At 45.7% G+C, this 45269-nt stretch carries 47 protein-coding genes, 3 tRNA genes and 2 pseudogenes; 34 read left to right on the top strand and 18 right to left on the bottom strand.

From position 1 onward, the window contains the following. The first annotated feature begins 10 nt into the window (after positions 1-10). The 10 genes from F8H35_RS00260 (at position 11) to F8H35_RS00215 (ending at position 7838) form a co-directional block, all read left to right on the top strand. A tRNA-Gly gene (locus F8H35_RS00260) sits at positions 11-86 on the top strand. Between the two features lie 24 nt (positions 87-110). After that, a complete protein-coding gene (locus tag F8H35_RS00255) occupies positions 111-839 on the top strand; it encodes a TonB family protein (protein WP_472571570.1) in 729 nt (242 codons plus the stop codon). Further along, positions 826-1443 carry a lysophospholipid acyltransferase family protein gene (locus F8H35_RS00250; RefSeq protein ID WP_472571569.1) on the top strand — a complete coding sequence of 206 codons (618 nt, stop codon included), beginning with the start codon at positions 826-828 and terminating at the stop codon, positions 1441-1443. Before F8H35_RS00255 ends, F8H35_RS00250 begins: the two co-directional genes overlap by 14 nt. Next, on the top strand, positions 1440-2213 hold the full coding sequence (locus F8H35_RS00245) for an SAM hydrolase/SAM-dependent halogenase family protein (RefSeq protein ID WP_472571568.1): 774 nt from the start codon (positions 1440-1442) through the stop codon (positions 2211-2213). The genes F8H35_RS00250 and F8H35_RS00245 overlap by 4 nt, the downstream gene beginning before the upstream one ends. Positions 2214-2222: 9 nt before the next feature. After that, positions 2223-4130 (top strand): tRNA uridine-5-carboxymethylaminomethyl(34) synthesis enzyme MnmG, encoded by a 1908-nt coding sequence (gene mnmG / locus F8H35_RS00240; RefSeq protein WP_472571567.1) that lies wholly within the window; start codon positions 2223-2225, stop codon positions 4128-4130. Next, on the top strand, positions 4130-4750 hold the full coding sequence (gene rsmG, locus F8H35_RS00235) for a 16S rRNA (guanine(527)-N(7))-methyltransferase RsmG (RefSeq protein WP_472571566.1): 621 nt from the start codon (positions 4130-4132) through the stop codon (positions 4748-4750). The genes mnmG and rsmG overlap by 1 nt, the downstream gene beginning before the upstream one ends. Next, the gene (locus F8H35_RS00230) at positions 4750-5427 is read left to right on the top strand and encodes a Bax inhibitor-1/YccA family protein (protein ID WP_472571565.1); all 678 of its coding nucleotides are present in this window, start codon (positions 4750-4752) and stop codon (positions 5425-5427) included. Before rsmG ends, F8H35_RS00230 begins: the two co-directional genes overlap by 1 nt. Positions 5428-5430: 3 nt before the next feature. After that, positions 5431-6708 (top strand): replication-associated recombination protein A, encoded by a 1278-nt coding sequence (locus F8H35_RS00225; protein WP_472571564.1) that lies wholly within the window; start codon positions 5431-5433, stop codon positions 6706-6708. Next, entirely contained in the window at positions 6698-7591 is an 894-nt protein-coding gene (gene thrB, locus F8H35_RS00220) for a homoserine kinase (RefSeq protein ID WP_472571563.1), read from the top strand. The genes F8H35_RS00225 and thrB overlap by 11 nt, the downstream gene beginning before the upstream one ends. A gap of 13 nt (positions 7592-7604) precedes the next feature. Beyond that, positions 7605-7838 (top strand): hypothetical protein, encoded by a 234-nt coding sequence (locus F8H35_RS00215; protein ID WP_472571562.1) that lies wholly within the window; start codon positions 7605-7607, stop codon positions 7836-7838. A 150-nt stretch (positions 7839-7988) separates the two neighbouring features. Here F8H35_RS00215 and rsmH read toward each other — a convergent pair whose 3' ends face one another. Beyond that, positions 7989-8879: a 16S rRNA (cytosine(1402)-N(4))-methyltransferase RsmH gene (gene rsmH, locus F8H35_RS00210; RefSeq protein WP_472571561.1), complete on the bottom strand. Its 891-nt coding sequence runs from the start codon at positions 8877-8879 to the stop codon at positions 7989-7991. 150 nt (positions 8880-9029) lie between these two features. Here rsmH and F8H35_RS00205 point away from each other — a divergent pair, with 150 nt between their 5' ends. From F8H35_RS00205 to F8H35_RS00145, 13 genes are all read left to right on the top strand, one after another. Further along, complete coding sequence (locus tag F8H35_RS00205; RefSeq protein ID WP_472571560.1) at positions 9030-9368, top strand: P-II family nitrogen regulator; 339 nt, start codon at positions 9030-9032, stop codon at positions 9366-9368. A 12-nt stretch (positions 9369-9380) separates the two neighbouring features. After that, positions 9381-10664, top strand: coding sequence for an ammonium transporter (locus F8H35_RS00200; protein ID WP_472571559.1), 1284 nt, complete (start codon positions 9381-9383; stop codon positions 10662-10664). Positions 10665-10714: 50 nt separating this feature from the next. Next, positions 10715-11725 (top strand): outer membrane beta-barrel protein, encoded by a 1011-nt coding sequence (locus tag F8H35_RS00195; RefSeq protein WP_472571558.1) that lies wholly within the window; start codon positions 10715-10717, stop codon positions 11723-11725. Between the two features lie 102 nt (positions 11726-11827). Beyond that, entirely contained in the window at positions 11828-12475 is a 648-nt protein-coding gene (locus F8H35_RS00190; protein ID WP_472571557.1) for a lysophospholipid acyltransferase family protein, read from the top strand. After that, positions 12465-13355 (top strand): 4-hydroxy-3-methylbut-2-enyl diphosphate reductase, encoded by an 891-nt coding sequence (ispH, locus tag F8H35_RS00185; protein WP_472571556.1) that lies wholly within the window; start codon positions 12465-12467, stop codon positions 13353-13355. The genes F8H35_RS00190 and ispH overlap by 11 nt, the downstream gene beginning before the upstream one ends. Beyond that, positions 13315-14334, top strand: coding sequence for a S1 RNA-binding domain-containing protein (locus tag F8H35_RS00180; RefSeq protein WP_472571555.1), 1020 nt, complete (start codon positions 13315-13317; stop codon positions 14332-14334). Before ispH ends, F8H35_RS00180 begins: the two co-directional genes overlap by 41 nt. Continuing rightward, positions 14307-14768: an SsrA-binding protein SmpB gene (gene smpB / locus F8H35_RS00175; RefSeq protein ID WP_472571554.1), complete on the top strand. Its 462-nt coding sequence runs from the start codon at positions 14307-14309 to the stop codon at positions 14766-14768. Before F8H35_RS00180 ends, smpB begins: the two co-directional genes overlap by 28 nt. A gap of 146 nt (positions 14769-14914) precedes the next feature. Further along, complete coding sequence (locus F8H35_RS00170) at positions 14915-15403, top strand: ribosome maturation factor RimP (RefSeq protein ID WP_472571553.1); 489 nt, start codon at positions 14915-14917, stop codon at positions 15401-15403. Between the two features lie 16 nt (positions 15404-15419). Next, positions 15420-16559: a transcription termination factor NusA gene (gene nusA, locus F8H35_RS00165; RefSeq protein ID WP_472571552.1), complete on the top strand. Its 1140-nt coding sequence runs from the start codon at positions 15420-15422 to the stop codon at positions 16557-16559. Next, entirely contained in the window at positions 16556-17101 is a 546-nt protein-coding gene (locus F8H35_RS00160) for a DUF448 domain-containing protein (protein WP_472571551.1), read from the top strand. Before nusA ends, F8H35_RS00160 begins: the two co-directional genes overlap by 4 nt. A gap of 21 nt (positions 17102-17122) precedes the next feature. Further along, on the top strand, positions 17123-18097 hold the full coding sequence (locus F8H35_RS00155) for a PfkB family carbohydrate kinase (RefSeq protein WP_472571550.1): 975 nt from the start codon (positions 17123-17125) through the stop codon (positions 18095-18097). A 20-nt stretch (positions 18098-18117) separates the two neighbouring features. Beyond that, entirely contained in the window at positions 18118-18420 is a 303-nt protein-coding gene (locus F8H35_RS00150; protein WP_472571549.1) for a nucleotidyltransferase family protein, read from the top strand. After that, positions 18411-18824: an HI0074 family nucleotidyltransferase substrate-binding subunit gene (locus F8H35_RS00145; protein ID WP_472571548.1), complete on the top strand. Its 414-nt coding sequence runs from the start codon at positions 18411-18413 to the stop codon at positions 18822-18824. Before F8H35_RS00150 ends, F8H35_RS00145 begins: the two co-directional genes overlap by 10 nt. A 9-nt stretch (positions 18825-18833) precedes the next feature. Here the strand turns inward: F8H35_RS00145 and F8H35_RS00140 are convergent, their stop codons facing one another. The 10 genes from F8H35_RS00140 to F8H35_RS00095 form a co-directional block, all read right to left on the bottom strand. Next, a complete protein-coding gene (locus F8H35_RS00140) occupies positions 18834-20135 on the bottom strand; it encodes a peptidylprolyl isomerase (RefSeq protein WP_472571547.1) in 1302 nt (433 codons plus the stop codon). Positions 20136-20219: 84 nt separating this feature from the next. Continuing rightward, complete coding sequence (locus F8H35_RS00135) at positions 20220-24353, bottom strand: cytochrome c3 family protein (RefSeq protein WP_472571546.1); 4134 nt, start codon at positions 24351-24353, stop codon at positions 20220-20222. Between the two features lie 18 nt (positions 24354-24371). Beyond that, a complete protein-coding gene (locus F8H35_RS00130) occupies positions 24372-24830 on the bottom strand; it encodes a hypothetical protein (protein ID WP_472571545.1) in 459 nt (152 codons plus the stop codon). A 153-nt stretch (positions 24831-24983) separates the two neighbouring features. Further along, entirely contained in the window at positions 24984-27632 is a 2649-nt protein-coding gene (gene alaS, locus F8H35_RS00125; RefSeq protein WP_472571544.1) for an alanine--tRNA ligase, read from the bottom strand. 25 nt (positions 27633-27657) lie between these two features. Next, entirely contained in the window at positions 27658-28095 is a 438-nt protein-coding gene (locus F8H35_RS00120; RefSeq protein ID WP_472571543.1) for a regulatory protein RecX, read from the bottom strand. Then, positions 28076-29188 (bottom strand): type IV pilus twitching motility protein PilT, encoded by a 1113-nt coding sequence (locus F8H35_RS00115; protein WP_472571542.1) that lies wholly within the window; start codon positions 29186-29188, stop codon positions 28076-28078. The genes F8H35_RS00120 and F8H35_RS00115 overlap by 20 nt, the downstream gene beginning before the upstream one ends. Beyond that, complete coding sequence (gene recA / locus F8H35_RS00110; protein ID WP_472571541.1) at positions 29172-30176, bottom strand: recombinase RecA; 1005 nt, start codon at positions 30174-30176, stop codon at positions 29172-29174. The genes F8H35_RS00115 and recA overlap by 17 nt, the downstream gene beginning before the upstream one ends. 24 nt (positions 30177-30200) lie before the next feature. Beyond that, a tRNA-Ser gene (locus F8H35_RS00105) sits at positions 30201-30295 on the bottom strand. A 7-nt stretch (positions 30296-30302) separates the two neighbouring features. Beyond that, on the bottom strand, positions 30303-30752 hold the full coding sequence (locus F8H35_RS00100; RefSeq protein WP_472571540.1) for a nucleoside deaminase: 450 nt from the start codon (positions 30750-30752) through the stop codon (positions 30303-30305). Positions 30753-30776: 24 nt separating this feature from the next. After that, a tRNA-Arg gene (locus F8H35_RS00095) sits at positions 30777-30853 on the bottom strand. A gap of 88 nt (positions 30854-30941) precedes the next feature. Between F8H35_RS00095 and F8H35_RS00090 the strand changes: the two genes are divergently transcribed. The 3 genes from F8H35_RS00090 to F8H35_RS00080 all read left to right on the top strand — a co-directional run bounded on the left by F8H35_RS00090 (position 30942) and on the right by F8H35_RS00080 (position 35700). Further along, positions 30942-33575, top strand: a complete 2634-nt coding sequence (locus tag F8H35_RS00090; RefSeq protein ID WP_472571539.1) for a valine--tRNA ligase — start codon at positions 30942-30944, stop codon at positions 33573-33575. A gap of 77 nt (positions 33576-33652) precedes the next feature. Next, positions 33653-35539, top strand: coding sequence for an EAL domain-containing protein (locus tag F8H35_RS00085; protein ID WP_472571538.1), 1887 nt, complete (start codon positions 33653-33655; stop codon positions 35537-35539). Beyond that, positions 35521-35700, top strand: a complete 180-nt coding sequence (locus tag F8H35_RS00080) for a hypothetical protein (protein WP_472571537.1) — start codon at positions 35521-35523, stop codon at positions 35698-35700. Before F8H35_RS00085 ends, F8H35_RS00080 begins: the two co-directional genes overlap by 19 nt. Here the strand turns inward: F8H35_RS00080 and argF are convergent. The 5 genes and pseudogenes from argF to F8H35_RS00055 all read right to left on the bottom strand — a co-directional run bounded on the left by argF (position 35697) and on the right by F8H35_RS00055 (position 38207). After that, the gene (gene argF / locus F8H35_RS00075) at positions 35697-36626 is read right to left on the bottom strand and encodes an ornithine carbamoyltransferase (protein ID WP_472571536.1); all 930 of its coding nucleotides are present in this window, start codon (positions 36624-36626) and stop codon (positions 35697-35699) included. The genes F8H35_RS00080 and argF overlap by 4 nt on opposite strands. Then, complete coding sequence (locus F8H35_RS00070; RefSeq protein WP_472571535.1) at positions 36626-36868, bottom strand: hypothetical protein; 243 nt, start codon at positions 36866-36868, stop codon at positions 36626-36628. Before F8H35_RS00070 ends, argF begins: the two co-directional genes overlap by 1 nt. Further along, on the bottom strand, positions 36844-37164 hold the full coding sequence (locus tag F8H35_RS00065; protein ID WP_472571572.1) for a hypothetical protein: 321 nt from the start codon (positions 37162-37164) through the stop codon (positions 36844-36846). Before F8H35_RS00065 ends, F8H35_RS00070 begins: the two co-directional genes overlap by 25 nt. Before the next feature lie 105 nt (positions 37165-37269). After that, positions 37270-37332 (bottom strand): annotated as a pseudogene (locus tag F8H35_RS00060) (prepilin-type N-terminal cleavage/methylation domain-containing protein); the annotation flags it as partial. Further along, positions 37329-38207 (bottom strand): N-glycosylase/DNA lyase, encoded by an 879-nt coding sequence (locus F8H35_RS00055; RefSeq protein ID WP_472571534.1) that lies wholly within the window; start codon positions 38205-38207, stop codon positions 37329-37331. The gene F8H35_RS00055 and the pseudogene F8H35_RS00060, both read right to left, overlap by 4 nt. A gap of 66 nt (positions 38208-38273) precedes the next feature. Here F8H35_RS00055 and F8H35_RS00050 point away from each other — a divergent pair, with 66 nt between their 5' ends. From F8H35_RS00050 to F8H35_RS00040, 3 genes are read left to right on the top strand one after another with little or no spacing between them, the layout of a single operon-like run. Next, the gene (locus tag F8H35_RS00050; RefSeq protein WP_472571533.1) at positions 38274-39761 is read left to right on the top strand and encodes a tetratricopeptide repeat protein; all 1488 of its coding nucleotides are present in this window, start codon (positions 38274-38276) and stop codon (positions 39759-39761) included. Next, positions 39742-40866 carry a radical SAM family heme chaperone HemW gene (gene hemW / locus F8H35_RS00045; RefSeq protein ID WP_472571532.1) on the top strand — a complete coding sequence of 375 codons (1125 nt, stop codon included), beginning with the start codon at positions 39742-39744 and terminating at the stop codon, positions 40864-40866. Before F8H35_RS00050 ends, hemW begins: the two co-directional genes overlap by 20 nt. 58 nt (positions 40867-40924) lie before the next feature. Further along, positions 40925-41323 carry a YkvA family protein gene (locus F8H35_RS00040; RefSeq protein ID WP_472571531.1) on the top strand — a complete coding sequence of 133 codons (399 nt, stop codon included), beginning with the start codon at positions 40925-40927 and terminating at the stop codon, positions 41321-41323. Between the two features lie 168 nt (positions 41324-41491). Here F8H35_RS00040 and F8H35_RS00035 read toward each other — a convergent pair whose 3' ends face one another. Next, positions 41492-41737 carry a hypothetical protein gene (locus tag F8H35_RS00035; RefSeq protein ID WP_472571530.1) on the bottom strand — a complete coding sequence of 82 codons (246 nt, stop codon included), beginning with the start codon at positions 41735-41737 and terminating at the stop codon, positions 41492-41494. A gap of 58 nt (positions 41738-41795) precedes the next feature. Beyond that, positions 41796-42890, bottom strand: coding sequence for a WYL domain-containing protein (locus F8H35_RS00030; RefSeq protein WP_472571529.1), 1095 nt, complete (start codon positions 42888-42890; stop codon positions 41796-41798). Positions 42891-42939: 49 nt separating this feature from the next. Between F8H35_RS00030 and F8H35_RS00025 the strand changes: the two genes are divergently transcribed. The 5 genes and pseudogenes from F8H35_RS00025 to F8H35_RS00005 all read left to right on the top strand — a co-directional run. Continuing rightward, positions 42940-43191, top strand: coding sequence for a nicotinamide mononucleotide transporter (locus F8H35_RS00025; RefSeq protein WP_472570220.1), 252 nt, complete (start codon positions 42940-42942; stop codon positions 43189-43191). Positions 43192-43198: 7 nt separating this feature from the next. Beyond that, a complete protein-coding gene (gene surE, locus F8H35_RS00020) occupies positions 43199-43942 on the top strand; it encodes a 5'/3'-nucleotidase SurE (RefSeq protein ID WP_472571571.1) in 744 nt (247 codons plus the stop codon). After that, positions 43943-44524: a YqaA family protein gene (locus F8H35_RS00015; protein ID WP_472571528.1), complete on the top strand. Its 582-nt coding sequence runs from the start codon at positions 43943-43945 to the stop codon at positions 44522-44524. It abuts the gene before it with no gap. Further along, complete coding sequence (locus F8H35_RS00010; protein WP_472571527.1) at positions 44521-45075, top strand: 4Fe-4S dicluster domain-containing protein; 555 nt, start codon at positions 44521-44523, stop codon at positions 45073-45075. The genes F8H35_RS00015 and F8H35_RS00010 overlap by 4 nt, the downstream gene beginning before the upstream one ends. Beyond that, a pseudogene (locus F8H35_RS00005) lies at positions 45062-45269 on the top strand (DNA polymerase III subunit delta); the annotation flags it as partial. The gene F8H35_RS00010 and the pseudogene F8H35_RS00005, both read left to right, overlap by 14 nt.

Here is a 45269-nt window from a genome sequence, read left to right as displayed (position 1 = left end):
GTGTAAAAGAGCGGGCGTAGCTCAGGTGGTAGAGCATCAGCTTCCCAAGCTGAGGGTCGCGGGTTCAAGTCCCGTCGCCCGCTCCAATGAATAAGAAGAAGGTTTGGGAGTTGGAAAATTCAAAAAAGTTAGACCTTTTCTCTTTCTTAGTTTCACTTTCAATACACGTTGCGATTCTGATTGCCATCTCCATTAATAACGTCCTCTCCGGAAAAACCTACGAGGTTGTAAACGTTGTTCCTATCTCTTTTGACACAGAGGTTGAGTCAAACCTTATAGGAGTTAAGCCGGTAAAGGGGAAGTTGAAGAGCGGAGCTCCCAGAACCCAGAACTCCGTCACCGGTGGAAACCGCTCCGTCAGGAGGTGGGGTGGAGGAGGAGCTCCCATCAGCAGCCCAAAAGAGAGGGGCATCGGCAGAAAGTCGGAAAACAGAGGAGCAGGCCTCTCTCCATCAAAACTTGTAAGAAACCTGAAAACAGGTAGAGGCCCAAGAAATATAGAACTCTCAGTTGACCTTCCAGACAGAAAAGGAAAAGGGCTACCTTCCATCTCAAGGTCTAAATTGGTTCCCTACCTGATAAAGGTCAGAGACATAATAATGAAGAACTGGAAAATACCCTACTACTCAAACGCTCCTAAGAAAAGGAGAGCCGTTGTTGTGATAACGTTAAAAAACGACGGCTCAATAGACGAGTTAACAGTAGAAAAGCTCTCTCCCGACATCACCTTCAACCGGTCGGCAATTTCCGCCATATATTCTGTAAAGTCATTTGGCCCTTTCCCGAAAGGGGTAAAGGAGAAAAAGGTTAGGTTGAAGGTGAAGTTTGAGGTTAAGTAAACCTGAACTCATTTACGCCTTAAGCTCCCTCTGGGTAAAAACCCTGAAGGTAGAGGTAGAATTCCTATCTGCTCCTAAGTTCCCGTCAATAGTAGCATTCTGGCACGGAAGGATGTTCCTCTTACCCTTTGCCCTCAAAGAGTACGCTGAAAAAGTGGCCATTCTTATAAGCAGACACAGAGACGGTGAACTGATAGCCCAAATTGTTGAAAAGATGGGATTTAAAACCGTAAGGGGCTCGGCGGGAAAGGGAAAAGGTGGAGAAAGGGCTTTTAAAGAGATGGTTAAACTGATAGAAGAGGGCTACACCGTAGCAATAACTCCAGACGGACCCAAAGGACCAAGGGAAGTAGCAAAGCCCGGAGTTGCAAAGCTTGCTATAAAAACTGGCGTTCCGGTTTACCCTTTAACCTTTTCGGCTAACCGGAAGTTCAACCTCAACTCTTGGGATAGGTTCCTCATACCTTACCCATTTTCAAAGTGTAGAGTCATTTTAGGAGAACCTGTAAATCCTGAAAACTTTAAAAGCGAGGAAGAACTGAGAAAGGAGATTGAATTAAAATTGAAAGAGCTTACAGAAGAAGCCGACAGGGGGAAAAGATGAACAGTGCAATAGCCATAATCTCGGATTTCGGCCTTAAAGACCACTACGTAGGAACAGTTCATGGAATTATTTACGACGTAGCCCCAGAAGCAAAAGTGATAGACATTACCCACTTTGTAAAACCTTTTGACGTAGTAGACGGAGCCCTGAAACTCAAGTGGTCTTTCAGGTACTTTCCCACAGGGACAATCTTCCTGTGCTTAGTTGATCCAGACCCTTCTGCAGATGCTGTAATAGTTACAACCGAAAATTACTTTCTGGTCTGCCCAAACAACGGAATAGGAAGCCTTATGTTTGAAGAGGAACCACCGGAGGCCGTCCACAGAATAACGGCAGAACACTACTTTGTAAACAGGAGAAGGGCTGGAAACTTCAGAAGCAGAGACCAGCTGGTTCCGATTGCGGCGGAGCTCTCCCGTCTTCAAACGGCATCCCACTTAGGTGAAGAGATGGATTTAAAACAGCTCAAAAGGTTTAAACTACCAGAACCTCAACCTATAGGAAACAACATTTATGAAGCAATCGTTTTAGACGTTGACTACTTTGGAAACTTGATACTGAACGCAACGGGAGATATGGGCCTTCCAAAAGCTACAGAGATAAATGGAGTGAAAATTACAAAGTCTCAGGAGAGCTTCTCGGGAGTTAAAAGGGGAGAGCTCTTCATTTCCCTCAATCCGGAAAACCACGTTCAGATAGTTGCCTACATGTCAAACGCCGCCAAACTTTTAAAGGCTACAAGGGGAACAAAGGTAAAACTCTACTACTGATGGTGAAACATGTGGGACGAAGTATTTGACGTAATAGTTGTGGGAGCAGGCCACGCAGGGTGTGAGGCGGCACTGGCCGCTGCAAGGATGGGGTGCAGAACTGCCGTTTTCACGGTGAACGTTGACAGAATCGCCGAGATGTCCTGCAACCCCGCTATAGGCGGCGTAGCAAAGGGAACAGTAGTTCGCGAGATAGACGCCTTAGGCGGGGAGATGGCAAAGAACATAGACGAGACGGGAATTCAGTTCAGGATTTTAAACAGAAAAAAAGGACCTGCTGTAAGGTCTCCAAGGGCTCAGGCCGACAAAGAGGCCTACAGGAAGAGAATGAGGCAGGTGATTGAGAATACAGACAACCTTCAGGTGATCCAGCAGATAGTTGACGACATAGTTGTTGAAGACGGAAAAGTTAAAGGGGTAATCACCCACCTTGGAGCCCGCTACGGAGCAAAGGCCGTTGTAGTAACTGCCGGAACCTTCTTAAGGGGAAAAATCTTCATCGGCTTTCAGGAGTTTGAAGGTGGAAGGATGTGGGAACCGGCCGCAAATAAACTCTCATCTTTTTACGAGAGACACGGCTTCAGAGTGGGAAGACTTAAAACGGGAACTCCCACAAGGATTGACGGAAGAACAATAGACTTTTCCAAGATGGAGAGGCAGGACGGAGACGAACCTCCCCCGTTTTTCTCATACTGGACAGAGCCAAAAGAGATAGAGCAGATACCCTGCTGGCTTACCTACACAACACCTGAAACCCACAGGATAATAAGGGAGAACCTCCACAGGTCTCCCATGTACGGAGAGTGCAAGCTCATAAGCGGAGTTGGAGTCCGCTACTGCCCGTCAATTGAGGACAAAATAGTAAAGTTCCCAGAAAGAGAAAGGCACCACGTATTTGTTGAGCCGGAAGGGAGAGACACGATAGAGTTCTACCCCAACGGAACTTCAACAAGCCTTCCCTACGACGTTCAGGTGGCAATAATAAGGTCAATTCCAGGCCTTGAGAACGCAGAAATAGTAAGGCCGGCCTACGCCATAGAGTATGACTTTATAGACCCGAGGCACCTCTACCCAACCCTTGAAACAAAAACCATAAAAGGCCTCTTTAACGCAGGCCAGATAAACGGAACAACGGGGTATGAGGAGGCTGCAGGCCAAGGAATAGTTGCAGGAATTAACGCAGCCCTCCACGCCCTCGGAAAAGACGAAAGGTTTGTTCTTGGAAGGGATGAGGCTTACATAGGCGTAATGATAGACGACCTCGTAAATAAAGGGGTTCGTGAACCCTACAGGCTCTTTACATCAAGGGCTGAGTACAGGCTTCTCTTAAGGTACGACAACGCCGACTACAGGCTTGCAAAGTACGGCTACAAATTCGGCCTTTTAACAAGGGAACAGTATGAGAGGGTTAAGAGAAAGTATGAAACCGTAAAGATTTTCATAGAGAAGCTGAAAGAGGTAAAGCTGAAGCCTGAAATTGTAAACCCGATTTTAGAGAAGGAAGGTTCCACTCCGCTGAAAGAGAGTAAAAGCGCCTACGAGCTCTTAAAGAGGCCTGAAGTTAAGTTAGAGGACATTCTCCCTCTCATTCCACTTGAGCTAACAATTGAAGATAGAAAACTCCTTGAGGAGATATTGGAAGAGGTTGAGATAGAGGTTAAGTACGAGGGGTACATAAAGAGGCAGTTAGAAGAGGTTAAAAGGTTCAGAAAGCTTGAGAACATAAAAATTCCAGAAGATTTTGACTACGACATTGTTCCAATCTCTGTTGAGGAGAGGCAGAAACTAAAGGAAATGAAGCCGTTAACCTTGGGTCAGGCTGCAAGACTTGAGGGGATAAGGCCTGCGTCAATTCCTATTTTGGCCGTTTACATTGAGAAGTGGAAGAGGGGAGAGCTCCGAAAGGAGAAAGCCTGATGGAGAGGTTAAGGGAGCTCTGCCATCTCAACGGAATAGAGCTGACAGAGGAAGAGCTTAAAAAGTTTGAAGTTTACAGGGAGCTCCTTAAAAAGTGGGGAAAGCGGATAAACCTCACGTCCCTTTTAACAGATAGGGAAATAGAGGAAAAACACTTCTTTGACTCTCTCTTAGGCCTTCTGGCCTTTAAAAAGGCTGGAATAGAGGTAAATGAAAAGTCTTTCTGCGACGTCGGTTCAGGAGCAGGCTTTCCCGGTATTCCACTTGCCATTGCCGTAAAGAGCTCCGTTTTCACACTGGTTGAGCCGAGGAAGAAAAGGTGTGTATTTTTAGAAGAGGTCAAAAGGCAGCTAAAACTAAAAAATGTTTCTGTTCAGTGTTCAAGAATTGAGCAAGTTAGCGGAGATTTTGACATTCTGACAATGAGGGCAGTTGAAGACCCTGAAAGCGCAGTTGAGATAACAGAGCATCTGTTAAGTAAAGGAGCTCTTCTCTGCATCTACAGGGGAAAAGAACCTTTTAAGGGAGAAATTCCCGGCTACAGAGTCAAGGAAATTGAATTAGAACCCAAGGGCGTAAACTTCAAGCGCCACTTTTTATTTATTGAAAAGGAGGAGTGATGGAAGAAAGGAGAACTTCAGTAATAACCTACCCTGAAGAGAACAGAGCCTCAATTCTTGGAAAAACTTACCTGCTCTTAACTGTCGGCTTCATAACAATGGCTTTAGGAACTGGAGTCGGTTTTCAGTTCCTCCCTATGTTTGCCCATTTAGGAAAGTGGGGATACCTGATACTCTCCTTAGTTGCAACTATAGGAACAATGTTCTTAGCCCTCATCTTTCAGAGGAACATTCTGGGCTATATTTTCTTTACACTCTTCACGTTTACAGTGGGCTTTTTTGACGCTCCGGCAGTGGCAGTAATCTTCCAGTCTCCGTTTCTCCTTGAAATCTTTAAAGAGACAGCAATCATAACCGGGGTAGTTACGGGAGCTCTCAGCCTATTCGTTCTGATTACAAAGAAGGATTTTGGCTTCTTAGGAGGCTTCCTCTTTACAGGACTTGTTTTAGTTGTAATCATGGCTGTTGTAGGCCTATTCTGGCACAACTCACTGATGAACGTTGTAATGTCTGGAATGGGAGCTCTCGTCTTCTCAGGCTACATCCTCTACGACACCTCCCGCCTTGTAAACGAAAAAGGAAACCCTGTTGAAATAGCCATTGCACTCTTTTTAGACATCATCAACCTCTTCTGGTCTCTCTTCAACCTATTAGTTGCACTGAAAGAAGAGAGGTAGTAGTTGGAGCTCTTTGAAGGGAAGAAGCCTCTCCCTGCAAGGATGAGGCCGGAAGACTTTTCAGAGTTCATAGGCCAGGAGCACATAATTGGAGAGGGAAAACCCTTAAAGAAACTGATTGAGAAAGGCCAAATTCACTCCCTCATCTTCTTCGGCCCCCCGGGAACGGGGAAAACGGCACTTGCCCATCTAATAAGCAGAAAGCTGAAGGCAGACTTTTACGAGCTTAACGCCGTTACATCAACAGTTTCAGACGTTAGAAAGGTTCTTGAAAAGGGCAGAGAGAACAGGAAGTTAGGGAGAAAAACGATCCTTTTCATAGATGAAATCCACAGGTTCAACAAAGCCCAGCAGGATGCACTCCTCCCAGATACAGAAGAGGGGAACGTAATACTCATTGGAGCAACAACCGAGAACCCATACTTCAGCCTCACGCCTGCCTTAAGGTCAAGGGTGAAAATCTACAGGTTTAAACCGCTACAAAAGGCAGACCTCTTGAAACTCTACAATCTGGCAACAGCAAAAAGAGAGGGGCTTCCCGGTTTTAAAGTTCCAGAAGAGGTATTAAACCTATTAATAAACGCCTCTGCCGGAGACGGAAGGAAGTTCTTAAATTTTTTAGAGGAGCTCCACACGTTAACCGGTGGAAAAGAGCCAAACTTAGCCCTTGCCCAGGAAGTTGTTGGAGAGATAAACTTCTCAATGAGCGAAGACGAACGGTTTGACCTCATCTCAGCCCTCATCAAGTCTATGAGGGGGAGCGACCCTGACGGAGCTCTCCACTACGCAGTAAGGCTCTTAGAGGCGGGAGAAGACCCTAAGTTCATAGCAAGGCGCCTCGTGATATTCGCCTCTGAAGATATTGGAAACGCAAACCCGGAGGCACTCTTAATTGCAAACGCAGCCCTTAACGCCGTTACTAACGTTGGGATGCCCGAAGCTGCAATAAACCTTGCACACGCAGTTATCTACCTCTCAAGCTCCTTAAAGTCAAACGCCGTTTACAGAGCCCTTAAAGAGGCACAAAAAGATGTAAGAGAAGGATTCCAGCCTGAAGTTCCGCAACATCTTAAGGCTGGAAAGAGGAACAGGGGATACAGGTATCCACACAACTACGAAAGGAGCTGGGTAAAGCAGGAATACCTGAAAGATAAAAGGAAATACTACAGACCAAAAGGAGTTGGATTTGAGAAAACTTTAGAAAACTGGCTTAAGTGGATGAGGGGAGAAACTGATAAAATTGAGCCGACTAAAGAAAAAGAGGTAGATGATGAAGTTTAAGGTCTCCGTTCCCGCCTCAACCAGCAACTTAGGTCCCGGATTTGATGCCTTAGGCCTTGCACTAACCCTCTACAACGAGTTCTACGTTGAACCGTCTGAAAATTACGAAGTTGAGATAGAGGGAGAGGGGACTGAGGAGCTCCCCAAAGACGAGAAAAACCTCTTTTTAAGAGCCTATAGAAGTTCTATGGAATACCTGGGATTAAACCAGCCTATAAAGGTAAAACTTGTAAACAGAATACCCTTGGGAAGGGGGCTTGGGAGCTCCGCAACTGCAATCGTTGGGGGAATACTTGCGGCTGAGAAGATCTCCGGTAAAGAGCTCTCACTCCCAGAGGTTATAGACATAGCCTTCAAATTTGAGCCACATCCAGACAACGTTCTCCCTGCCTACACCGGAGGCTTTGTAGTTGCAGCAACAAACGGAGACCTCTCATACGTAAAACTTGACTGGCCTGAAGACCTGAAAGTTGTGATAGTTGTCCCCGAGCTCTTCCTCTCAACAGAGGAGTCCCGTTCCGTTCTGCCAGACAGCTACAGCAGGGAAGATGTCATCTTCAACATCCAGAGGGTTGCGCTGCTTTTGGGAGCTCTCCAGAAGAGAGACTACCAGCTCCTCAAAGAGGCCGTGAAAGACAGAATCCACCAGCCCTACCGGTGCGACCTGATTCCCTCCTTCTGGGAAATCCTCTCAGAAGGCTACAAGGCCGGAGCCTACGCCGTCTACCTCTCAGGAGCCGGAAGCTGTATCGGAGCTCTCGCCGACAAAAACTTTGACGACATCGGCAAAGCAATGTGCAACGTCTTTGACGCCTTAGGCATAGAATCCCGCTACTTAGTCTTGGACGTTGACAAAACCGGCGCTAAAATCTCAGAAACCTAAACAAAGAGGAATAGTGCAGGAAAAAATTAAAGAAGAAATAGCCTTCTACAAAGATTTGCTGAAAATCGTATCAGCTTTCTCTTTTGGAATAGGTGGCGGAACAATCAGTCTCCTGTTTAAGCCTACGAGTGGAATTTCCTTAATTCTGCTAACCCTTGGCGGGGTATTAGAAGTTGCCTTGTTGGTTATTTCAGGCTGGATTATCTTAAAAATCAAGAAACTCTTAGCGGAGTTAATAGATGATTGAAACCGTCATAGTTGCCTTAGTAATTGGAGCCATATTTCTGGCATTCCTGTTTTTCCTGTTCTCAATCTTTAAAGTTGTAAAAGAAGAAACTTAAATAGATACAACACAAAAACTCTAAAAGGAATTAACTTTTCCAAGATTACTTAATTGTTAAAGTCGCTTAAGAACCCGTAATTTGGCGCTGCGGGCGGCGGGGTTGTGGGAGATTTCTTCTTTGGTTGGTTCAACAGGTTTTTTGGTTACGATTTTAAAGCCCTCTGGTTCAAGTTTTTTAAAAAGGTTTTTGACGAGTCTATCCTCTAAAGAGTGGAATGTTATTACAACCAACCTGCCGCTGCCTTTTAGAAGATGTGCGGCTTTAGGAATGGCAGTTTCTATTTCCTCAAATTCTTTATTAACGTAAATCCTTATAGCCTGAAAAGTTTTTATAGCAGGATGTTTTTTCCTCCCAGCCCAGAGTTTTTTGGGAATTACCTCTTCAACGATTTTTGCAAGCTCTGTTGTCGTCTCTATCGGCTTAACTTTCCGTCTTCTAACTACTTCACGGGCGATTTTCCTTGCAAACCGCTCCTCTCCGTACTTAAATATTATCTCTGCAAGCTTTCTCTCTGGAAGTTCGTTAACAACCTCTCTTGCAGTTAACCTCTGGCTCCTGTCCATTCTCATATCTAAAGGTTGCTCCTGCCAGACTGTAAAACCTCTCTCTCCTCTAAGGTGAAAATGGGAGACTCCAAGGTCAAAGAGAACTCCGTCAACCTCTGAAACACCTTCAGTTTCTAAAACTCTATCTATCTGAGAGAAGTTCGCGTGGTAGACGGCAATTCTGTCTCCGTAAGGCTCAAGTCTTTTGAGAGCTCTCTCTATGGCCTCTTCGTCTCTGTCTATGGCAATCACTCTATTTTCAGGGTTGGCTTTCAGTATGGCTTCTGTGTGCCCTCCGCCGCCAAGGGTTGCATCTACAAAAGTTACACCCTTTTTGGCGTTGAGATAATGGATAGCTTCTTTCAGCAGAACAGGAGGGTGATAAATCTCTCTCTCCACGGCATCTCCCTGCACAAAATTTGTGCAATTTTAGGGTTTTAATACCAAACTGTGTGCAGCTTCAGTGGGAAAATAGGGCGGAGCTCCCCCCATTTCAATCTGGCACGCAATTTGCTCTAAAGTTGAGCGAAACCACAACAGGAGGAGACCGTGAAGAAAGTTGAAGCAATCATAAAGCCATTTAAGTTAGATGAAGTTAAGGAAGCCCTTTCGGAAGCAGGAATTACCGGAATGACAATCTCTGAGGTTAAGGGCTTTGGAAGACAGAAAGGCCATACGGAGCTCTACCGGGGAGCTGAATACGTTGTTGACTTTATCCCCAAAATTAAGGTTGAAGTTGTTGTTCCAGACTCTTTAGTTGAAAAAGCCATTGAAACAATTATGGAGTCGGCAAGAACGGGAAAGATTGGAGACGGAAAAATTTTCGTCTCTCCTGTTGAAGAAGCTGTAAGGATAAGAACAGGGGAGAGAGGAGAGGGAGCACTTTAAAGGAGGTTGAAAATGGAGAAACTGCTAAGAGTGATTTTCTTCTCTCTTCTTCCGGCAACAGCTCTGGCCGGTGAAACAAAGGGGTTGAACACAGGGGATACAGCCTGGATGCTTGCTGCAACGGCTATGGTGATGCTTATGACTCCTGCAGGGCTTGCCCTCTTTTACGGCGGAATGTCAAGGAGCAAGAACATCCTTAACACGATTGGAATGAGCTTTCTGGCATACTGCCTTGCCTCTGTTGTATGGGTTCTGTGGGGATACACCCTCTCCTTCGGCCACGACGTTGGAGAAGTTATCGGAGGCCTTGAAAAGCTCTTTTTAAAGGGAATTACTCCAGAAACCTTGAGCGGGACGATTCCGGAGCTCCTCTTCGTTGCCTTTCAGGGAACATTTGCAGCAATCGCCGTTGCCATTGCCAGCGGCTCAGTAATTGAGAGGCTCAAGTTCTCAACCTGGTTAATCTTCGTTGTCCTCTGGATAACTTTCGTTTACGCTCCTGTAGCCCACTGGGTCTGGGGAGGCGGTTTCCTTGCCCACGACGGAGCCCTTGACTTTGCCGGAGGAACCGTTGTCCACATAAACTCCGGTATCGCCGGACTTGTAATGGCCATCCTTCTTGGAAAGAGGAGACACTACGGTAAAAAGGCCTTCTTCCCCTCATCTGTTGTCTTAACAGTTTTGGGTGCAGCACTCCTCTGGTTTGGATGGTTCGGCTTCAACGGAGGTTCAGCCCTATCTGCCAACGGCTCTGCTGCAACCGCCTTCCTCATAACAAACGTTGCGGCATCTGTAGCTGCCATCTCCTGGATGGCTACAGAGTGGATGTTCCTTAAGAAACCGACACTCCTTGGTGCAGCCTCTGGAGCCGTTTCAGGCCTCGTTGCCATTACCCCTGCTGCAGGTTATGTAAACGTTTTAGGAGCTTTCCTTATCGGCCTCGTGGCCGGAGTTTTGGGCTGGTTTGGCGTTTTCGTCCTGAAGAAGAAGTTAGGATACGACGACTCATTAGACGCCTTCGGTGTTCACGGCCTCAACGGAATCTGGGGAGCTATTGCAACAGGAATCTTTGCCGTTAAGTCTGTAGGGGGAACACCGGGCGTTCTTGAGGGAAATCTCCCTCTACTCTGGGTACAGACAAAGGCCGTTCTCATAACGGTTGTTTTCTCTGCGGTAATGTCTGGAGTTGTTTACGGTATAGCCTCTCTCCTCACAGGGGGAGCAAGAGTTCCTGAAGACGTTGAAATTGAAGGCCTTGACTCAGCAGTTCACGGAGAAAGAGGATTTAACCTCTAAAAAGAAAAAAGGGGGCGGGAGCTCCCCGCCCAAAGAGAGTGGAGGAAAAGATGAAAAGGCGCGCAGTAAAAATTTTAACAGGGCTTTTAGTCCTCTTCTCCTCTCTATCGGTTAGCGCAAAAACTCTCTCAGCTGGAGTAGAAGTTTCAGGGGGAGTTTCTATTTCAGTTTTTGAGGAAAACAGAACCGAAGAGGGGACAAGAACGGATAAAAAGATTGAAGATGCAGTTCTTGAAATTTCAAAAAGCGGGAAAAAGACGGGTTTTGACCTCTCTTTAGGCTCTCTGCTCCTTCCAACGGTTCTGAACAGCACGAAACAGCAGAACAAGGGAAACTTCGGCCTCAACAGGAACGGTGATAAGTTTGGACTTCTGTGGGGCTACTTAGAGATAAAACCTTCAGAAAACTTCAGTATAAAGGCAGGTGTGCTGCCTACGAACGTTGGATACGAGCTTCCAGAGAGCTACAAGAACTTCAACATCATCTACGGGATGGTCTGGAACAGCCAACCCTTCATCTACAGAGGAGTAAGGGCAACCTACACGTTTAACCAATCTCTACAGATTTACGGCGAGTACGACAGGGGGAAAGAGCTCAACGGAAACTCAAAAGACCACGCCCTTGGAGCGGGAGCAGCAGGAGCTATTAAAGGTTTTTACTACACAATTAACTACTTTGACTATGGAAACTACAAGAACCTATTTGACTTTACCCTTTCAACAGAGTGCAGAAACGTCAAATTAGGACTAAACGGAGACTACCAGTGGCTTGATAGAGACGGAAGCAAAGCTGGATATGGTCTGGCAGTGTACATAGTTCCAGAGATAGGGAAAATATCCCTACCTATAAGATTTGAATACGTAAAAGACAGGAACAATTCAGGGATTTACGGCTTCAACGACGAAGAAACCTACTCATTTACAGTTACTCCTACCTACAAACTCTCAGAACACACAACAGTTAGGGCTGAGTACTCATACGTAAAGAGTAATTACAGTGAAGCATTTAATGGCTCTGACCACAAGGAAATTCTCTCCTTCCAGTTCTCATATACCTTCTGATGCACCTCCCCTACAGCCCCCGTTGAAGGGGGCTTCTCTGTTAAAATTTATAAGGAAATTCTCTCCTTCCAATTACCATCCAATAAATGATAGAATTCATCTATGGAATCCCTTACAACAAAGTATCCCTGGGTAAAAAGGAAAACGGCTTACTGGGTATGGCTTAAAACAGTAGCAAGGTTAATCGGGAAACTATGTAGACTTGAAGTAAAGGGAAGGGAAAACATACCGGAAAAGGGGCCGGTTCTCTTAATGGCCAACCACAGAAGCTACTTAGACCCACCACTTGTTGCTTACGCCGTTTACAAAAGACCGGTTTTTTTTATGGCTAAAGCTGAACTCTTTACAACTCCAATTCTTGGAAGCTTAATTAAACACTGGGGAAACGCATTTCCGGTTAAGAGGGGAAAGGCAGACCTTACAGCACTTAAAACGGCACTTGAAATTCTGAAAAAAGGAGAGCTTGTCTGCATATTCCCGGAAGGACAGAGAGCTCCCGCTAAAAAATTCGTAAGGCCTAAGTGGGGAGCCGGAATGGTGGCGCTGAAATCTAAGGTTCCCATCGTTCCGTGCCTCATAGAGGGAAGTGAAGCAATAATAGGAAAAGAGGGGCTGATAAACGGAATTCCTAAGGTAAAAATTGCATTTGGAAAGCCTTTCCGATTAGATTTAGAAGATAAGAAGGAGAACTACCAGAAAGCTGCAGACCTGATAATGGAGAGGATAAAGGAGCTGAGAAGTGGAAATTAAAGTAGCAAAGAGTGCAGGCTTCTGCTGGGGAGTAAAAAGGGCAGTTAATATAGCAGTTGACGCCGTTGAGAAGGGAAAAGGGAGAGCTCTCTGCCTCGGAGAGCTCATCCACAACAGAAGGGAAATTGAGAGGCTGAAGAGTTTAGGGATGAACTTCATTGAGGATATGGAGGAGCTCCAAAGAGGAGATACAGTTGTAATCAGGTCCCACGGCGTTGCCCCTCAAGTCGTTGACTTTCTGAAGAGAAAGGGAGCTGAGGTTGTTGACGCAACCTGCCCCTTTGTAAAAGACGTTCAGGAAAAGGCAGTAAAACTTCAGGAAGAGGGGTATCCGGTTTTAATACTTGGAAACCCAAAACATCCAGAAGTGATAGGAATAGCCGGACACGTTAAAAGCCCGATGATAATCAATTCCATTGACGAACTTGAGAAACTTCCCAAAATGGCAAAGCTGGGAGTTGTCTGCCAGACAACGCTAAACCTCAACTTCTTTAGAGAGGCGATAGCCGTTCTTTCCCTTAAAGTAAAAGAGCTTAAGGTATACAATACTATATGCAGCGCAACATCAATAAGACAGAAAGAGACGAAAGAGCTTGCGGGAAAAGTGGACGTTATGCTTGTAGTTGGAGGAAAGAACAGCTCAAACACAACAAAGCTCTACCAGATAGCAAAGAGCGTTAACCCGAAGAGCTTTCACATAGAGTCAAAAGACGAGATAGAGGAGAGCTGGTTTGAAGGGGCGGAGAGCGTAGGTATAACGGCAGGTGCGTCTACACCTCAGTGGGTTATAGAGGAGATTATCCAGAGGCTTCAGGAGATCAGCCAAGGGGGAGACAAGAGTGGAAGGGGAGTTTGCGAAACTGTTAGAGGAGAGCTTTAAGAGGCTCAAACAGGAAGTTATAACGGGAACGGTTGTAAAGGTAACGGATAGGGAAGTTTTCGTTGATTTCGGCTGGAAGTCTGAGGGGGTGGTTCCGCTAAAAGAGCTTGGTTACAAGCCAAAGGTTGGAGACAAAATAGACGTCTGCGTTGTTGAGCCGGAAACGGAAGAGGGTTACGCTCTCCTCTCTGTAAACTGTGCAAGGTCAATAAAAGAGTGGGAGAGAATTGCAGACGAGATAGAGAAAAGGGGTATCGTAAAAGGAAAGATAAGACAGAGAGTCAGAGGGGGGTATAAGGTTCAGTTAGAAGAGGGAATAACAGTTTTCCTCCCAATGTCACAGGTTGACATAATGCCGGTAACAAAGCCCGACGACTGGCTTGACAGAGAAATAGAGGCAAAAGTCCTCTCTGTTGATAGGAAGAGAAGGAGCATCGTTATCTCAAGGAGAAAGCTCCTTGAAGAAGAGAGGGCTAAAAAGAGAAAAGAGACCCTTAAAAGGCTGAAAGAGGGGGACATTGTAGAGGGAACCGTTAAAAACATTGTTGACTTTGGAATCTTCGTTGACGTTGACGGAGTTGACGGCCTTGTCCACAAGAGCGATATCTCCTGGTCTGGCCTTAAAACCCCCTTTGACGTTGCAAAGATTGGGGACAGGATAAAGGTGAAAATCAAGAAAATTGAGAAAGATAAGGAAAGGCTCGTCCTCTCACTGAAAGATGTAAACCCCGACCCGTGGGAGAGGATAGAGGAGCTCTACAAACCGGGAATGGAAGTTGAAGGGGAAGTTGTAAAGGAAGATAAAAAGGGCGTTTGGGTTTACCTGCCACACGACGTTGCCGGCTTCCTTCCTGCCGAAAGCTTGCCCAAAGGGGTAAAGCTCAAGTACAAGCACAGGTATAAATTCATAGTTGACAAAATAGACAGAGAGAAGAGGAGAGTTATACTGAAATGGCAGGAGGAAACACCCCAGAAATAAAGAACAAGAAGGCCTACTATGACTACGAGATTCTTGAGAAGTATGAGGCCGGCATAGAGCTGAAGGGAACTGAGGTAAAGTCCTTAAGGGAAGGAAAGGCAAACCTTAGAGATTCCTTTGTTAGGATTGAGAACGGAGAGGCATTCCTCTTTAACGCCTACATCGCTCCCTACACCCACGGGAACCTCTTTAACCACGAGCCCACAAGGAAGAGAAGGCTTCTTCTCCATAAGAGGGAGATAAAGAGGTTGATGGGAAAGGTTCAGGAGAAGGGGCTGACCATTGTTCCCTTAAGGATGTACTTCAACAAAAGGGGGAAGGTTAAGGTTGAAATAGCCCTTGTTAAGGGTAAGAAGAAGTATGACAAGAGAGAGGCTATAAAGAGAAGAGAGCTTGAGAGGGAAGCTCAGAAGGCGATGAAGTACTACAGGTAATTCTTCCATTTGCGCCCTTTTCAAAGGTGCACTAAATTTAATCGCGGCGGTTAGAAGCTGTCTGTGTTCATCGCACTCATACTTCTATTCTTAGAGCGGTTCTTCGGAACCGCTCCTTTTTATTTAACCGCAATCTGGGGTTAGAGATGGAAGAGAAAATTAAGGAAGTTGTAGATAGAGTTAGGGAGCTCCTCCTTCCCATTTTAGAGGAAGGGGGTTTTGAGTTAGTTGACGTTGAATTTGTAAGGGAGCCTGTTGGCTGGGTTTTAAGGATATACGCCGACAGACCTGAAGGTGGAATAACTATTTCAGACTGCCAGTGGATAAGCGAAAGAATTGGAACCCTTTTAGACGTTGAGGATTTAATCCACCACCCTTACAACTTAGAGGTCTCCTCTCCCGGCCTTAATAGACCTCTAAAAACCAGAAAAGACTTTGAAAGACAAAAAGGCGTTGTTATAAAGGTTAAAACCCATCAGCCTATGGACAACCAGAGGAATTTCAAAGGAGAAGTTGTATCAACTTCAGATAGAGGCGTTACTATACACGACGTTTCACGAAACGCAGAGGTTGAGATACCCTACGAGAACATAAAGAGCGCAAGGGTGGATATAGACTCCCTTTTCAACAAGTAAATACGGAGGAAACTAAATGGAAAGCCTTGGAAAGACGATAGAGCTCCTCTGCAAAGAGAAGGGCATATTAAAAGAGGACGTAATTGAGGCCGTTAAGGTTGGAATAATAAACGCCGCAAAGAAGGCGGGCTACAGGGGAAACCTTGTAGTGAAGATTGATGAGGACGGTAAAGATTTCGGCATATACCAGGAAAAGGTCGTTGTTGAAGAGGTAAAAGACCCTGACCACGAAATCTCTTTAGAGGAAGCCAGGGAGCTCCTTGGCGAAGACGTAAAGGTCGGAGATAAAGTTCTCATTGAGATAAAGACAGAGGAACTGGGAAGAATAGCCGCTAAAGCTGCCGCCCAGGTAATTCACGACAAGATAACAGAGGCTGAGAGGAGAGCTCTCTACGACTACTTCAAGGAGAAGATAGGAGACGTTATCTCCGGAACAGTTAAGGAGATAAGACGGAACGGAGACATAGTAGTTGACCTCGGAAGGGTTGTTGGAATCCTCCCTAAAGAGGAGCAGATACCGAAAGAGCGCTACAAAATTGGAGACAGGGTAAGGGCCTACATCTACGATGTTGTTTTTGACTACAAGAGGTATAACAGGAAAAAGCCCAGCAGGATTGAGGACTACCCTCCACCCTACGTAATCCTCTCAAGGACACATCCCAAGTTCCTAAAGAGGCTTATGGAGATTGAGATACCAGAAGTTGCAGAAGGATTAGTTGAGATTAAAGCAGTTGCAAGGGAGCCGGGAGTAAGGGCGAAGGTGGCCGTTGACTCTAAGGTTGACTACGTTGACCCGGTTGGGGCCTGCATAGGTGTTAAGGGAAGCAGGATTCTGCCCATTTCAAGGGAGCTCTCTGGGGAGAAGATAGAGATAATCAGGTGGCACGACGACGTTGCAAAGCTTGTAGCAGAAGCCCTTTCACCTGCAAAGGTTATCCACGCAGAGAGCTACGAGGACGAGAACGGAGACCTGAGGGTTGAAGTTGTCGTTCCAGACGACCAGCTCTCCTTAGCGATAGGAAAGCACGGCGTAAACGCAAGGCTTGCGTCAAAGCTTGCTGCACAGGCCGGTCAGGTTGTTGGAATAGACATCATTAAGGAAAGCGACTTCAGGAAACTTGAAGAGCTTGAAGAGGAGATGGAAGAGGAAGAATGAGGGCCTGTGCAGGCTGCAGGAAAAAGGATGAAACCGTCAGGTTCGTAAGGTTTGTGATTTTTGAGGGCCGGCCGGTTCCAGACGTTGCAAGGAGAGCTCCCGGCCGGGGCTACAACGTCTGCCCGACCTTTGACTGCATAAAACAGTTCGTAAAGAGGCAGTTTAAGGGGAAGGTTGACCCGAAAGAGGTTTACAACCAGACCCTCAACGCACTGAAGGAATACTTCCTCCACCTCCTCTCCCTCTCCCACAAAACGGGGATAACAGTAGTTGGGCAGGACAACATAAGGGAGCTCCCGCCGGAAAAAGAGGGAACTCTGATCCTTGCAGTTGACCTGAGTTCCAGAACAAAAGAGAGGCTTAAAAGGAAGGGAAACTTCACCGTTTTAGAAGACCTATTTACGTCTGAAGAGATTGGAAACGCACTGAGAAGAGAAACAAGGGCTGGGGCAGTTTTTGTTGAAAAGGTAGGCCTTGGAAGGAAACTCCACTCCGTTGCGGAGAAGATAAACTCCCTACTATCCTCCCGCCCTAAGGGTTAAAATAGGGACAGGGAGGTGATTATGGGAGACATCCTTGCATTTGGAAGCATAGTCATTGATAACGTTTTGGTTGTAAAGCGGTTCCCATCTGTAAACGAAACCGTTCAGGCACACAAGTACAGGTACACCTACGGAGGAGCAGGAGCAAACGTAGCCGTTGCAGCGGCAAGGCTTGGAGCTAAGAGCGGCCTATTTGCCGTTTCTGGAAGCGACTTTGAGAGGACAAACTACAGGAAACACCTCATTAAAGAGAAGGTCTCTTTAGACGGAGTTATTCCCGCCAGCTTCCTGATGCCGAGGAGCTTCATAATCAGCAAGGAAAACAGCGACGATCAAATACTCTTTTACTACGAGAATAAAAAGGGCGTGAGGGAGCTCCTCTTCCAGAACACCCAGAAAGCTGAAGAGCTCTCAAAGAAGTATGAAATCTGCCACTTCTCAACGGGGCATTTTGAGTTTTACTACCACCTGCTGAAAAGGAAAAAAGTCAAAAGTATCATCAGTTTTGACCCGGGGCAGGAGACTTTCTCTTACCCATACCGGGTAGTAAGGCTCTTACCTTTTGTCCACATGCTCTTTATGAACAACCACGAGGCAAAGAGGCTGAAAGAACTGCTGAGGTTAAAGAGCTTAAAGGAGCTAAAAGGTCCAAAGCTTATATGCGTCTCGCTGGGAGCTCAAGGGTCAATAATTATCTACAAATGTAAAACCTACAGAATTCCAGCAGTTAAACCGGCAAAACTTGTTGACCCTACAGGAGCGGGAGACTCCCACAGGGCAGGTTTCTTAGTGGCACTTCTAAAGGGTTACGATGTAAAAACCGCCGGGAGGATAGCCTCTACAGTCGCCTCATTCACAATTGAGGCCGAAGGAGCTCAGACGAGCCTTCCAACGTGGGAAAAGGTTGTAAGGAGGTATGAACACTTCTTCAAAGAGGAGTTCCCACAGCCTCAGAGCAGCTGGGAGGAGATAAAGAGGGAGCTCCTTTCGGGCTGAACTCTATCTCAAGGTGTTAAATGTTCCTCAGGAAGCAACCGGAAATCAAAACCATTGAGGATTTAAGGAATTTCATAAGGGAGTTTTTCAGGGGAAAGCCGGTTAAGGTCTATCTCTTTGGCTCAAGGGCAAGGGAAGACAACAGCCCATACTCAGACGTTGACATAGCCTTTGACTCAGAAGTTGATATAAGAAAAGAGCTGCTGATACTGAGGGAAGTTGTTGAGGAGAGCTCCCTTCCCTACAAAGTTGACCTTGTTGACCTTAAGGAAGCTCCTTACCTGAGGGAAACTGTAGAGAAAGAAGGGAAGAGATGGCTTTAAAAGAAAGGCTTGCAAGCTTTGAAAAGGCACTAAGTAGACTGAAAGAGGCATACAGAGAAGCCGTAAATAACAGAGGAAACCGCTACTTCCCCTTTTTCAGGGATTCAACTCTTCAGAGGTTTGAGTTTACAGTTGAAACCTGCTGGAAGGGAGTTAAAGCTTTTCTTATTGAAGTAGAAGGAATTGAGTGCCGTTCACCTAAAGGGTGCATAAGGGAGCTCTTCTCGGCCGGCTACCTAAACGAAGATGAGGCCATGAAACTCTTAGAAATGGTTAACGACAGGAACTTAACATCTCACACGTACAGAGAAGAAGTTGCAAACGAGATATTCTCCCGGGTAGGGAACTACATTGAGCTTCTGGAAAAAGTGCTGAAGGTTTTAAAAGGTGGAATAAACCGGTAGGAAGGGAGCCTAAGAGCTCCCCTTAATACAGTCTAAGTTCTCAAGCTTAACGTCATACTTCTTCCAGAGCTCCTTCAGTTTCTTCTCCTCTGCCTCTTTCAGCTTTTCCCTCTTTAAAACAATCCCGGCATACTTCTTAACCCTTTCATAGGAAAGAACTCCGCCGGGAACGTAGTCAAGAACATAAATGGTTGCAAAGGTTTTGTCTCCAAACTGGGCTATAACGACTTTACCCTTTTTGGGCTTCCCCTCTGCAAAGAGGAGAGCTCCAACAGGGTCTTTCGTATCCTTAAAGTAGAACCTCGGCTGCGCCCTAAAGTTTGCAAAACGTCTGGCAACTTCCTGCCAGGGTTTACCGCTCTCAAGGAGCTTCTTAACTTCTTCCGCCTTTTTCTTGCTGTCAACTAAGATAATAACGGCCTTTACCCTGTCGGGCATGAAGAACTTATCCCTGTTCTGCTGGTAAAAGGCTTTAACCTCTTCAGGAGAAACAGTTATCCCCTTCTCAAGCTCTTTCCTGAAAACGTCTATTGCTTTAGTCGCAAAATACTCTGTCAACATTCTCCGGAACTGAGGATTCTTATCAAGGCCTATCTTAAGAGCCTTCCTGTAGAAATACTCCTTGAAGAAATCCTCTTTTAACCGGTTCTTCACAAACTTTTCATCCTCTCCCTTTTTAATTTTGTGGGAGAGCTCTATACCGCAGCAGCTAACAGTTAAAAGATTGCCTTTTTTAGAAAACTTCAGCTTTTTCTCAACTTCACCGTAAATAGACGCAACGGCCTCATCGTAGTGCTTGACCCTCAGCTCATTCCTTATAAACTCCTTATCTCCCTTGCTCATTTTAGAAGGATCTTTCTTAGGGAAGAGCTCTTTAAATCGTTTTACAATCTCTTCGTCTGTAACAGGTTTTAAGCGCTTTGCCGCCTCTCTTGAAACGTAAAGGCGGGAAAGGTAGTCCTTTTTGAAAGCTTCTATCTCCTTATTTAAGCCGTACTTATCTGCAAGGCCAGAGTCTTCAACGTATTTAATTACCAATCTCCGGTTTACCATTCTCCTGAGGAGCTCCTCAGGGTGGGCAGAGAAAAAGGCCTTTGACTTATTACTCAACAGCTTTTCCACGTATTTGTAATCTGAAAGTGTTATTCTTAGCCCCTTCCCTTCTGCAAGAACTGTATCGGGAGAACAGACTTTCTCTCTCACAGGTTGAAGAGTCTTTCCTTTAGAAACTTCTGTCTTCTCAGAAACCGAACTCTGCGTGCCGCAGGCTGAGAGGAGGAAGAAAAATGTTAAGAGGAGAGCTCTTTTCATAAAAACCTCCGTAAACTTTTCTTAAAGTATATGAAAAAGCCCCGGCCTCCGTTTAAGGAGACCGGGGCAGGGTAAGGCCACCTGTTAGTGCTTCTTCCTTCTAAAGCCAAAGAGTCCTAAGAGGCCAGAGAGGAGAACTCCTAAGTTCAGAAGGCCGTTTCCAGCAGGTGCAGAAGGAGCTACAGAACAGCCTCCACCGCCACCGCCTCCGGAAACTGTGCTGCTGGTAGCCGTAGGTGTAGATTCAGATTCTCCTAAAACAACCGTTACAGGGGTTTCAGCTCTCGTAACCGCCCTGGTTCCAGAGCATGGGTAGTCAACTTTAAGAACGCCACTTTCTAACTGCGGCTTACAGCTTTCAGTCTTACCGTTAACAGTTACATAGGCAACGGCCTTATTTGGATCTACAAGGCCGTCAACGTCAAATTCTACGCTGAAAGACTCCTTATCGCTGAGGAGCTCCACTCCTAAAACAACCTTCTTGAGATTGTGTTCTGAAGCAAACCTTAAAAGCTGAGGCGGTTCAAGAACGTCAGAAATTTCAGCATCGGTTGTAACAGTTACCGGTTTCTTCTCTCCTGAAACAACAACATTCACCTTAACCTCATTTGAGGATTTTTCAACAATATCTATTTCAGATGGAACTGTAACCTCTGTTCCTGTCTTTCTCATAACGGAGAATACAAGCTCTCCCTCTCCTGGGACTTCCTCGGCCATAGCAGCAGTATTAACCGTTAAAACTCCCTCTGCAGGATCGTAGGAAGCCCAACCTTTCAGGATCGCATCCTTAACAGAAATTGATGCAGGCTTGAAGTTCTCTTTATCAAGCTCATAGTGAACGTCACTTCCCTTAGATACCCTGACTTTGTGAATTCTCGCATAGTTGATGTAAAGGTCTGCAGGATCAGCAACTTTCAGGTCAGAGAGGTTGAAGTCCATCTTAGTTATGTACTCAGATGGAATTACAGGAGTAAAGACAGGAACGAGGTCTGACCCACCTGCAGACATAATCTCATCTGCAAGGTGTTCAAATCCAAGGAGCTCCGTCATTTCGTTCTTCAGCCTGTAAACAAGAGCTCTTCTTGGAACTTCATCATCCTTAAGAGCTTCTGTTTCAACTTCCGTTTCAACTCCTTCAATCTTCATCTTCCAGGTTGACTCTCTACCGGGAAGGGCAAATGCGATACCTTCAATTCCGGAGCTCTCAACGGGAATCGGAACAAGGTGTCTGTTGATATCTATTCCGTTGGTAAGGGCGTTAACAAGGATATCTCCTGCAGTTGTATACATTACCTTGATGTCTTTCTCCTGACCGGCAACCTTGATTGTCATAGTTCCGTAAACCGGGTTGCCGTTCTCATCTTCAGGAGAGTTGAAGAATACCCTTACAGCGTTCTTATAAGCCTCAGGCGGAATTGCAGACGGAACAGTAACAATTTTCCTACCGAGGCCAAAGAACTTGATATGACCATTGGGATCCTTCTTAATCAAGGAGCTCAGAGCACTACTGCTCTGAATGTCTGACATGTTAGCTTCAGGAAGTCTTCCGTTCTTAGCATCGTGGCAAACTTCACAGTTGAGCGTTTCACCGTTAACTGTTGCACCTGCACCAAGGGCGTACTCTTTGGGAAGAACGCCGTGGTCTATGCTGAACGGAGCCGTCCAGATGTAGAAGACAGGATCAGGGTTGTGAACTCCCTCTTTCTTAAGGACATCTATGAGGGCATTTCTCATTGCCTCATATTCAGCATTCGTATCTATCTCCGGCAGGAGATCTCCGTTGTCGTCACAGATCCAGTCTCCTTTTATAGTCTTAACACAAACCTTTCCGTTATGGATGTAGTAAGCAGGAACGTTCTTTCCGGCATAGTTAGACTTAACTGCTCCATCTAAAGCGGCAGCGATTTCACGGGTGTAGAGAACTTTCCCTGTTGACTTGTCATACCAGGTTACAAGAGTAAGCGGATCCGCAAGCCTGTACATGAACTTCTGACCACCGGGAGTATCTGGTCTGAAGCCGTTGTTGATAATAACCGGTGCCCAGGCCCATGGGAAGGAGATGTCTGGAACATCCCAGATTCCAAAGTTCTTATTCTCAAGTCTTAAGGCAGCCTGTCTTGGGTCAAAGTCTGCCTGGTAGATTGGAACAACTGTATCCTTACCGCTGTCGGTTCTGACTATGCAGAAGGGCTGGGGAGCTCCATACCCTCCAATCGGCATAAACGGTCCGAATCCTGGAGTAAACATACTCTCTGGAAGTTTTTGAACAGTTCCATTGTTTAGATCGTAGTTGAGTATCCTGTTGTCAAAGTTGTAAGAGTAGCCAACAGCATCGTAGAAGGTCCTGAACGTCCAGTGAGTCTTGAACGGAATGTGGCAGACTTCACAAGCAACCTTATCCATATGGATAGCTGCATTTCCTCCGGGACCAAAAGCACTCCTGTGAACCTGTGCAGCCAACTGCCTTGAGCCGCCAAAGTGACAGTCTAAACAGGTCTTAAGAGACGGGTTGTAGTCTAATGATTGATCCCAGTGGCCACCCCAGTCGTTTCCTTTCAGGAAGTCGTGGTGAATCGGGTGATACTGCTTCTCTTCAGGAGATAGCGTTCCCTCTCCGTGGCAGGAGAGACAGGTTAAACCGGCACCATCTTTACTGTCAAAGTGAACGTCATAACCAATTGGAATGTCATCGTTTATAGAGAGAACAGACTTTGCTGTAATCATCTTCCTGTAAGCTGCATCAAACCCTTGAGACTGAAGAGTTTGCTGAAGGTCTGTCGGTTCAAGGTTTTCTCCGTTATCACTTCCCCTGTGGATATCGTAGGAAAAGACATCTCCTCTCTTAACTATCTCAGCACCAAGCCCTAAAGTTCCTTTCCTTGTAACCCAGGCGTATGTATCACTTCCATCTGAAAGTTTTCCGTCCTTATAGGGAATTGCCATATGGCAGTAAGAACAGACATAACCCCAGTTCCTGTTATCTGAACCAGAGGTCATCTCTGGTTGATGGACTCCGTTCTTCTCCGAAATGATCAAATCACCCTTCTCATCCCTTTTAGGAACGGAGTAGGTGTAATTCTCAGGAGGAACCTTCGTTGACGGAGTATCCTTATCACCAACCCTGTTTTCAAGAACAGGAAGGTCAACTTCTCCCTTAGAGTTGAACTCGTCCTTATCGTAGTAAACTTCCGGTTTCCAGACGCCGTCTTCCTTAACAAAGCGGACATAGGCAAGAGGAACGCCATCGTGATCTGTATCAACGCCCATAAGGTCGGCTGTTGAGATGTATTTGAAGAAGAAACCTGCAAACGTTCTGTATACGACATTCCCGTTATCGTCGTGGAACGTTGCAGCACCACCGTTTACGTAAACATCTCCGCCGTCTTTATCTGCTGTAGAAGAAGGGTGTTCAAAGTAGGCTACCCTTGCAACTTCTCTTGTTGCACCGTTGGCGTTGTTGGGATAAATGAAGAACTTTGACCAGGAACCATCGTTGCTCCTAATAGCGTTCAACTGGTCGTCTGAGAGATGATAAAGAGCTTTAAGAACAGAAAGGGGAACGGAGTTGTAGTAAGCAGAGTCAACTTTCGCAACCGTTTTATAAATTGGATTGCCGTTCTGATCCTTCCCTACTTCTATCTTCTCTCCAACTTTCGGCGGAATTCCAAGGGACAGAACAATTGTCTCTCCATCATCGGAGATACCTTTAAAGACCATAACCCTTGGGTTTGAGGGCATTATGGGCTGCTGAACGTATCCGTTAATCTCCGTTTTTATCTTTGAATCAGCATCAGCCTTTGAGTGGCACATGAAACAGTCTGTATCGTTAACACCTGAACGGGCAAAGTTGAAAAGCCCCGGCTTCCCTATGTAACCTGCACCAACTTCGTAGTCTGAATATCCAAACAGGTCTCCATCAAAAGGAATAAAAGAGTTTATTTCGGCAAGAATCTGATCATCACGAACGAACCAATCTTTTGTCTTAAGCTTATCAAAGTCACTTTTTAATCTATCTTTCAGAACTTCATCAAGGGGCTTGTTTTCCCTTCCGAATTCGGCCGAACCACCGCCTGCGTGGCAGGAGTTACAGGTGATGTTGTGGGTTGGAGTTCCCATGTCAAAGTTAAAACCTTTGTAGGCAGAAGGATCTGCTGGGTTGATTCCGTCAACTGCTCCGTTTGGAACTGCAGGGTCTTGAAGTGGTTTTTTGGCCGCCAACTGGCGGTAAGAAGGTGGTCACCAGCCCCCGTAGTGGGATTTTGATCTGAAGTAGCGCATTTTGAGAACTACGTTTGTAACGAAGTCCTTGGCTCCCGTATCGTCTCCGTAGGTCTCTCTGTTGTCCATCCAGCCCATGTCGTGAAGGCCAACAGCTCCGTGGTGGGAAGCTCTGATGTCTGTAATGATGTTCTCGTGACACTGGCCACAGGACTTTTCAAAGCTTATAGGAGTTCCTTTGTAAAGGGTTACATCGTTGCCGTTTTTGTCTTTTACAGTAAGAGTATCTGGAGTTGTGGTCGTATCAAACTTGTTTTTGAAATTGTCTGGCTTGTCAATAACGTTTTTCTCAACGTTTCCGTAGATGTCAATAAGCTTTACAGACGGGTGTTGTGCCAGACCCTGAGACGATAGAAGCGCAGACATTATAAAGCCTGTCGTCAGGGAAAGGCTACTCCTCTTCCACTTCCTTCCCATAGCTAACCCTCCAGAAATTTACAAAATGTTTACAATTCTGCTCTGTGCCATTTTACCAAAGTTTGATAAAAAGGGGAATATGTTAGGAATTTCTTATATTCTGTGGAAAGCAGGAAAAGTTATTGATTTGAAATTGGGAAGGGCAGGAGAAACCTACCCTTCAAGTGAACGTTCTACAAGTTCTCTGAACTTTTTATAGGCAGAGTCAAGTTTTGATAGATCTTTTACACCACCCTGGGCAAGGTCTGGTCTGCCCCCTCCTTTTCCGCCAAGAATCGGCGCGATTTCTCTGATAAGGTCTCCAGCCTTGAGTTTACCTGCGAGGTCCTTCGTGAGGGCTATTAAAAGAGAAGCTCTGCCGTCTTTAAGGCCTACCAGCATAACCGCTGCAGAGCCGGCCTTGTTCCTTATAACGTCTGCAACCTCTGCAAGCTCTTTTCCACCAAAACCTTCAAGTTTTGCAGTTATTACTTTTACGCCGTTTACGGTGGGAGCTCCCCTCACAACCTCATCAACCTGAGCCGTTGCAAGTTTTTTCTTTAACCTTTCAAGCTCTTTCTCCTTCTCCTTCAGCTCCTCTTTTAGCTTTTCAACCTTCTGAACAATCTGTTCTTCCGGTGCCTGAAGTGATTTCCTTAACTCTTTGATGAGGCTCTCCTTTTCCCTTACATATTTAGCAGCTTCCTCTCCAACCACAGCTTCAATGCGCCTTGTTCCCGAGGAAACTGAAGACTCAGAAACTACCTTGAAAAACCCTATATCACCGCTCCTGTTTACGTGGGTTCCGCCGCAGAGTTCAACGCTCACTCCACCAACGTCTACAACCCTAACAATATCTCCATACTTCTCCCCAAACAGGGCTATGGCTCCCCTATTTAGAGCTTCATCAATAGGCATCTCCTCAATTCTTACAGGGTAGTTATTCAGTATCCAGGTGTAGACCAGCTCTTCTACCGCTCTAAGCTCCTCTTCAGTTGGGGCTTCAAAGTGGGTAAAGTCAAAACGGAGTTTGTCGGGCATTACCAGAGAGCCTGCCTGCTTAACGTGGTTTCCGAGAACTTCCCTCAAGGCCTTGTGGAGAAGGTGGGTTGCCGTGTGGGCCCTTGTTATCGCTCTTCTCCTCTTCTCGTTAACAACGGCGTTGACGTAGTCTCCGGTTCTAACCTCTCCCTTAACAACTTCAACTTTGTGGCCAATCAGCTTTTCAGTTATATTCTGGGTATCAAGAACTTTGCAGTAGCAGTTGTTACCCTCCAAAATTCCGGTGTCGCCAATCTGACCGCCCTTCTCGGGGTAGAAGGGAGTTCTATCAAGAATTACTACCCCCTCCTCCCCCTCTTTAAGGCTCTCAACGAGCTCTTCTCCTTTCAGTATTCCAACAACTTTTGCGTACTCTTCAAGGTGTTCGTATCCGGTAAAAAGGGTTGGGAACTTCTCAGAGAGCTCCTGAATTTCGGGGGAGACAACTTTCTGAACTCCTCCTTTCCAGCTCTTCCTTGCCCGCTCTTTCTGTTTTTCAAGGAGCTCCTCAAACCTCTTAACGTCAACTTTCATATTCTCATCGTTTGCAACTTCTAAAATGAGGTCTAAGGGAAATCCGAATGTATCGTAGAGCTTGAAGGCCTCTTCTCCGGGAATTGTATCCTTTCCTTCCTCTTTTAACTTCTCTATAAGCTCCTGAAGGATGAAAAGCCCCTTCTCAACAGTTCTGGCAAAACGCTCTTCCTCTTTCTTAACAACTCTCTTTACAAGGTCTCTGTTGAGCTCCAATTCCGGGTAGGCATCCTTCATTATCTCAACAACAACGTCAACACCTTCAAACAAAAACGGCCTGTCTATTCCTAAGAGCCTTCCGTGCCTTGAGGCTCTTCTTATTATCCTCCTGAGAACGTAGCCCCTTCCTTCATTTGCCGGTAGAACTCCGTCTGAGATAAGAAATGTCATAGCCCTTAAGTGGTCGGCAATTACTCTCATTGAAGTTGACGTTTTTTCGTCTTTTCCGTAAGGAATACCAGAAACTTCAGAAGCCCACTTAACTAAGGGAAAGAGAAGATCTGTTTCGTAGTTTGAAGGAACGTTTTGAAGGACTGAAGCTATACGCTCCAATCCCATCCCGGTATCTATTGAGGGCTTTGCAAGTGGGTGGAGCTCCCCCTTTTCATCCCTCTCATACTGCATGAAGACAAGGTTCCATATTTCTAAATACCTGTCGCAGTCGCAGGTTCCGATGCCGCAGTTCTCTCCGCAGGCAAACTCCTCTCCGCGGTCGTAGTAGATCTCACTACAGGGTCCGCAGGGTCCTGTATCTCCCATTGCCCAGAAGTTGTCCTTCTCCCCTAGCCTGTAAATCTTTTCTTCAGGAAGTCCTATAACCTTGTTCCATATCTCAAATGCCTCATCGTCCTTCTCGTAAACTGAAACGTAGAGCCTTTCAACGGGAAGCTTGAAGACTTCAGTAACAAGCTCCCAGGCAAACTCTATGGCCTCTTTCTTGAAGTAATCTCCAAAGGAAAAGTTCCCTAACATCTCAAAGAAGGTGTGGTGGCGGCCCGTTTTCCCAACGTTCTCAAGGTCGTTATGCTTGCCGCCTGCCCTCATACACTTCTGACACGACGTCGCCCTCTTAAAGGGCGGCTTCTCTTTGCCCAAAAAGTAGTCTTTAAACTGGACCATTCCAGCGTTTGTAAAGAGAAGCGTAGGGTCATTTTTTGGAATGAGGGGGGAGCTCTTCACCCGAACGTGTCCCTTATCTTCAAAAAACCTTAAAAAAGCCTCTCTAATCTCGTTTCCGCTCCACTTCATGACTTCTCCGGCTGGAAAGTTTTGGCTATTTTACATTTTTGAGGATGTGGTTGACCTCAGAAAAGGAAAAGCCCCTCTGGAGAAGGAATCTCTTAATTTGCTCCCTACTTTTTCTCTTAGAGAGTTTACTTACCTCTTTTTCTATGTAGGTGTAGTCAAAGGGAGTTGTAAGCTCAACCTCTTTTATAACTTCTTCCGGAAATCCCAGGCTCCTCAGGTGATAGGCAATCTTCCTCTTTCCCCAGCCTTTCTCAACCTTCCTCAGAAAATACCGGCGGGCAGATTCAACCTCGTTGATGTAGCCGGATTTGAGGAGCTCTTTCTTTAGGAGCTCAACCTCTTCTTCCTTTATATGAGGGAACTTATCTCTAATTTTCCTTTCAAGTGCCGACAGTGAGTAATCTCTCTTTGAGAGAAGACCTATAGAGTAAATAAATGCTTCCTTAAAAGTGCTCTTCTCCACTTGAAATAATCCCTTCCATTTTCAGACGCAGGTCGTCTGGACGGGTTGCGTATTTGAGGGCGTCTTCCGTGGTAATGAGTCCCTTCCTCCACAGGTCGTAAAGTGACTGGTCAAAAGTCTGCGAACCGTAAACCTCTTTTCCCCTTTCAACAAACTCTGGTATCTCGTCTGTAAGCTCCGGGTTCATTATCCTCTCTTTTATCGCCTCAGAAACTATCATTACCTCAACAGCTGGAACTCTACCCTTACCGTCTGCAGTAGGTAAAAGCCTCTGTGAAATAGTAGCTTTAAGAACCGAAGCAAGCTGGAACCTTATGGCCTGCTGTTCGTGGAGGGGAAAGAAAGAGATAATCCTGTTTATGGTCTCCTTAGCATCAAGGGTGTGGAGGGTTGAGTAGACCATGTGACCGGTTTCTGCGGCATCAAGGGCCGTCCTTACAGTTTCTACATCCCTCATCTCACCTACCAAAATCACGTCCGGGTCTTCACGGAGAGCAGCCCTAAGAGCTGTAAAGAAACTCTCTGCATCGTCTCCAATTTCCCTCTGGTAGAAAAGGCACTTTTTGTCTCTGTGAAGGTACTCAATCGGATCTTCTATAGTAATAACGATCCTTGAATCTCTTTCGTTCAGTTCTTCAAGCATCGCTGCAAGGGTTGTTGACTTACCCGAACCGGTGGTTCCAGTAACAAGAACCAATCCTCTCTGGTAGAGGGCTATCTCTTTTAAAATTGGAGGAAGATTTAACTCATCAATTCTGGGAACCCTTACCGGGATAGCCCTCATGACTATTGCAAACGTCCCCCTCTGGCGGAAAATGTTTACCCTGAAACGGCATACCCCCGGCAGGGAGTAGGCCAGGTCTATATCCTTTATATATGGAAGTTGTTTCTTCTTCTCTAAGGGAAGTATCTGCTTAACATACTCAAGAATGTCTGTCTGCTCCAGAAGGGGAAGGTCAGTTTTTACAAGTTTTCCGGCAATTCTAAAAACTGGCGGAGCTTTCACCCTGAGGTGAACGTCGGAAGCTCCCACCTTAAAGGCCTTTTTTAAAAGGTCGTTTAGCTCAATTTTTGGCCTACTCTGAAGTTCCACCTAAAGCCTCCAGAATCTTAGCTTCAAGCTCTGCTGCAACTTCCAGATTTTCCTTCAGAAACTGTCTTGCGTTCTCCTTGCCCTGCCCAAGCCTCACATCTCCGAAAGAGTACCAGGAACCGCTCTTCTTAACTATGCCGAGCTCCTCTCCAAGGTTCAGAAGGTCTGCTTCCCTTGAAATTCCCTCTCCGTAGTAGACCTCAACCACGGCCTCTCTGAACGGCGGAGCAAGTTTGTTCTTCACTATCTTCACTTTGGCCTTGTGGCCTATTCTCTCGTCTCCCTTACCCTTTATCTGGCCGATGTTTCTTATCTCTATCCTCATTGAGGAGTAGAACTTGAGAGCTCTCCCACCTGTCGTTGTCTCCTGAGGCCCCCCGTAGCCCATCATTCCAATCTTTTCCCTCACCTGGTTGATGAAAATGAGGGCACAGTTGCTCTTGCTCACAGCTGCCGTAAGCTTCCTGAGGGCTTGAGACATAAGCCTTGCCTGAAGGCCAACGTGGGAGTCTCCCATATCTCCCTGTATTTCAGCCTCAGGGGTAAGGGCAGCTACAGAATCAACAACAACTACGTCAACTGCTCCGCTGCGAACCAGAGTTTCGGCTATTTCAAGTGCCTGCTCTCCGCTGTCTGGCTGGGAAACTAAGAGTTCTTCAAGGTTTATTCCAAGCTTTTTGGCATACGTTGGGTCTAAGGCGTGCTCTGCGTCTATAAAGGCGGCAACTCCTCCTTCCTTCTGGGCATTCGCTATAACGTGGAGGGCAAGGGTTGTTTTACCTGAAGATTCAGGGCCGTAGATTTCTGTAATTCTCCCTCTGGGGATTCCGCCTATTCCGGTGATCCTATCTATTGCTATAGAGCCAGTTGGAATGGCAGGGACTTTCTCTACAGGCTTCTCGCCTAAAAACATTACGGAGCCTTCGCCGTATTCTTTCCTGATTCTCTTAAGGGCGTCCTCTAAAACTTTCCTTCTCTCTTCCTGCATAAACACTCCTTCAATTGAGGTTAGTGGCGGAGAGGGCGGGATTTGAACCCGCGGTGCGGGGGTTACCCGCACACCCGATTTCGAGTCGGGCCCGTTAAGCCAGGCTCCGGCACCTCTCCGCTCTATTTAGGTTCTAAGCCTTTTAAAGAACTCTTTTAAGAGCTCTGCAGCTTCGGGGAGCTCCACCCTTTCAACAACCGGCCTGTGGTTGTTCCTCTCGTCTGAGAGTATTGAGTAGAGGCTCTCAACCCCTCCGAACTTCGGGTCTGGAACCGAATAAACGACCCTGCTTATCCTTGACTGAATTATAGCACCGCAACACATAACGCAGGGTTCAACCGTTGAGTAGAGAGTGCAGCCGTTCAGCCTCCAGGAGTTGAGCTTCCGTGAAGCCTCTCTGATTGCCAGAATCTCGGCGTGGGCGGTTGGATCCTGGAGGAACTCCTTTCTGTTGAAAGCCCTTGAAATTATCTCTCCATCTTTAACAATGAGAGCTCCGATGGGGACTTCACCGTAGGAAAAGGCTTTTCTGGCCTCAGAGAGAGCCTCTTGAAGGAAGTGGAGGTCGGACTTCATGGAGCTCCGAAGAAAGGTTTAAAGTGGCGCGCCCGGCAGGAGTCGAACCTGCAACCTTGGGATCCGTAGTCCCACGCTCTATCCAGTTGAGCTACGGGCGCCCAGCCGGGTATAAATTTATCCCCGCCGTTTAAGTTTTCAACAGATACAAAGTAAAATTTCCCAAACCGCTGAAAAGCCGGAGGAAAAATGGAAATGGAACCGACATACAACCCCCAGCTCTTTGAGGATAAGTGGTATAGGAAGTGGTTAGAGAAAAAATACTTCCACGCCGACAAGAAAAAAGTCCTATCTGGAGAGAAAAAGAAGTTTAGCGTGGTTCTTCCACCGCCAAACGTAACAGGCGTTCTCCACGTAGGCCACGCCCTCAACTCAACACTTCAGGACGTTATCTGTCGCTGGAAGAGGATGAAAGGTTACGAGGTCTGCTGGGTTCCGGGAACAGACCACGCAGGAATTGCAACCCAGTGGGTTGTAGAGAGGGAGCTGGCAAAAGAGGGACTGACAAGGCACGACGTTGGAAGGAAAGAGTTCTTAAAGAGAGTCTGGGAGTGGAAAGAGCAGTACGGAAGCAGAATTATCAACCAGCTCAAGAAACTGGGAACGTCCTGCGACTGGGACAGGGAAAGGTTCACAATGGACGAGGGTTTCTCAAAGGCCGTTAGGAGAGCCTTCGTAACCCTTTACAGAGAAGGATTAATCTATAGAGGAAAAAGGCTCATAAACTGGTGTCCAAGGTGCCACACAGCACTTTCAGACCTTGAGGTTGAGCACGAAGAAGAACAGGGAAAACTCTGGTACATAAGGTACCCTCTGGTTGATGGGGAAGGTTACATAGTTGTAGCCACAACAAGGCCTGAAACCCTTTTAGGAGACGTTGCAGTTGCAGTTAACCCGAACGATGAGAGGTATAAACACCTCATCGGTAAAAAGGTTAGGCTTCCAATAGTTGGAAGGGAGATTCCCATAATTGCAGACGAGTACGTTGACCCTGAGTTTGGAACGGGAGCCGTCAAGATAACTCCGGCCCACGACTTCAACGACTTTGAGGTAGGCCAGAGGCACGGCCTTGAGGCCATTCAGGTAATGGACGACTGGGGAAGGATAACTGTTCCTCCGTTTAAGGGAATGGACAGGTTAGAGGCGAGGGAAGCCATAGTTGCCCTATTAAAGGAGGAGGAGCTTCTTGAGAAAGAAGAACCCCACAACCACGCAGTAGGCCACTGCTACAGGTGTAAAACAGTTGTTGAACCCTACCTTTCAGACCAGTGGTTCGTGAAGACGAAACCTTTAGCTGAAAAGCCCATAGAGGCAGTTAAAACTGGAGAGGTCAAGTTCATTCCAAAACAGTGGGAAAACACCTTCTTTGACTGGATGTTCAACATAAAGGACTGGTGCATCTCAAGGCAGATCTGGTGGGGACACAGAATTCCTGCCTGGTACTGTTTAGACTGCGGCCACATAAACGTTTCAGAGGAAGAGCCTGAAAAGTGTGAAGCCTGCGGAAGTAAAAACTTGAAGCAGGATGAGGACGTTCTTGACACCTGGTTCAGCTCGTCCCTCTGGCCCTTTGGAGTTTTCGGCTGGCCGGAGGAAACAGATGACCTTAAGGCATTCTACCCGACAGACCTTCTGGTCACAGGGTTTGACATCATCTTCTTCTGGGTTGCCCGTATGATGATGATGGGCTACCACTTCACAGGTAAGAGGCCTTTTGCAGACGTTTACGTCCACGCCCTCGTGAGGGACGAGAAGGGCCAGAAGATGAGCAAGACAAAGGGGAACGTTATTGACCCGTTAGAAATGGTTGAAAAGTATGGAGCAGACACGTTAAGGTTTACCCTAACAGCCCTTGCAGCTCAAGGTAGGGACATAAGGCTCTCGGAAAAAATAATTGAGGGATACAGGCACTTTGCAAATAAGGTGTGGAACGTTGCAAGGTTTGTTCTAACTGCAACGGAAGGAATTAAAGAGGACGGAGCTATAGATTATGCCCCTGAAGATGAGTGGATCCTCACAAAGCTCTCTGAAACTGTAGAGGCCGTTGACAGGGAGCTCTTTGCCTACAGGTTCAACGACGCAGCAAAGGCCATATACCAGTTTATCTGGAACGAGCTTGCAGACTGGTACGTTGAGTTCACAAAACAGAGGCTCTACAGGGGAAGTGATAAGGAGAAAAGAGCTGCAGCCCATACTCTTTTAAGGGTTTTAAGGGACGCGATGAAGCTCCTTCACCCCATAATGCCCTTCATTACAGAGGAGATTTACCAGAAACTTCCCAACAGAGATGCAGAATCTATCGTTATAGCACCATGGCCCAGCGATACCTGCTGCAGGTTCCCGGAAACGGCGGAGCTTGTTGAAACGGTTAAAGAGATAATAAGAGGAACAAGGAATGTTAAGGCAGAGCTGAACATACCGCCTTCTACAGAGGTTGAGGTTGGAGTAAGAACGAACAACAACAAACTATTAGAAGTTATTGGGAAGATGGCTCCATCCATAAAACAGATGGCAAGGGTAGGGGAGCTCCACAAAGTAGATGAGCCACCGCCGGGAAGCGTCTCCTTCTTCCTTCCGGGAGTTGAAGTCTACGTTAAGGTTGGAGAGCTGATAGACGTTGAGAAAGAGATTGAAAGGATTAAGAAGAAGTTAGAGAAGCTCCAGAAAGAGGTTGCAAAGCTTGAGAAGAAACTCTCAAACAGGAATTTCTTAGAGAGAGCTCCAAAAGAGGTTGTTGAGAAGAACAAAGAGGAGCTGAGAGAACTGTCTGAAGTTGTGAAGAAACTTGAAGGAACACTCCGTCAGCTGAAGAACATGAAATAAGGGGGCCTTTCCTCCCCCTTATACTAAATTAAAAAATTTTTTAGAATAGTAGAAGGAAAACCGGGTAGGGGAAGTTTGTGGAGAAAACCGATCCAAAAAAACTGCAGGGGATACTCAACAGGGTATTTAACCTCTTTTACCACAATCTGTTAAACCTTCCACACCTCTCCGCATTTTTTCCGTCTCCACACATGTTCAAAGGGCTCGTTCAGAAGCAGTCTTCTCTAATGGCGAACCTCCTCCTTGATAAGGAAAATTCCCTGAAAAACTACGAAAGCGTAATCCTTCTGCACCACAAAATAGGACTACCACAGGAAGACTTCATAGACTCAATGGAGTTTATAAAAAGACAGCTTCTGAACCTGTCGGAAAAGGGAAAAATTCCCGCCTCGCCTCAGAAGATTGAATCACTGTTTCACGAACTTACAGAGCTCAGCTACGAGATATATCTAACGGAAGACCTTAAAGAGTTGAGGAAAACCTGGGAGAAGTTCTTAGCCTACATTCCCGAAATAGCCTCTGACCAGATTAAACTCCTTGAAGCTTTAGAACAGGCCTGTTTAATAAGGGGAGAGGAGAAAAGCCAGACAGCTCAGGAACTGATAGCGTTTCTTATAAAAAACGTCTCCTGCTTTGAGGCAAACCACTACTTCTCATCTGCCGATTTCCTCCTGAAATCCTACAGCGCAAGGGACGTGAGCCTGGCACTTCAAAAACTGAACGAGGAGCTCTACAACCTTGTCTGCCACTTAACAAAATACATCAGGAACAGGAACTACAAGTATGCATACAGAACCTGGGCAAGGCTTTCGGAAAAGTCAAAACTGTTGCTCCTCTACTCAATATTTCTCAAGTATAAGTGGGAAGTCAGCAAAGAAAAATCTCTGAGCGAATTCCTCCTTGACCCTCTGTTTGAGGAAAAGATATTCAGCCTAATTTTCATTCCAACAGATATAGATAAACTCGCAATAAGAGTTTTTAAGATATTCTCGTTAAATCTGATAAGACTCATAAATGAAAGCAGTTATGGTATAGGAACGGCTTTTATCCACGAAGATAGAGAGAGGGAGATATATAGATGTTACGTTATTTACTTAACAGAAAGTGAAAAGAAAGACTGGGTTAAATCTTCCATTAAGAAACTCCTTAAGAAAGCAGAAGAGATAACCTGCCAGAAACTCTCAATATCTGAAGAACAGCTAAATAAATACATTAAAGCGGTAGTTATTTCAGGAGATACTGTAAAGCTTTCAGCCATAGCCCGAGAGGATTTCCCGATTTTTATAGATACAATAGAAGAAACTGTAAAAGAAAATTTCCCATCAAAAACTGTTGTTGAGATATCAGACCTTTCAGAGACAATAAACGAGTTTCAGGAAGTAATTGCCGCTGTAAAATTATTAAAAGATCCCGAAAGTGAAAACTACCTTAAACTCTACGGCCAGCCGATAATAAACCTTAAATCTGAAGAGAGAGAGGGGATAGAAGTTCTCTCAAGAATTGTTCTGCCAAATGAAAAACTGATCTCCCCATATAAATTTCTAAAGGTTGTTAAAAAGTTAAAATTCACATCTCTCTTTGATAGAGCAGTTCTCCACAAACTCAAACAGTTCATTGAAAACTGCGACAAAAAAGAGAAGTGCAAAATCTTTGTCAACCTCTACCCAACCTCCTGTTATAACCACGAAGTTCTTGAAAAACTCACCCAGGTTAAAGAAGTAGCCCTTAAAAAGGGTATAGAAACAGTGGCTGAAGTTATTGAAACAGAAGATGTTGATATAGGAAAAGTCATTCCTTCTTTAACTTCCCATAACTTTCATATTGCCATTGACGATTTTGGAACGGGATACTCCAACTTTGAAAGGATTGCACAGCTCGTAGAGTACGAGAGCCTGAAATACATAAAAATAGACGGAAGCCTCGTTAAAAAGGCAAAAAAGATAAGGTGTTCAAAGCTATTGTAGAAACGATAACTTCCCTTGCAAATAAACTCGGTAAAAACGTGATTTATGAATTTATTGAAGATGAGGAGCTCCTCTCAACACTCAAGAAAATAGGAAAGGGAAGTGCCCTGGGGCAGGGCTACTTCCTCGGGAAACCTGAACCTATTGAAAACTTCCTTTAAGGCCTACTCTTTCTAACAAGCTTCAGGATAAGGGCTTTCTGCGTGTGGAGCCTGTTCTCTGCCTGATCCCAGACAACTGAACGCTCACCTTCAATCACTTCGTCTGTAACCTCCTCACCTCTGTGGGCGGGGAGGCAGTGCATAAAGAGGAAGTCCGGCTTTGCATGTTTAACAAGTTCAGAGTTTACCTGATAGGGCATAAATATCTTTTTTCTTTCCTCTGCTTCCTCTTCCTGACCCATTGATGCCCAAACGTCTGTATAGACAACGTCTGCATCTTTTACAGCTTCAATCGGGTCGTGTGTAACAACTATTTCAGCTCCCGTTTTTCTGGCTATCTCTTTTGCAGCCTCAACGTATTTAGGAAGCGGCTCATAACCTTCAGGAGTTGCAGCGTAGAACTTCATCCCCGTGTATGCCGCACCTACGAGCCAGGAGTTGCACATGTTGTTTCCATCGCCAAGGTAGGCAACTTTTAAACCCTCAAGTTTTCTCTTGTACTCCCAGATGGTAAAGAGGTCGGCAAGAACCTGACACGGGTGTTCTTCATCTGTAAGGGCGTTTATGACTGGAACGTCTGAGTAGCGGGCAAGCTCCTCAACTCTCTCCTGACCGAAAGTTCTTATGACTATAAGGTCAACGTAGCGGGAGAGAACCCTTGCTGTGTCCTTTATCGGTTCGCCACGGCCTAACTGGGAGCTCCTCGTATCCATATAAACGCCGTGGCCTCCAAGCTGGTAAACTCCTACTTCAAATGAAACCCTCGTTCTCGTAGAAGGTTTCTCAAAGATAAGGGCGGCGGTAAAGCCGTCTAAAGGTCTGTAGAGCTCTCCCTTCTTTACCTTCTCCTTCAGAAATGCAGAGAGAGACAGTATGTTTTCTATGAATAACCTATCGGCGTCAAGCATGGATATAAAGTCTTTCATTACTCTCTCCTCCTGAGTCCTGTAAGGAGAATCTTAACCTGATTCTGGAGGAACTCAAGCCTGCTCTCAAGTTTTACCATTTTTGTTTTCAGTTCACTTAAAGCACTTGAGAGTTTTAGCTGTTCTGCCTCAAGCTCTTCTACTTTCTCAGCAAACCTTTTTAGAGAGTAAAAGAGAGCTCCCACAGAGATAAAAAGCAGAAAAACAACAAGGAGATTCAGAATGAGTAGTAACTGAACCATTCAACAATCCTCCCCTTTCCCACCTTATCTTTTAATGTTTCAGCTTCGGCACTTGAAAGATTATAGAAAAGAACTTCTCCTGAGGGAAAGGTAAAGAGGATTGACGGGTGGAGCTCCCCCTTTTCGCCAATGAGAGCTCCATAGGTAAGATTCTTCAGATCAAAACAGAACTTATTAGTAAGTTCTGATGAGATTATTTTCCCGGGAAGTACAAGAACGTCTAACTTATAAGGAACTTTAACAGTTTCACTCCCTACAGTTAATGAATTTTCTTTAAAGTTCACACAGATCTGCACACTCTTCCCCGGAACAAAAGAAGAGGAAAAAAGCGTTGAAATCTTAGTCTTGAAACTCTCATCTGAACTTAATCCGTTTTTAACGATAACAGGGAAAAAAAGCGTAAGTAGGAGAGAAAGGATTGTAAGAACTATAAGGAGTTCTAAAAGGGTAAATCCTCTTCTCACGTATCAATCTCCACTCTCTTAGAAGTAACAACCACTTTTCCGTCAACACAGAAAGAAGAAACGGGGCACTGTTCCAGTTTTGGCCTCTCTCCGTCCTTCCTGTAGTGACAGCCGTGTTTTGAGAGAAGCCAGAGAGGTCTGAACATCTCTATGGGAGCTATATCCGTTCCCTTTAAACCTTCCCGCCACACTTCAATAACCTTTTTCTTCACTGTCTCCGTTATCCCCTTGGCAGAATACCTACCGGTTATACAGCCGGTAGTGAAAGTTGCCCTTGCAACGTGAACATCTACAGGAATAGGAAGTTCTTCCACTCTTTTAACTGGAATGGTAACCTTCTCTTTTAAGCTCCTTATCCAGTGGGGAAATATCTTCATACCTGAGAGGGAAGGAAACTCCTCCTTTCTATTCTTCAAGAAGTCCTCAAACATTGAAACCACATCGTAACTGTACTCCTCAAACAGGGCTGTCAGTTTGCCACCGTACTTCTTAGAGAGGGTTTCTGAAATGGTGAACCATATATCCACGTCCCTGTGTTTCTTTTTCGCAAGGCCGTGTTTCTCCAGAGCCCTTAAGAGCTCCTCTTTTCCCCTTTTTACAACAGAATCTGGGTCAAAAACCCAGTTCACCTCCTCATCCTTCAGGGTGTTAAGGGAGCTTTTCCACAGCTCCTCGGCGTTTCTCATGTAGTCAAGTGCAGTTGTATAGGTAACAATTAGAAGAAGTGTATCCCTATCAAGCTCTTTAGCCACTTCTTTCACTGCATCGTCGGGGAGCTCCTTGTGGCCAAAAATTCCGTTGGTTTTAAGAGCTTCAAGGAGTAAAAAAGCCACCTCCCTCGCCCTATCTGGATTCAGCCGGAGGTCAACTTTCATTTTTAAACTCCCATTATGGTTCACTGTAATATAATACATTGACATCCAGAACCTCCGGGGGAAACATTGGGCCTGTTTGACTTTTTCAGAAAAAAGAGCGACGAGGAACTGTTTTCGGAGGCTGTAAAAAACCAGGACTTCATGACAGTAGTAAAGCTCGGCAAGACAATCCTTGAGAAGAAACCGGATCAAATATCAGTTTTAAACCCCTACGTTGATGCTCTCGTCAAGTTAGGAAGAAAAGATGAGGCTGTATCAACACTTATCTCATTTGCTGAAAGAAAACTGGAAGAAGAGTACTACGACGTTGCAATTCCGGTCTTAAAAAAGGCCCTCCGGATAGATCCCCTGAACCTGAAGGCAATAAAACTCCTCACAAATGCCTTTAAGAGAAAAGAACTCTACTACGACGCCTTTAACGTTCTCTTAGATGCCTTCCAGAAAATGGAAGAGACGGGGATAAATACATCAACACTTAAAGAGATGATTGAGAGCTTCCTGAAGGATACCTCTCACCCGGTATTCTACGAAAAGTACGGCGATGTGCTGTTTGAAAAGGGAGATAAAGAGAACGCTCTCGTCAACTTCATACTTGCAGGAAACATGTACATTAACCTCAGAAACTACCCGGCAGCTCTAAGGTCTTTCCTGAAGGCAAGGAGAATCAAAACAACAGAAGCTCTTGATAAACATCTGATAGAGACCATCTCTTACATGGAGAATCCAAAAGTTCAGTCCATCCTCCTTACGCTTCTTCAAGAGCACAAAGACGACTTTAATTTCCTAACATTTATAGTATCTCAATTTAAGGAAGCAGGCAGGTTAGACTTCCTGAAATCACTGGTATCAAACGTTCCCCTACCGAAAGTCAAGTACACGCTCCTTGCCCTAATAAACTACGAGTTAGGAGAAGTGGAAGAAGCTCAAGAGTACCTTAACAAGATACAGCTGATAGACAAAAACCTCTACGAGAGAATTGTTGCATACTTAAAGGCAGTTAGACCAGAAGAGGAACTATCGCTATCGGTTGAAGCTTCAAAAGAGGAGGAGCTCCCCGAACCTGAACAGATATTAGAAGTCCTTGATCAGGTTCTTGACATAAACGAGCTGGTCAACGATTTCATAAGCGGTAAGGAAGAAGAACCACCCAGGAAAATTAAAGAAGAAGTCCTCACGCTGAAGAAACATAAAGATGGGAAAAGGCTTATTTCTGCTGCAGAAGCTCTCATGGGAATAGGGAAGTTGAAGAAGGCGGAAGAGGAAGCAAGAGAAGCATTAGATACAGAGTGCAGGCCAAAAGCAGCGGTTCTCCTTGCCGAGATAATGAAACAGCAGAACAGAGAAAAAGAGGCCATCGCCTTTCTCTTTGACGAGCTAAAAAGAGAGGACTACACGGAAGAAGATAAAGCGAAACTAAAGGTTAAGTTAGGAGAGATATACCAATTTATGGGAGATAAAGAAAAAGCTCTCTCCTGGTATAGGGAAGCCCAGAAGGTTCTAAAAGATGAAGCTTTACAGGAAAAGATAGAGGAACTTGAGAAGGGAAACGTTTAAGTCACTTTACGTCCATGTCCCATTCTGCAGAGAGAAGTGTAGATACTGCGACTTCTACTCAGGTAGCTTTTTAGAACTTAAACATCCCTATAGGAAAGCCGTTATCAGGGAACTTTCTATAAGAGGGCCAGAGCTCTCCCAGTTCCCAACAGTCTACTTTGGTGGCGGAACTCCATCACTGATGGAGCCGGCCTTCTTTGAGTCAATCCTCTCTAAGGTGGGGCAGTTCTCAGAGGTAACCGTTGAGTTCAACCCTGAAGATGCAGAAAAGGAGAAACTGAGGGAGCTCTCTCTAATAGGGGTAAACCGAATCAGTTTAGGAATTCAGAGCTTCTCTGAAGAAACCCTTAAAACCCTTGGAAGAAGGCAAACTCCAGAAGACAACCTAAAAGCTCTTGAAACCGTTTGTTCAGTATTTTCAAATGTTTCCGTTGACTTTATTTACGGAGCTCCCGGCCAAACCGTTGAGAATTTCCTGAAAAACCTTGAAACCGCCCTCTCATTTCCGATAAACCACGTCTCCCTCTACGCCCTTACGGTCTACGAGGAAACACCGCTGTTTAAAGAACTTTCAGAGGGTAAGTTCAGACTGCCTGAGGAGGAAACGGTTTACGAAATCTACTTAGAGGCTATCTCCTTTTTAGAAGAGAGAGGTTTCAGGCAGTACGAGATATCAAACTTTGCAGTTCCCGGTTTTGAGAGCAAGCACAATGTCAACTACTGGAAGCTTGAGAACTACTTAGGCCTTGGCCCATCGGCTGCCTCTTTCTACGTTAATAAATACTGGAAGAACGTTAGCAACATAAAGGAGTACGTAGAGAAGGTGGAAAGGGGGGAGCTCCCAACACAGGAAGAAGAGATATTTGAAGGAGAAGATCTGAAAAAACTCAAGCTCATAATGGGCTTAAGGCTCACAGAGGGAGTAAACTTAAAAGAGATTGGGCTTGAAGAGAGGTTTAAAGAAGCCCTTGAAAAGTCTGAAATCGTTAAAGGCCTGATAGAAGAAGGGCTGATAGAAATAGAAAAGAACAGATTGAGGTTGGGGAAAAAAGGTCTTTTCGTCTCAAACAGCGTCATCTCCCAGCTGATAAATGTCCTCTTTTGAGACAGATTTCGGGGTAAATTCCCGTTAATATACATTAGAAACCGAATCTGAGGCTGAAATGGGAAAGAAGGAAATTTCAAGGGAAGAAGCAGAAAAGGTCTTAAGGGAGAACGCATCAAGGATAACAGAAAAGGACATTGAGGAAGTTCTAAGGAGGCAAGAGGAGATTGAGAGGAAGCTCAAGGGACCCTTAAGCAGGTTCTTTGAAGACGTTAAAGACTTCTTCTCCTTGCTCAAGGACTTCTTCTCCGGAAAATACACAGACGTTCCGTGGTTTACAGTTGCCGCCATCACGGCAGCACTCCTCTACGTCCTTAACCCGGTAGACCTGATACCCGATTTCATTCCCATAATAGGCCAGGTGGACGACGCCTTAGTTGTGAGCATCTGCCTCTACTTAGTGGAAGAGGACTTAGAAAAGTACAGAGAATGGAGAAGGCAAAGAGAAAATGCTTAATCCTCTGCTAAAGGAAACAATAAAAAGAATAGGAGTCGTAAAAATCCCCGTTTTCGGGCCGTGCCCTCGGTGCGGCCACTCCCTCTTTCTTGTTGAAACACTTTTTGGGAAGTTTATCGTCTGCTCAAACCCCACCTGTAACTACTTTTCAAGAGTAAAGGGTAGGCCCTAACTGAGCCTTACCCACACGTGAGAACCCCCTGAAGGACAACCTGAAGAGTAGGGAGTTCCAGAGCAGTAAACAACTTTTCCACATTTTTTACACTGATACGGGTGTGTTCCCGGCTGAGGGGTAATTCCCCCTCTGTCGCAAACCCTGTGCCACACGTGGGAACCTGAAGAACAGCCGGAAACGTTGGGAGTTCCGGAGCTCTCCACCATAGCTCCACAACGGGAACAGATAAATACAGCCATAGCCCCCTCCTTTTAACCGTTTTCTTTAGCTTAAGAACTCAATAACCCAGAATCTGGCTCATATGGAGAGTTTTTTCAGGAGGGAGCTCCTCACATCAAAAAACCTCTTAAGCTCTTTCTTAAAGGCCTCAAACCTCTCCCTGTTGACTTTCAGGCTGTAGCTCAGCCCGGGAAACTCTCTCTTTATCTTCTTCTCCTTAGCTATCTCTATGTCATCCTCAGTTGGGGGAGAGACGGAGAGGAGCTCGTCTAAAATAAGCCAGCTGACAAACCGGTAGCTGGGATAACCTACAAGGAGAATTTCCACCTCATCTTCAAAGAGCCTGTAGTTGAACTGGGTAGGGTAGAGGAGTATTCCGTGCTCAGGCCTGACGTCTCTGTAGTAGTCGGCAGGAAGACGAACTTTCAGAACAAACGGGTCTCTATCAAAGGGAAAATAAACATCCTTAAACTTCTGCCTGTAGTAGTCTGGAAGGTCTACATCTGTAAAACTCAGGGCTTTCATCTTCTGAACGAGTAGAGATCGGTGCTGTTTTGTCTTTAAATCAATACTTGAAAGGTAGAAAACGCCGTTGTAGGTAAAGAGCTTTATCGGGAAAATTTCTTTCTGATAGCCTGCATAGTTAACGATAAGCCCTCTCTTTTCAACTATAGCCTTAAAAATCATCTGAAGGGTTCCGTTTGAGATAAAGGCAAACCTCTCTACGGGAATGGGAAGGTAGTCAAACGATTCCTTTGCAATCTCTTTCTTTTCCCGATCTAAACTCTTTCCCAGCCGCTCTACAGCCCTTAAAGCAGGTTTTAAGACCTCAATCTCTCTGTATTTCCCCGGAACAAAAGAGATTAAGGTAAAGAGGGAGATGAGCTCTTCCTCAGAGTATGAAACGAAATAGGGAAAGGCCTTAAGGTTTATCCTCCACTCGTCAGGCCTTTTACCTTTTGTCCTAAAGAACCGCCTCTCAACGTATCCACCCTCCAAAAGGTCAGAGAGTGCTCTCTGGAGCCTTTTCCTTTCGGCTCGCTCCCTTTCAGAGCCTTTCTCCAGAACTCCCCTCTCTTTAAGCTCTTTGAAAATCTCGGTTGTTGTTATAAATTTCCCTCCCCTCTCAGATAGAACCTTAAGTATCTCAACAATTAAGTTGACCTTTTGCAACTTCTCCCTCCCGGAGGAATATTTTAAATCAACCTTTAAAGGAGGAAAGTTGGAGAGGACAAAGTTCCAAAAAGTTCTGGAAATAGCGGCTTCTGTAATTGGGGTTCTGGCACTTTTGATAACCGCCCTTGGATATCCTCAGGTGGGCTTCGTCGTTGCCCTCTTTGCTTCAGCACTATACGCCACTTACGGCTACCTTACAAAACAGTACGGAATAATGGTCAGCTCACTCATATACGGAGCCGTTGAGGTTGTAGGTATAATCAGGTGGGTTTTCTTGGGAGTCAACAATGGAAGTTAAAAAGAGGCTGAAAATCCTCCTCTCAAACGACGACGGAATAAGGTCTGACGGTTTAAAGGCGCTCTACGAAGCACTATCTGAGTTTGCAGACGTTGTTGTCGTGGCACCAGACAGGGAAAGAAGCGCAGTTGGGAGGGCTCTAACCCTCCACAGGCCTTTAAGGTGCGAACAGGTTGACCAGAACTGGTTTGCCGTTGACGGAACGCCAACCAGCTGCGTTTACATAGGGATTCACGCCATAATGAAAGGTAAGAAACCCGATATGGTAATCGGCGGGATAAACAGGGGTCCCAACCTTGGGGAAGATATAACCTACTCTGGAACCGTCTCCATCGCCATGGAGGGAGCTCTCCTTGGCATCCCGTCAATCGCCTTTTCACTTGCAACCTTTAAAGACTTCCTCTGGAAGGACGCAGCAGAGTGGGCAAAGAGGATAACCCTTAGAGCCTACAATCAAGGAATTCCCGAAGGGTGCTGTTTAAATGTAAACATTCCAAACCTGCCAAAGGATGAGATAAAGGGAGTTCAGATAACTAAGCAGGGAAGGAAGGACTACACAGAGAAGGTTGAGGAGAGGAGAGACCCTTGGGGAAGGGTCTACTACTGGATAGGTGGAGAGGAGCCCAACTGGAAGGCAGAGCCGGGAACCGACTACTGGGCTGTTAAGAACGGATACGTTTCAATAACACCAATCCACTTAGACCTTACAGACTACAGGGCGCTGGAAATTCTTAAAAACTACGAGTGGTAGATGGAATTCCTATCAATAGCCTTCTGGAAGAGTTTAGCACTCAAGTACGGAGTTTACGCACTGGCCTTAAACGCTTTCATTGAGGCCATCTTCTTCCCCATTCCTCCAGACGTTCTCCTATTAACACTTTCAATGACAAACCCTAAAGGCGCCTTTCTCTACGCCGCCGTTGCTACCCTCTTTTCAGCCCTGGGGGGAGTTGTTGGCTACTACGTCGGTTATTTCGGTGGGAAACCGTTGGCGGAGAGGTTCTTCGGAAAGGAGAAGGTTGCAAAAGTCCACAGGCTCTACGAGTCTTACGAGAGCTTAATCATCCTCCTTGCAGGGTTTACACCGCTACCCTACAAGCTCTTTACAGTTACGTCGGGAGTTCTCTTTGCATCTTTGAGGAAGCTCTTTATCTTCTCTTTAATCGGAAGGGGAAGCAGGTTCTTCGCCGAGGCCGCCCTCATCTACTTCTTCGGAAGAGAGGTTCAGTATTTTGTCATTCGGAACGTTAATATACTTTCACTTGTAGGGGGAGCTCTCCTCCTGCTTGCCTTTCTAATCTACAGAAGGTACAGAAAAGGAGTTCTGCCGTGAGCAGAAGACGGTTCTTTAAGATGCTTGGGAAATCTTTAGTTCAGGCGGCTGCAGAGTTTACGTATGAGGTTTCAAAGCCCAACAAAACTTTCATAAGGCCGCCGGGAAGCGCCGACGAGGAGACCTTTTTAGCCCTCTGCAACAAGTGTGGAAAGTGTATTGACACCTGCCCAACAGGTGTTTTAGACAGGGTAAAGGAGATGAACCCGATAGTTCTTGATACCCCTTTTATGAACTTTGAGAACAACTACTGCGAGCAGTGTTACGCCTGTATAGAAGCCTGCCCGACGGGAGCTCTCTCTAAAGAAAACCTTGAGAGATTCAGATACGTTGCAAAGCTTGATAAAAACAGGTGCGTCGCCTTTCAGGACGTTTTCTGCCAGAGCTGCTACTGGAGCTGCCCACAGATGGACAAGGCTATAACCCTCATAGACTTCAACTACCCTGAGTTCCACTCAGAACACTGTAAAGGGTGCGGTAAGTGCGTCCACGCCTGCCCAACAATTCCAAAGTCCATAACCCTTGTTAAGGTAAAGAATGAAAACCCTTAAGGTTCAGGAAGCTCTAAGGGAGCTGAAAAAGGGTCTTTCCTGGAAGAGGATATTCATCTACGGTGATGAGAGCTACTTAACAGACCAGTTTATAAAAAAGGTTTCTGAAATCAGGAAAATTGAGAAATTCTACCCGGACTCATTGGAGGAGTTCTTCGGGTTTACAGGGAGCTCCCTCTTCGGCCCGTCTCCAC

It is taken from the genome of Thermovibrio sp. (genome assembly GCA_015488335.1).
GTDB lineage: Bacteria > Aquificota > Aquificia > Desulfurobacteriales > Desulfurobacteriaceae > Balnearium.
The sequence above is the reverse complement of the archived record's forward strand: the minus strand, read 5'-3'. Positions and strand labels throughout refer to the sequence as shown.

Excerpts from the sequence above, each read along its gene's own strand:
- F8H35_RS00155 (WP_472571550.1), top strand. The coding sequence starts at position 17,123 with ATGGGAGACATCCTTGCATTTGGAAGCATAGTCATTGATAACGTTTTG.
- nusA (WP_472571552.1), top strand. The coding sequence starts at position 15,420 with ATGGAAAGCCTTGGAAAGACGATAGAGCTCCTCTGCAAAGAGAAGGGC.
- F8H35_RS00130 (WP_472571545.1), bottom strand. The coding sequence starts at position 24,830 with ATGGGAAGGAAGTGGAAGAGGAGTAGCCTTTCCCTGACGACAGGCTTT.
- argF (WP_472571536.1), bottom strand. The coding sequence starts at position 36,626 with ATGAAAGACTTTATATCCATGCTTGACGCCGATAGGTTATTCATAGAA.
- F8H35_RS00100 (WP_472571540.1), bottom strand. The coding sequence starts at position 30,752 with ATGAAGTCCGACCTCCACTTCCTTCAAGAGGCTCTCTCTGAGGCCAGA.
- alaS (WP_472571544.1), bottom strand. The coding sequence starts at position 27,632 with ATGAAGTGGAGCGGAAACGAGATTAGAGAGGCTTTTTTAAGGTTTTTT.
- F8H35_RS00035 (WP_472571530.1), bottom strand. The coding sequence starts at position 41,737 with ATGGCTGTATTTATCTGTTCCCGTTGTGGAGCTATGGTGGAGAGCTCC.
- F8H35_RS00055 (WP_472571534.1), bottom strand. The coding sequence starts at position 38,207 with ATGAAAGTTGACCTCCGGCTGAATCCAGATAGGGCGAGGGAGGTGGCT.
- F8H35_RS00040 (WP_472571531.1), top strand. The coding sequence starts at position 40,925 with ATGGGAAAGAAGGAAATTTCAAGGGAAGAAGCAGAAAAGGTCTTAAGG.
- F8H35_RS00015 (WP_472571528.1), top strand. The coding sequence starts at position 43,943 with ATGGAATTCCTATCAATAGCCTTCTGGAAGAGTTTAGCACTCAAGTAC.
- F8H35_RS00070 (WP_472571535.1), bottom strand. The coding sequence starts at position 36,868 with ATGGTTCAGTTACTACTCATTCTGAATCTCCTTGTTGTTTTTCTGCTT.
- F8H35_RS00145 (WP_472571548.1), top strand. The coding sequence starts at position 18,411 with ATGGCTTTAAAAGAAAGGCTTGCAAGCTTTGAAAAGGCACTAAGTAGA.
- recA (WP_472571541.1), bottom strand. The coding sequence starts at position 30,176 with ATGCAGGAAGAGAGAAGGAAAGTTTTAGAGGACGCCCTTAAGAGAATC.
- F8H35_RS00150 (WP_472571549.1), top strand. The coding sequence starts at position 18,118 with ATGTTCCTCAGGAAGCAACCGGAAATCAAAACCATTGAGGATTTAAGG.
- smpB (WP_472571554.1), top strand. The coding sequence starts at position 14,307 with ATGGCAGGAGGAAACACCCCAGAAATAAAGAACAAGAAGGCCTACTAT.
- F8H35_RS00170 (WP_472571553.1), top strand. The coding sequence starts at position 14,915 with ATGGAAGAGAAAATTAAGGAAGTTGTAGATAGAGTTAGGGAGCTCCTC.
- rsmG (WP_472571566.1), top strand. The coding sequence starts at position 4,130 with ATGGAGAGGTTAAGGGAGCTCTGCCATCTCAACGGAATAGAGCTGACA.
- thrB (WP_472571563.1), top strand. The coding sequence starts at position 6,698 with ATGAAGTTTAAGGTCTCCGTTCCCGCCTCAACCAGCAACTTAGGTCCC.
- F8H35_RS00090 (WP_472571539.1), top strand. The coding sequence starts at position 30,942 with ATGGAAATGGAACCGACATACAACCCCCAGCTCTTTGAGGATAAGTGG.
- F8H35_RS00200 (WP_472571559.1), top strand. The coding sequence starts at position 9,381 with ATGGAGAAACTGCTAAGAGTGATTTTCTTCTCTCTTCTTCCGGCAACA.
- F8H35_RS00160 (WP_472571551.1), top strand. The coding sequence starts at position 16,556 with ATGAGGGCCTGTGCAGGCTGCAGGAAAAAGGATGAAACCGTCAGGTTC.
- F8H35_RS00195 (WP_472571558.1), top strand. The coding sequence starts at position 10,715 with ATGAAAAGGCGCGCAGTAAAAATTTTAACAGGGCTTTTAGTCCTCTTC.
- F8H35_RS00140 (WP_472571547.1), bottom strand. The coding sequence starts at position 20,135 with ATGAAAAGAGCTCTCCTCTTAACATTTTTCTTCCTCCTCTCAGCCTGC.
- F8H35_RS00230 (WP_472571565.1), top strand. The coding sequence starts at position 4,750 with ATGGAAGAAAGGAGAACTTCAGTAATAACCTACCCTGAAGAGAACAGA.
- mnmG (WP_472571567.1), top strand. The coding sequence starts at position 2,223 with ATGTGGGACGAAGTATTTGACGTAATAGTTGTGGGAGCAGGCCACGCA.
- F8H35_RS00190 (WP_472571557.1), top strand. The coding sequence starts at position 11,828 with ATGGAATCCCTTACAACAAAGTATCCCTGGGTAAAAAGGAAAACGGCT.
- F8H35_RS00245 (WP_472571568.1), top strand. The coding sequence starts at position 1,440 with ATGAACAGTGCAATAGCCATAATCTCGGATTTCGGCCTTAAAGACCAC.